The organism is Streptomyces sp. NPDC055287, from assembly GCF_053646035.1.
The window spans coordinates 227261-271713 of record NZ_JBSHNE010000010.1 but is presented as its reverse complement, the minus strand read 5'-3'; the positions used below and the strand labels follow the sequence as shown (position 1 = coordinate 271713).

General features: G+C 70.2%; 48 protein-coding genes, 1 tRNA gene and 2 pseudogenes (1 of these 51 cut by a window edge). 28 read left to right on the top strand and 23 right to left on the bottom strand.

Translation table 11 applies throughout. The features are described from left to right. The 3 genes and pseudogenes from ACWIHY_RS18865 to ACWIHY_RS18855 form a co-directional block, all read right to left on the bottom strand. Positions 1-424 (bottom strand): annotated as a pseudogene (locus tag ACWIHY_RS18865) (ribonuclease BN); the annotation flags it as partial. A 736-nt stretch (positions 425-1160) separates the two neighbouring features. Then, entirely contained in the window at positions 1161-1829 is a 669-nt protein-coding gene (locus tag ACWIHY_RS18860; protein ID WP_454376754.1) for a YdcF family protein, read from the bottom strand. Further along, entirely contained in the window at positions 1826-2620 is a 795-nt protein-coding gene (locus ACWIHY_RS18855; protein ID WP_454376753.1) for a GntR family transcriptional regulator, read from the bottom strand. The genes ACWIHY_RS18860 and ACWIHY_RS18855 overlap by 4 nt, the downstream gene beginning before the upstream one ends. 108 nt (positions 2621-2728) lie before the next feature. On the opposite strand from ACWIHY_RS18855, the gene ACWIHY_RS18850 reads away from it, so the two are divergent. The 12 genes and pseudogenes from ACWIHY_RS18850 (at position 2729) to ACWIHY_RS18795 (ending at position 9478) form a co-directional block, all read left to right on the top strand. Next, positions 2729-3061, top strand: a complete 333-nt coding sequence (locus tag ACWIHY_RS18850; protein WP_454376752.1) for an SCO3933 family regulatory protein — start codon at positions 2729-2731, stop codon at positions 3059-3061. A gap of 5 nt (positions 3062-3066) precedes the next feature. Continuing rightward, complete coding sequence (locus tag ACWIHY_RS18845; protein ID WP_454376751.1) at positions 3067-4428, top strand: FtsK/SpoIIIE domain-containing protein; 1362 nt, start codon at positions 3067-3069, stop codon at positions 4426-4428. A 142-nt stretch (positions 4429-4570) separates the two neighbouring features. Further along, a pseudogene (locus ACWIHY_RS18840) lies at positions 4571-5240 on the top strand (DUF2637 domain-containing protein). A gap of 64 nt (positions 5241-5304) precedes the next feature. Beyond that, positions 5305-5436 (top strand): hypothetical protein, encoded by a 132-nt coding sequence (locus ACWIHY_RS18835; RefSeq protein ID WP_454376750.1) that lies wholly within the window; start codon positions 5305-5307, stop codon positions 5434-5436. Positions 5437-5441: 5 nt separating this feature from the next. Further along, positions 5442-5633 (top strand): mobile element transfer protein, encoded by a 192-nt coding sequence (locus tag ACWIHY_RS18830; protein ID WP_454376749.1) that lies wholly within the window; start codon positions 5442-5444, stop codon positions 5631-5633. Between the two features lie 19 nt (positions 5634-5652). Then, positions 5653-5847, top strand: a complete 195-nt coding sequence (locus ACWIHY_RS18825; protein WP_069932443.1) for a hypothetical protein — start codon at positions 5653-5655, stop codon at positions 5845-5847. Positions 5848-5870: 23 nt separating this feature from the next. Next, entirely contained in the window at positions 5871-6209 is a 339-nt protein-coding gene (locus ACWIHY_RS18820) for a SpdD-like protein (RefSeq protein ID WP_454376748.1), read from the top strand. A gap of 91 nt (positions 6210-6300) precedes the next feature. Next, positions 6301-6504: a hypothetical protein gene (locus ACWIHY_RS18815; protein ID WP_454376747.1), complete on the top strand. Its 204-nt coding sequence runs from the start codon at positions 6301-6303 to the stop codon at positions 6502-6504. A gap of 5 nt (positions 6505-6509) precedes the next feature. Then, positions 6510-6695: a hypothetical protein gene (locus ACWIHY_RS18810; RefSeq protein WP_454376746.1), complete on the top strand. Its 186-nt coding sequence runs from the start codon at positions 6510-6512 to the stop codon at positions 6693-6695. A 136-nt stretch (positions 6696-6831) separates the two neighbouring features. Continuing rightward, on the top strand, positions 6832-8118 hold the full coding sequence (locus tag ACWIHY_RS18805; protein WP_454376768.1) for a replication initiator: 1287 nt from the start codon (positions 6832-6834) through the stop codon (positions 8116-8118). Further along, positions 8115-8327, top strand: coding sequence for an excisionase family DNA-binding protein (locus ACWIHY_RS18800; RefSeq protein WP_454376745.1), 213 nt, complete (start codon positions 8115-8117; stop codon positions 8325-8327). The genes ACWIHY_RS18805 and ACWIHY_RS18800 overlap by 4 nt, the downstream gene beginning before the upstream one ends. Beyond that, positions 8327-9478, top strand: a complete 1152-nt coding sequence (locus ACWIHY_RS18795; protein WP_454376744.1) for a tyrosine-type recombinase/integrase — start codon at positions 8327-8329, stop codon at positions 9476-9478. The genes ACWIHY_RS18800 and ACWIHY_RS18795 overlap by 1 nt, the downstream gene beginning before the upstream one ends. Positions 9479-9578: 100 nt before the next feature. On the opposite strand, the gene ACWIHY_RS18790 is transcribed toward ACWIHY_RS18795, so the two are convergent. Next, positions 9579-9653: transfer RNA gene (locus ACWIHY_RS18790), tRNA-Val, on the bottom strand. A 220-nt stretch (positions 9654-9873) separates the two neighbouring features. On the opposite strand from ACWIHY_RS18790, the gene ACWIHY_RS18785 reads away from it, so the two are divergent. From ACWIHY_RS18785 to ACWIHY_RS18775, 3 genes are all read left to right on the top strand, one after another. Further along, positions 9874-10629: a DUF4097 family beta strand repeat-containing protein gene (locus ACWIHY_RS18785; protein ID WP_454376743.1), complete on the top strand. Its 756-nt coding sequence runs from the start codon at positions 9874-9876 to the stop codon at positions 10627-10629. A 73-nt stretch (positions 10630-10702) separates the two neighbouring features. Then, positions 10703-12079 carry a hypothetical protein gene (locus ACWIHY_RS18780; RefSeq protein ID WP_454376742.1) on the top strand — a complete coding sequence of 459 codons (1377 nt, stop codon included), beginning with the start codon at positions 10703-10705 and terminating at the stop codon, positions 12077-12079. A 43-nt stretch (positions 12080-12122) separates the two neighbouring features. Next, complete coding sequence (locus ACWIHY_RS18775; RefSeq protein WP_355715916.1) at positions 12123-12341, top strand: FmdB family zinc ribbon protein; 219 nt, start codon at positions 12123-12125, stop codon at positions 12339-12341. A gap of 3 nt (positions 12342-12344) precedes the next feature. On the opposite strand, the gene ACWIHY_RS18770 is transcribed toward ACWIHY_RS18775, so the two are convergent. Next, the gene (locus ACWIHY_RS18770) at positions 12345-13004 is read right to left on the bottom strand and encodes an O-methyltransferase (protein ID WP_454376741.1); all 660 of its coding nucleotides are present in this window, start codon (positions 13002-13004) and stop codon (positions 12345-12347) included. Between the two features lie 74 nt (positions 13005-13078). On the opposite strand from ACWIHY_RS18770, the gene ACWIHY_RS18765 reads away from it, so the two are divergent. Beyond that, on the top strand, positions 13079-13705 hold the full coding sequence (locus tag ACWIHY_RS18765; RefSeq protein ID WP_454376740.1) for a DedA family protein: 627 nt from the start codon (positions 13079-13081) through the stop codon (positions 13703-13705). On the opposite strand, the gene ACWIHY_RS18760 is transcribed toward ACWIHY_RS18765, so the two are convergent. From ACWIHY_RS18760 to ACWIHY_RS18750, 3 genes are read right to left on the bottom strand one after another with little or no spacing between them, the layout of a single operon-like run. Then, on the bottom strand, positions 13674-14501 hold the full coding sequence (locus ACWIHY_RS18760) for an HAD family hydrolase (RefSeq protein ID WP_454376739.1): 828 nt from the start codon (positions 14499-14501) through the stop codon (positions 13674-13676). The genes ACWIHY_RS18765 and ACWIHY_RS18760 overlap by 32 nt on opposite strands. Continuing rightward, positions 14498-16999 (bottom strand): phosphoribosyltransferase, encoded by a 2502-nt coding sequence (locus tag ACWIHY_RS18755; RefSeq protein ID WP_454376738.1) that lies wholly within the window; start codon positions 16997-16999, stop codon positions 14498-14500. Before ACWIHY_RS18755 ends, ACWIHY_RS18760 begins: the two co-directional genes overlap by 4 nt. A 1-nt stretch (position 17000) precedes the next feature. Next, positions 17001-18161, bottom strand: coding sequence for an HpcH/HpaI aldolase/citrate lyase family protein (locus ACWIHY_RS18750; RefSeq protein WP_454376737.1), 1161 nt, complete (start codon positions 18159-18161; stop codon positions 17001-17003). Positions 18162-18328: 167 nt separating this feature from the next. On the opposite strand from ACWIHY_RS18750, the gene ACWIHY_RS18745 reads away from it, so the two are divergent. Beyond that, positions 18329-19186, top strand: coding sequence for a TerD family protein (locus ACWIHY_RS18745; RefSeq protein WP_454376736.1), 858 nt, complete (start codon positions 18329-18331; stop codon positions 19184-19186). 38 nt (positions 19187-19224) lie between these two features. Here the strand turns inward: ACWIHY_RS18745 and ACWIHY_RS18740 are convergent, their stop codons facing one another. The 6 genes from ACWIHY_RS18740 to ACWIHY_RS18715 all read right to left on the bottom strand — a co-directional run bounded on the left by ACWIHY_RS18740 (position 19225) and on the right by ACWIHY_RS18715 (position 23724). Then, complete coding sequence (locus tag ACWIHY_RS18740) at positions 19225-19965, bottom strand: TerD family protein (protein ID WP_454376735.1); 741 nt, start codon at positions 19963-19965, stop codon at positions 19225-19227. Positions 19966-20084: 119 nt separating this feature from the next. Next, a complete protein-coding gene (locus ACWIHY_RS18735; protein ID WP_454376734.1) occupies positions 20085-21233 on the bottom strand; it encodes a DUF475 domain-containing protein in 1149 nt (382 codons plus the stop codon). A 49-nt stretch (positions 21234-21282) separates the two neighbouring features. Next, positions 21283-21858 carry a TerD family protein gene (locus ACWIHY_RS18730; protein WP_454376733.1) on the bottom strand — a complete coding sequence of 192 codons (576 nt, stop codon included), beginning with the start codon at positions 21856-21858 and terminating at the stop codon, positions 21283-21285. A 93-nt stretch (positions 21859-21951) separates the two neighbouring features. Then, positions 21952-22527: a TerD family protein gene (locus ACWIHY_RS18725; RefSeq protein WP_138894399.1), complete on the bottom strand. Its 576-nt coding sequence runs from the start codon at positions 22525-22527 to the stop codon at positions 21952-21954. A gap of 150 nt (positions 22528-22677) precedes the next feature. Continuing rightward, positions 22678-23157, bottom strand: a complete 480-nt coding sequence (locus ACWIHY_RS18720; protein WP_454376732.1) for a peroxiredoxin — start codon at positions 23155-23157, stop codon at positions 22678-22680. A gap of 138 nt (positions 23158-23295) precedes the next feature. Further along, positions 23296-23724, bottom strand: a complete 429-nt coding sequence (locus tag ACWIHY_RS18715; protein WP_069928912.1) for a DUF3052 domain-containing protein — start codon at positions 23722-23724, stop codon at positions 23296-23298. A gap of 433 nt (positions 23725-24157) precedes the next feature. Here ACWIHY_RS18715 and aceE point away from each other — a divergent pair, with 433 nt between their 5' ends. Beyond that, positions 24158-26905, top strand: a complete 2748-nt coding sequence (aceE, locus tag ACWIHY_RS18710; protein WP_454376731.1) for a pyruvate dehydrogenase (acetyl-transferring), homodimeric type — start codon at positions 24158-24160, stop codon at positions 26903-26905. A 72-nt stretch (positions 26906-26977) separates the two neighbouring features. Next, the gene (locus ACWIHY_RS18705; RefSeq protein ID WP_454376730.1) at positions 26978-27790 is read left to right on the top strand and encodes a potassium channel family protein; all 813 of its coding nucleotides are present in this window, start codon (positions 26978-26980) and stop codon (positions 27788-27790) included. Positions 27791-27794: 4 nt separating this feature from the next. Here ACWIHY_RS18705 and ACWIHY_RS18700 read toward each other — a convergent pair whose 3' ends face one another. The 3 genes from ACWIHY_RS18700 to ACWIHY_RS18690 all read right to left on the bottom strand — a co-directional run bounded on the left by ACWIHY_RS18700 (position 27795) and on the right by ACWIHY_RS18690 (position 30263). Beyond that, positions 27795-28058 carry a small hydrophobic protein gene (locus tag ACWIHY_RS18700; RefSeq protein WP_454376729.1) on the bottom strand — a complete coding sequence of 88 codons (264 nt, stop codon included), beginning with the start codon at positions 28056-28058 and terminating at the stop codon, positions 27795-27797. Between the two features lie 82 nt (positions 28059-28140). Beyond that, on the bottom strand, positions 28141-28503 hold the full coding sequence (locus ACWIHY_RS18695; protein ID WP_454376767.1) for a peptidase inhibitor family I36 protein: 363 nt from the start codon (positions 28501-28503) through the stop codon (positions 28141-28143). Positions 28504-28655: 152 nt separating this feature from the next. Next, positions 28656-30263 (bottom strand): MFS transporter, encoded by a 1608-nt coding sequence (locus tag ACWIHY_RS18690; protein ID WP_454376728.1) that lies wholly within the window; start codon positions 30261-30263, stop codon positions 28656-28658. Positions 30264-30380: 117 nt separating this feature from the next. On the opposite strand from ACWIHY_RS18690, the gene ACWIHY_RS18685 reads away from it, so the two are divergent. The 7 genes from ACWIHY_RS18685 to ACWIHY_RS18655 all read left to right on the top strand — a co-directional run bounded on the left by ACWIHY_RS18685 (position 30381) and on the right by ACWIHY_RS18655 (position 37914). Continuing rightward, complete coding sequence (locus tag ACWIHY_RS18685) at positions 30381-31073, top strand: TetR family transcriptional regulator (protein ID WP_454376727.1); 693 nt, start codon at positions 30381-30383, stop codon at positions 31071-31073. Positions 31074-31159: 86 nt separating this feature from the next. Then, the gene (locus tag ACWIHY_RS18680; RefSeq protein ID WP_454376726.1) at positions 31160-32371 is read left to right on the top strand and encodes an alpha/beta hydrolase; all 1212 of its coding nucleotides are present in this window, start codon (positions 31160-31162) and stop codon (positions 32369-32371) included. A gap of 107 nt (positions 32372-32478) precedes the next feature. After that, a complete protein-coding gene (locus ACWIHY_RS18675; RefSeq protein ID WP_454376725.1) occupies positions 32479-33378 on the top strand; it encodes a DUF4429 domain-containing protein in 900 nt (299 codons plus the stop codon). 134 nt (positions 33379-33512) lie between these two features. Next, positions 33513-34832, top strand: coding sequence for a sensor histidine kinase (locus ACWIHY_RS18670; protein ID WP_454376724.1), 1320 nt, complete (start codon positions 33513-33515; stop codon positions 34830-34832). Then, the gene (locus tag ACWIHY_RS18665) at positions 34829-35503 is read left to right on the top strand and encodes a response regulator (RefSeq protein WP_454376723.1); all 675 of its coding nucleotides are present in this window, start codon (positions 34829-34831) and stop codon (positions 35501-35503) included. Before ACWIHY_RS18670 ends, ACWIHY_RS18665 begins: the two co-directional genes overlap by 4 nt. 198 nt (positions 35504-35701) lie before the next feature. Beyond that, positions 35702-36721 carry an alpha/beta hydrolase gene (locus ACWIHY_RS18660; protein ID WP_454376722.1) on the top strand — a complete coding sequence of 340 codons (1020 nt, stop codon included), beginning with the start codon at positions 35702-35704 and terminating at the stop codon, positions 36719-36721. Continuing rightward, on the top strand, positions 36721-37914 hold the full coding sequence (locus ACWIHY_RS18655) for an acyltransferase family protein (RefSeq protein ID WP_454376721.1): 1194 nt from the start codon (positions 36721-36723) through the stop codon (positions 37912-37914). Before ACWIHY_RS18660 ends, ACWIHY_RS18655 begins: the two co-directional genes overlap by 1 nt. Before the next feature lie 36 nt (positions 37915-37950). On the opposite strand, the gene ACWIHY_RS18650 is transcribed toward ACWIHY_RS18655, so the two are convergent. After that, complete coding sequence (locus ACWIHY_RS18650) at positions 37951-38970, bottom strand: aldo/keto reductase (RefSeq protein WP_454376720.1); 1020 nt, start codon at positions 38968-38970, stop codon at positions 37951-37953. A 7-nt stretch (positions 38971-38977) separates the two neighbouring features. Further along, the gene (locus tag ACWIHY_RS18645) at positions 38978-39433 is read right to left on the bottom strand and encodes a MerR family transcriptional regulator (RefSeq protein WP_454376719.1); all 456 of its coding nucleotides are present in this window, start codon (positions 39431-39433) and stop codon (positions 38978-38980) included. 86 nt (positions 39434-39519) lie between these two features. On the opposite strand from ACWIHY_RS18645, the gene ACWIHY_RS18640 reads away from it, so the two are divergent. Beyond that, positions 39520-40017 (top strand): GNAT family N-acetyltransferase, encoded by a 498-nt coding sequence (locus tag ACWIHY_RS18640; RefSeq protein WP_454376718.1) that lies wholly within the window; start codon positions 39520-39522, stop codon positions 40015-40017. A gap of 19 nt (positions 40018-40036) precedes the next feature. After that, complete coding sequence (locus ACWIHY_RS18635; protein ID WP_454376717.1) at positions 40037-40864, top strand: serine hydrolase domain-containing protein; 828 nt, start codon at positions 40037-40039, stop codon at positions 40862-40864. Here the strand turns inward: ACWIHY_RS18635 and ACWIHY_RS18630 are convergent. The 4 genes in view from ACWIHY_RS18630 to murJ are tightly spaced (at most 58 nt apart) and all read right to left on the bottom strand, a layout consistent with a single transcriptional unit that may run on beyond the window. Then, entirely contained in the window at positions 40861-41403 is a 543-nt protein-coding gene (locus ACWIHY_RS18630; protein WP_454376716.1) for a hypothetical protein, read from the bottom strand. The two genes, ACWIHY_RS18635 and ACWIHY_RS18630, sit on opposite strands and share 4 nt — an antisense overlap. Beyond that, positions 41400-42896: an ATP-binding protein gene (locus ACWIHY_RS18625; protein WP_454376715.1), complete on the bottom strand. Its 1497-nt coding sequence runs from the start codon at positions 42894-42896 to the stop codon at positions 41400-41402. Before ACWIHY_RS18625 ends, ACWIHY_RS18630 begins: the two co-directional genes overlap by 4 nt. Beyond that, positions 42896-43579, bottom strand: coding sequence for a response regulator (locus ACWIHY_RS18620; protein WP_454376714.1), 684 nt, complete (start codon positions 43577-43579; stop codon positions 42896-42898). The genes ACWIHY_RS18625 and ACWIHY_RS18620 overlap by 1 nt, the downstream gene beginning before the upstream one ends. 58 nt (positions 43580-43637) lie before the next feature. Further along, on the bottom strand, positions 43638-44453 hold the end of the coding sequence (murJ, locus tag ACWIHY_RS18615; RefSeq protein ID WP_454376713.1) for a murein biosynthesis integral membrane protein MurJ. It continues 894 nt past the right edge of the window; the window shows 816 of its 1710 coding nt (coding positions 895-1710); its start codon lies off the right edge, out of view — the gene reads right to left on this strand; the stop codon is at positions 43638-43640.

Below are 44453 nucleotides of genomic sequence, written 5' to 3'. Positions count from 1 at the left end.
ACCTGGCCCACCAGCGGCCTGGCGGCAGATCCCAGACCTTCTCGTAGCCGGCCTGCACCGCCGCTGCGAAGGTCAGGCCGAAGGCAGCGAGGGCAGCAACGCCGAACGCGGTCGTCGTCCGCAGGGCCTGGCCGGGCCGGGTGAACAGCTGCTCCACCACTTCTCTGGAGGCGGGCGAAACGCCGAGTCCTTCCCCCAGCCACTGCCCGAACCCCCGCCCGCGTTCGGGATCGCCCGATGAAACGATGATCAGCAGCGGCACCAGTGTGAGAAACCCCAGCGCCGCGAAGCCCAGCGAACGCGGCCCCAACTCCAGATCGCTGCTCCGACGCCACCCGCGGCCGACTGGTGAATGGCTGATCGCGCGACGTAGCCGTCCGAACAGAGATGGGCGACCTGCTGCATTGGATGGCTTCATTGGCATACCTGTCGACTACCACGGTCGATACCGTCGCCGCGTGAGGGCGCGGCATGCAGGTTCCCGGATAGCCTGGAAGAGCAAAGGGCTACCGGTCTCGGCTGGTTGCGACCCCCTGCGGGGAGGTTCGAACCGACTGCCCAGCCAACTCGGTCTGGGGGCGTTCGCATGCCCGTGCGCCGTGATCGTCCGGTGTTCCCCGTGACTTCCCGCTCGATCGGGCACGCGAGGGGCACGGGCGCGACTCCCTCTAACCCTCCCAAGCCGCCAGCGCATTCCTGGCCCAATTCATCCTGGTCGGCGGTCACGCGGTCGGTGGAGCGGCTTTGGGCTGGAGCTGCTTTGGGGCGAGTGATCATGGCCCCTTACGCTGGCCGCGATTCGGGCAGTCTCCTGACCTGCCCGCTTCAGCCCGAATCGGGGCCATGATCTTAGAGGCTCGCCCCAAAGTGGCTGCCTAAAGCCGTGGAGCCGGCCGCCCCAGCCACGGGTCTGGTTCTCACCTGCTGTGCCGCACCACCATCAGCCCCGGCCTGGTCTATCGCCCCTTGTGGGCGCGGACGGGCGACGACGCGCGGCCCCGGTGGCGCAGACATGGAGGGAGCCGCGTGGCGGCGACCGTCCGGCGCCGCCGCGCTGTGCGCGGCACCTCTGATCTCTGCATCAGACTGCTTGCAGTTCCAGGATGCCGGGATCCTCGGCGAGCGAAGCGAGCACTTGAACCCGTAGAGAAGGTTTTTACTCACTCCGCCTGAGCGGCATCAGGGATAAGGCGACTCGTGAACCCCTGGGCACGCAAGCGCTCATACGCATCCTGGACGTCCTGCGGGACCTCCTGGCTGATCATGAAGCCCTGAGCGGGATAGATCAGCAAGCGCTGAAGGGCTCCGACCAGCATGTCAACGACGAAGCGGGCGTCGCCGATCGAGTCGGCGTAGTCCCCCAAGGTCATGGGCGCTGACGCACTGACGAATTCGACGTCCGGCCACAGCTTGCGCGCCGTGGCGAAGGCCCGACGCTCCTCGTATGGCTTGCTCACCAGCAGCACGGATGACACCGGTACGCCTTGCTCCTCCAGCAGCGCGCGAGAGAGACGGATGTTCTCGCCGGTGTTCCGGGCCTGCGGTTCCACGAGGATCGCATCGCTGGGGACGCCCAGCTCGATGGCGCGCTCGCGGTAGTGCTCGGCCTCGCCGCGGGGCATCCGCTCGCGGGTCGTCCGGCTTGTGGCTCCGGTGAAGACGACCAAGGGTGCCATCCCCTGCCGGTACAGCTCGGAGGTCACGTCGGCGACGCCTAGGTCGTGACTGCCCAGGCCGATGGCGACGGAGCACGGGCGCGGGCTGTGGCCCATGAGCTGGTGGTCCCAGAGCAGTTGGGCGTCCTTCATGTCCGCGTCCGACAGAGTCATGCGCCGTCACCCTTCGACTGTGCCGAGTCCGGGACCTTGAAGTCGTACTCCCACGCGAACCGCGAGGCCGCGTGGACGCCTACGGCGAACTCGACCACGGTCCCGTCCGCTGTGTAAGTGGTTCGGCGCAGCTCCATGACCGGTTCGCCTGCCGGCAGTTGAAGGAGCTTCGCTTCCTCAGCCGTCGGGACACGCGCGAACAGAGACTCCTTCATGTGGTCGATTTCGTATCCCGCGTCGTAGAGCACCTTGTACCCGCCACCCTTGCCCGCCGGTCCAGGAGTCGGGTCGACAAGCCGCGTCCCCTCCACATGCTCCGGGCGGTAGTAGCTGGTCAGGGTGTGCGTGGGCTGCTCGCCCTCCTTCACCAGGCGGGCGCGGGCGTAGACCTCGGAGTCAGGCGAGACTCCCAGCTTCTCGGCGACGAGTGCCGACGCCTTCACACGGCCTACCGTCTGGGTCTGCTCGTTTCGGCGGTAGGCACGGCCTGACGCCACACGGTCCGCGATGAAGGCGACTTCGTCGCCGTCACGCCACTTGGCTTTGTCGTACCGGGCGATACCCAGCCGCTTCAACGGCGTCTGCTCACGCACCACCGTGCCGTGACCACGGGAAGACGTTACGAGACCTTCCGTCTCCAACGCCTTGTAAGCGGCGTGCACCGTCGACTTGGAGCCCTCACCGGCCTCCACCAAGTCACGGATATGCGGAAGCTGCTGGCCAGGTCGGAGTTCACCACTCCTGATCTGCTCCGCCAGCCGGTCCGCCAGCTCTCGCCACTTCGGTGTCACGGGACCTCCTTCGCCTACATCGCCAGTGAAGCACAGTCCTAGGACATTGGCAGTCCCAGGACTGCACCCATCCTTGAGTTGCGCGCTCGCAGTCCTAGGACAGCGAAGATGGCGATCGCCGTCGTGCGCCTTCTCTCTGACTCAAGGAGTGGCCATGTCGTCCTTCAAGATCGACACAAGCAGACCGGCGAGATCGCCGTCGACCGCGAGTCCGGCGCGAAGATGATGACCGTCGGCCTGACCATCGCGGACGAGGGTGAGGCGAACCTCTACACCGTCTCGATTCCGGAGACCGGTGTGCCGGAGGGGATCACGCTCGGTATGCCGGTCAAGGTCGTCGGTCTCAAGGCACGGGACTGGGAGAACACGTTCAACGGTGAGAAGCGGTTTGGCATCGCCTTCCGGGCGGTCGCTCTGGTCGGCCCGTCCGCAAAGGGCTGAGCGGCATGTCGACGAACACGTTCGCCGTCTTAGCCCTGGTGGCGGTCGTGGCGGCTCTGGTGCTGCGGCGGCTGCGCCCGGCCTGGTACTGGCTGAGCATCGGGATCGGTCTCGCCGTGCTCCGGGTGGTCTTCCGGTACGCGTCGGTGATGGATGCGTGCGGGCTGACCGTTCCGCCGTCGCGGCTGCGGCTCACTCTGGCCCGCCTGACCCACCGCCCGGCGCCCGAGTCGCGGCCTCCGCGCATCCTGCGGATGAGGCCGACCCGTACCGGGCTGGTGCTGCGGCTGAAGCTCCAGCCGGGTCAGGACGCGTTCGACTTTGCGGCCTCCACGGACCGGCTGCGGCACTCGTTCTCGATGCACGGCGTCACCTCGCGCGAGATCAAGTCGGGTGTGGTCGAGCTGCGCATGACGGGCTACGACGTGCTCCAGCGGGTACAGATGCCCGCCAAGGTCGAACGTCAAGGGCTCCGCATCCCGGTCGCGCTACGGGAGGACGGAGAGATCCACTACCGCGATTATCAGGAGGTGCCGCACTCGCTCAACCTCGGCGCGACCAAGTCGGGGAAGTCGGTCTACCAACGCCACTTGGTCAAGGAACTCGCGTCACAGCACGTGGCTCTGGTCGGCATCGACTGCAAGCAGGGCGTCGAACTCGCCCCGCTGGCACGCAGGTTCTCCGCGCTCGCTGACAACGCTGACGATGCGGCCGACCTGCTGGAAGCACTCGTCCAGCGGATGGCCTACACGTATCAGGTCATCCGGCGCGAGCAGAGGATCAGCGCGGACACCCCGGATACGGAGATCACCGCCGATATCTGGGGCCTGCCCGAGGACCTGCGGCCGGTTCCCCTCGTGCTCCTGGTCGACGAGGTCGCCGAGCTGGCGCTGTTCTCCAACACAGCGGAGAAGAAGCGCCGGGAGCGGATCGTCACCGCCCTGGTCCGCCTCGTCCAGCTGGGCCGCGCGGCCGGCATCTATGTGGAGATCTGCGGGCAGCGCTTCGGCGCCGAACTCGGGGACGGAATCACCATGCTCCGTGCCCAGCTCACCGGCCGCATCTCGCACCGGGTCAACGATGAGCCCTCCGCCAAGATGGCGTTCGGCGACATATCCCCGGATGCCGTGCTGGCGACCACGCAGATCCCTGTCGAACGTCCCGGCATGGCCGTGGCTGGTGATTCCACGGGCGGCTGGGTTCGCATCCGTACGCCGTTCACCTCCATGCGGCAGGCCGTGAACTCCTGCACCACGCACGCCCACCGAACGCCGGTCCTTGACGGACTGGAGTCCTTCCGCCCGGTCCTGCCCAACCTGGCCCCGGTCGAGATTGCGGCCCCGGCCTCCGCGCCCGTCACCGCCTGACCTACTCCCCCGCCTCGGTCGGCGCGACCGCTTCGTGCCACGTCCCTACCCCCGCCATGCCTGAAACGGACTCGCCGGGGCTCGGCGACCAGCCTCGCGCCTCGCCCTGCCCCGGCCCAATCCTCCAAGGAGGTGAAGACCCGTGACCCGCTCGATCCGCCTGGATGCCGTGCTCGTGCAAGCCGTGATCGCCGGAGCGTTGTCCTTCGCCCACCTGCACGACCTCGCCGCCGCTGCCGGACAGGACGGCTGGAAGGCATGGGCCTACCCCGTCTCCGTCGACCTGCTGCTCGTCGCGGCCTGGCACCGCCTGCGGACCCTGCGGGCCCAGGGCGAGTCAGCCCGCGCCGCATGGACCTGGTTCGCCGTCGCCCTGGCCGCCTCGCTCGGCGCCAATGTCGCGACCGCGGGCTTGCTCGACCTGGGTGACGTGCCCGACTGGCTGCGCATCCTGGTCGCTGGTTGGCCCGCCCTCGCCTTCCTCGGCGGCACCTTGCTCGTCCACTCGCCGACGGGCCCGGGGACTGCGCCTGAGTCTGCCGACCCGGAGCCGCTGCCGGTCGAGCCGGTGACCGTGCCCGGCCGAACCGGACCCCGCCCCGGAGCCGGACGCGGTCGAGCCTGGCGAACCGGTGCCTGCCCTGCCCGCCGCACCGCCCGCGGAAGTGCCGCCCGCCCTGGTCGACCACGCCCGCAAGCTCGCCGACGCCCACCGCGTCTCGACCGGCCGCCCAATCGACGCCGTCACCCTGCGCGACCGCCTCGGACTGCCCAGCTCGATGGCCGATCAGCTCGCCGCCCACCTCGCCTGAAAGGACAGCACTCATGCCCGGACACGAAGCGACACGAGACGAATACCTGTCAGCAGCTCGCGAAATGACCGACGCCGGTCGCACAACCCTGGCCCGGCTGCTCGCCGAAGAGGCTGCGGATCGTGCCACCGACCCGGCCGACGCCGCCCGCATCCTCGCCGAGTTCCCCGGCCTGAGTCTTCGATCGGAGGACTGATCTCCATGCCTGCCCGCGACTTCTTCCACTCCGTGTTGCGTATCGGCCCCGTGCAGATCGGCACCCACCGCGACCGCAACGGACGCACCAAACACGCCGCCGTCTGCTCGCGCGACGACTGCGGCTGGTCCGCCGACTTCTCCACCCGCTCCGCCGCCCAGCTCGCCGCCCGTACCCACCGCTGCCGCGTCAGCTGATCACTAGGGAGCCACTGCCATGAACGTCGAACTTCCGCTGATCGTCCTGGTCGCCATCTTCGGCTACTTCGGGATCAAGCTCATGCGCCCGCCGACCTGGCTGATCGTCGTGCTCCTCCTCGGCGGCTTCCTCCTCGCCGACACCTTCCTCGCCCCCGCCATCGAGTCCGGCACCCGCACCGGTGTCGACGTGGTCAACGAAACCACCAAGTAACCAGCCCGGAAAGGAGACCCGCCATGTTCCGCCCGCGCATTCCGACCATGCCGACCCCGACCGGCATCGTCGCCCCGCTCGTCCACCCGGCCCCGTTCGACCAGCACCAGCACACCGTGTGCGCCTGCCAGCACACCGCCCCGGCCCCCGACGTCGTACCGGCACCGGCACCTTCGTCGGAACCCGTGGTCAGGCTCACCCCGACCGGCCTCCTGGTCGCTGTCGGCGGTGGCGCCGCGGTCGTCCTGGTCGTCGGCGCGGTCCTGGTCTCGCTCCTGCTCGCCGTCGCCATCACCGGCGCATCGGTCGCCGTCTGCGCCGTCGTCCTGCGCTCCATGGTCAACGGCTCGCGCCATCGCTGACCGGCTCTCCGGGCGGCCTCAACCGCCAAGTATCCGCCGCCCGGACGGCCCAGCCCCTACCCGACTTCATCAACCGGAAGGACTCCACATCATGCCCCAGCCCAGCCACGCCCCGGCCCGCACCTGCCCGTCCTGCGACGGCTTCGCCTCCGCCGTCATCACCCTCGGCGGCCTCGACCGCAACGGCCAACGCCGGACCATCACCGCCCACTGCCGCACCTGCCAGGGAACCGGCACCATCCCGCCCCTGCGCCAGCTGCTCAACGCCGCCGCCGACGCCGTCTTCGCCCGCTGACGGCCATGGCCGACCTCACGCCCACCATCGACCGGCCCGGCGTCCACGTCGCCAAACACGCCAGGGACTTCCCCGCCACCGGCTCCTACACCTGCCGCTGCGGCGCCACCGGCCGTGCCAAGGGCGACGACAACGTCCGCGACCTGATCGCCCAGTGGATCGATCACCGCAACACCTGCCCCCACCGCTGACCCCTCCGCCGGGGCGCCCGCCTCTCTCCGCGGCCGGTGCCCCGGCTCCTACACCTCTGGAAGGAGGCCTCCTCCCTTGACCGCGACTGCACCGTCTCCCGTGGGCGATCTGCGCTTCCTCGCCTCACTCGGCACCATGCCCGGCCTCATGCGCCAACTGCGCGGACTCGGCGGCTGCACCACCCCGATCCGCCTCGACGGCCACCGCACCGACGTTCACGCCGCTACCGGTGAAATCCTCCACAGCCTCAACGCGAGCGACCTGCCCGCCGGAAACCTCCTCGTCCGCTGCAACAACCGCCGCGCCACCCGCTGCGCCGCCTGCGCCGAGACCTACCGCCGCGACACCTACCAACTCATTACCGCCGGGCTCCGAGGCGGCAAAGGCACCCCCGCAGCCGTCGCCACTCACCCTCGGGTGTTCTCCACCTTCACCGCACCCAGCTTCGGCCCCGTACACAACCGTCCCGCCAAAGGCCGCTGCCGCTGCGGCACCCAGCACCCCAAGGACGCTCCAGAGCTGGGCAACCCGCTCAACCCCGAGACATACGACTACGAAACAGCCGTGCTCTGGAACGCCCACGCATCCAAGATTTGGGCCCGCTTCTCCATCTACCTGCGCCGGGAGGTCGCCAAGCGCGCGGGCCTGAGCCAACGAGCCTTCAAGAGGTTCGCCCGCGTCTCCTTCGCCAAGGTCGCCGAGTACCAGCGTCGCGGCGCAATCCACTTCCATGCCGTAATCCGCCTCGACGGTCCAGACGGCGGCGACACCCCTCCGCCGGCCTGGGCCACTGCCGATCTCCTCGCCGACGCCATCCGCGCCGCCGCATCCAACGCCGACGTGCCCGGCCCGTTCATCAACGGACGCGCCCACACCTTCGCCTTCGGCCGCCAGCTCGACATCCGCCCCATCCGATCCGCCGACTTCAACGCAGGCACCGAACTCACCGAACGTGCCGTCGCTGCCTACATCGCCAAGTACGCCACCAAGGGCGCCGAGACCGCGACCGGCACCCTCGACCGCCCCATCAAGTTCCTCGCTGAACTCGCCCGCATGGCCATCCCCGACCACGCCCGCCGTCTGATCCGCACCGCCTGGACCCTCGGCGCACGCAAAGACCTCGAAGGCCTCCGCCTACGGGCGTGGGCCCACATGCTCGGCTTCCGCGGCCACTTCTCCACCAAGACCCGCCGCTACTCCACCACCCTCGGCGCCCTCCGCACCGCCCGCGCCGAATGGCGCCGCCTCCAAGCCGCCATCGCCCACGGTGACCAAACCCCCGCGCCGGCCGATCCGGACAGTGACGACACCACCCTCGTCCTCGCCCACTGGACCTTCGCCGGAACCGGACTCACTCGCGGCGAAGAATGGCTCGCCGCCTCCATCGCTTCCGACGCTGCGGAAGGAGACACGGCCGCATGACTGACCGGCTGCTCACCGTGGAGCAGGTAGCCCAACTCCTCGGTACGACCGTCCGCTTCCCCCGACGGCTGGTCGCCGAACGGCGGATCGTCTTCGTCAAGGTGGGTCGGCATGTCCGTATCCCAGAGAGCGCGTTGACGGACTTTGTCGCAAGGAACACTGTCCAGCCGATCACCACGAGTCGTCGACGCTTCGGGGCGGTGGCCTGATGGCGAACCGGAAGGGCAAGCGTCGCCGGTTTGGCTCGGTGCGCAGGCTGCCGTCTGGCCGCTTCCAAGCGCGGTACCCGGGCCCGGATGGTCTGCTGCGTTCGGCCCCTGACACATTCGCGTCTCAGACTGACGCTGACCGATGGCTGGTGCGCAAGGAAGCCGAAATCATTGAGGGCCGCTGGCAGGATCCGGACGAGAAGATCGTGTTCGGTGTCTACGCAGAATCCTGGTTCAAGGAACGCGACTACGCCGCCACCACTCGGGAGCGCAATAGCAGCGCCCTGCGTCTCCACATCCTGCCCACTTTCGAACGCGCCGTGCTGAGCGAGATCACGACACCGCAGATCCGCCGCTGGCGGGCTGATCTCCTGGGTGCGGGCGTGGGTGAGCCGACGGTGGCCAAGGCGTACCAGATCCTCCGCGCCATCATGAATACGGCGGTGGACGATGGCCTGATCCAGCGCAATCCGTGCCGCATCAAGGGCGCTGGTGCCACGAAGACTGCCGAACGGCCATTCCTGGAAGTCGTGGAAGTCTTTCAGCTCGCTGAGTCCGTGCCCGCGAGGTTCCGCGTGTTCATCCTCCTGGCTGCCTTCACCGGTCTGCGCTTCGGCGAGCTGGCCGCTCTGCAGCGCCGTGACGTGGACCTCGAACGGCGCACAGTCTCCGTACGCCGCGCGCTCGCCGAAACGCGTACAAACGGGCTGCTGATCAAAGCCCCCAAGAGCGCGGCTGGTGTCCGTACCGTCGCGTTCCCGGCGTCGCTGAGGGCCGAGCTGGCTGCGCATCTCGACAAGCACGCCGAGTCGGGCCGTATGGGTCTGGTGTTCACCGGAGCGCGAGGTGGCCAGCTTCGTCGGAACAATTTCCGCCGCATCTGGCTGCGGGCTGTCGAGAAGGCAGGGCTCGGGGACGTGCACTTTCACGACCTCCGGCACACAGGAAACACCCTCGCCGCGACCGGTGGCGCCACGACGCGTGAGCTGATGCAGCGCATGGGCCACTCGTCGGTGCGAGCCGCGCTGATCTACCAGCACCTGGTCAACGGTCGGGATCACGCAATCGCCGCTCATGTGGACGAGCAGATCAAGAAAGTGCGGCCGACCGAACCCGATGGGGGAGATCCAAATGAGGCATCTGGCACGTGAGTGGCACGACGCCCCTCTCCCGCCGTAACGGTGGCAGAACGATCAAGGCCCAGGCTTCCGGCTTACCGCCGGTGACCTGGGCCTTCGTCGTGCTTCCTACTGGTGGGCGCGGACGGGTTCGAACCGCCGACATCTGCTTTGTAAGAGCAGCGCTCTACCCCTGAGCTACGCACCCGTGGATGAGGGAACAGCGTACATGGGTCGGCGGGCGGGACTGCAATCGGTTGCCTGGTGGGGCGGTCGCGCGAGAGGTCCGGTGGGGGCCTGCGAGGGCGGGGTGCGGGCTGGTGGGGATAACCCCACCACGGTTTCGGTGGTGGGCCGCATCGTGCCCGGACGGGATCCGTTCGTACGGTGAAGCCTCACACGAGGCACTACCTGGGGGATCGATCACCGTGGCACTTCGTACCCGCACCATTCTTGCCGTCGGCAGCGTTGTCGTCGGCGTAGTAGCGCTGAGTGGCTGCGGCGCCGAGGCCGAGGACGGGGCCGCCGAGCAGCGGTCGTTCGCGTTCAGCGGGGACGCGCTGACCATCGACGCGGACAACTCCGCGCTCGAGCTTGTTCCGGCCGACGTGAAGGACGTCGAGGTCACCCGGCGGTCCGACGGCTGGGTGTTCCTCGGCGAGGGGCCGGAGGCCACGTGGGAGCTGAAGGACGGGAAGCTCGTCCTGGGGCAGCGCTGCGACGCGGTGGTCAGCGACTGCGAGTCGTGGCACCGGGTCAAGGTGCCGCGCGGGGTGGCCGTGACCGTGAAGGACGACAACGGGAGCGTGACGGCGTCCGGTTTCGACACCGCCCTGACGCTCCGCTCCGACAACGGGAAGGTGACCGTCAGGGACTCCAGCGGGCCTCTGGAGCTGACCAGCGAGAACGGGGGAATCGTCGCGGAGGGGATCTCCTCCGGGCGGGTGAGTGCCGACTCCGACAACGGGAGTGTCCGGATGGCGTTCACGGCAGTCCCGGACCTCGTGGAGAGCGTGAGTGACAACGGCGGGATCAGCATCGACCTGCCGAAGGCCACGTACAGCGTGACGGCGAAGAGCGACAACGGCGACCTCGACGTCGACGTGCCGCGCGACCAGAACAGCCCGCATGTGGTGAGGGCGCGGAGCGACAACGGGGAAGTCGCCCTGCGAACCGCGAACTAACCAGCCCGTGTGTTCGTCTTTACCTGGTGGGAGAATGAACCGGGCAGGGGCGGACACAGCACGGGAGAGGGATGTGACGGCGACACACGCGCAGCCGTACCCGCAGCGAGTACGCCGCCGTACGAAAGCGGGTGCCGTCATGGACGTCGTCGCGCTCGTGCTTCTGCCGGTGCCACTGCTCGCCGCGCTTCCCCTCGCCTTCGCCGGGGGTGGTACGAGGCGCTGGTTCGGCGGGCGTGGGGACAATGTGCGCGCCGACGCCCAGGCCGCCAAGGACGCCGCCGCGGCGGCCTTCTACGAGCTGGACACCGCTCAGCGCGACCTGCGGATCTCGATCGAGACGATCACGGCGGTGGACAGTTCGCCGAAGGGCCGCAAGGCCGTGGAGGACTTCGCTGCGCTGGGACGGCGTATCGACGAGGTCAGCCGTACGTACATCACCGCCGTCGACGCCCACGACCTCGACCGCGACGACCTGGAGGCCTCCACCGCCGCCAAGGCGCGCGCGGAGCTGAGCACGGCGAAGGACGAGCTGGTACGGGTCAAGGGCGAGCTCGACCGGTACGCCCAAGGGCTCGGGCCTCTGCTCGACACGGCGGAGTCGCAGCTCGCCCGGCTCGCGCCCGCCGTGGAGCGGGCCCGTCAGGCGCTTCTCGCGGCGAGCAACGCCCTCGATGCCGTACGGGCCTCGGGGCTCAGGGCCGATGATCTCGCTGCGCGGCTCGCGGCCCTCGGGCCCGAGCTGACCAAGCTCAACCAGGGCGCCGGGCGGCACGGCGTGCCGGAGACGCTGCAGCGCGCGGACCGGGTGCTGCGGGATGCCGAGGCCGTACGGAGCGAGGCCGAGCGGCTGCCGGAACGGGCCGCGGAGATCGACCGGCGGCTGGTGTCGCTGCGGACCCGGGCGCAGGCCCTGACGACCCGGGCCGGCAAGGTCGAGCCGATTCTGAGCGAGCTGCGGCGCCGGTTCACGGCCGCGTGCTGGCAGGACCTTCAGGCGGTGCCCGCGCAGACGGCGAGCACCGTCCGGCAGGCCGAGGAGAAGATCGAGGAGGCGGCGAAGGCCCGCGACGAGCAGCGGTGGCCCGACGCCACCTCCCTGCTGAGCACGGTCAGGGCCTTGCTGAACTCCACCGACGAGGCGGTTTCGGCCGCCGGGGACCGGCTGCAGCAGCTCAACGCCGTGTCCAAGGACCCGCAGCACGAGATCGAGCGGACGCGGTTCGCGATCAAGGACGCCCAGCGACTGGCCATGGCCGGGCGCAACACCCCCGATCCCCGGCATGCCCGCCCGCTGGACGATTCGGTGGCCCGGCTGGACCGGGCCGTCGCTGGTCTCGAAGGGCGCCACCCCGACTACTGGCACTTCCTGACCGAGACCGAGGCGGTACGGCGGACGGTGGCGCGGGTCGTCTCGGAGATCCGGGAGGAACGGGGCGCGGGTTCCTGACCGGGCGGCGACCCGGCAGCCGTCTACTCAGTAACCTGTGCGCATGCCCCGTTACGAGTACCGCTGCCGCTCCTGCGGCACCAGCTTCGAGCTGAACCGGCCGATGGCCGAGTCCTCCGCGCCCGCCACCTGTCCGGACGGGCACGACGACACCGTCAAGCTGCTGTCCGCCGTCGCCGTGGGCGGAACGGCCAAGTCCGCCTCCCCCGCGCCCTCCGGCGGGGGCGGCGGCGGATGCTGCGGCGGTGGGTGCTGCGGCTGACGGTCAGCGCTTCCTGGAGAGCGTCACCCCGTCCGCCACGGGGACCATGACGCTCTCCATGCGCGCGTCGGCCGTCACCCGGTCGTTGAACTCCTTGATCGCGGCCGCCGCGCCTGTCGCGTCGCGGTCCGTGACGCCGCCGTGGAAGAAGACGTTGTCGGTGGCGATGACCCCGCCCTGTCGCATCCTGGGCACCAACTCCTCCCAGTACGCGACGTAGTTGACCTTGTCGGCGTCGAGGTAGGCGAAGTCGATGTGCGGCTCGGCGGGCATCGCGCGCAGCGTGTCCAGGGCCGGGCCGATGCGCAGTTCGACCCGGTCGGTGACCCCGGCCTTCGCCCACGCCTCGCGTGCGTACGCCGTCCACTCCTCCGAGATGTCGCACGTGATCAGCCGGCCGTCGGCGGGCAGGGCCTGCGCCATCGACAGCGCGGAGAAGCCGGTGAACGTACCGACCTCGACGATGTGCCTTGCCCTGATCAGTCGGACCAGGAAGGCGAGGAGCGGTCCCTGATCCTCGGCGGACTGCATGCCCGCGTGCTCGGGCAGCTGCCGGTAGGTGGTCTCGACGAGGTCGCGCTGGACGTCGTCCAGCGGCGGATTGTGCGCCAGCATGTACGCGTACAGCTCGTCGGTGAGTGGAGTGCTGTTTCCCTTGCTCATCGCGTTCCCTCACGGTAGTCGGCCCGCGGCCTTCTTCAGCGTGGCTTCAGGCACGGAATTCTATGGTGACGCGCATGATCGGAAGCAGCGCACCACAGTGGGTCGACTCGCTGATGGACACCCTCGGGGCCCCGGGCGCGGGCATCGCCATCGCTCTGGAGAACCTGTTCCCTCCCCTGCCCAGCGAAGTGATTCTGCCGCTGGCCGGATTCGCGGCGAGCACGGGCCGGATGAGTCTCGTCGCCGCCCTGTTGTGGACCACGGCGGGCTCGGTGATCGGCGCCCTCGCGCTGTACGGGGTGGGTGCGATGCTCGGGCGCGAGCGGACCGTCGCGATAGCCGCCAGGCTGCCGCTGGTGAAGGTTTCCGACATTGAGCGCACCGAGGCGTGGTTCCTGCGGCACGGCACCAAGGCGGTGCTGTTCGGCCGTATGATCCCGGTCTTCCGCAGCCTGATATCGGTACCGGCGGGCGTCGAGCGCATGCCGCTGCCGGTCTTCCTCGGGCTCACCACGCTCGGCAGCGCACTGTGGAACACCGTCTTCGTCCTCGCCGGTTACGCACTGGGCGAGAACTGGCAGGACGTGACGGGTTATGTCTCCGCGTACTCGAAGGTGGTGCTCGTGGGGGCCGGGCTGGCGGTGCTTCTCTTCGTCGGCGGCCGGGTGCTCAGGCCTGGTGCCGGCCGGCGGCGCGGATGAAGGAGCGCAGGATCTCCTCGCCCGCCGCGACACCCGCCTCCGGCAGGACGGTGACGCGCGGGGCGGTCCAGCCCGTGTCGGCCAGCTCGCCGTGTCCGGGCCGCCACCCCTGGTCCGCGGCCAGCAGCAGGTCCGCGTCCAGGAGGGAGTCACCTGCGGCAAGGGTGAGGGTGGCGCCGGTGCGGCGGGCCACCTCGCGCATGGCCGCGCTCTTGGTGAGCGGCTTCGGTACGGCGTAGATCTTGCGGCCCTGGAGCGAGACCGCCCAGCCTCGTTCCTCAGCCCATTCCCCGAGTTCCTTGACCCACTCGTCCGGCAGCAGCGCGCGTTCGACGACGAGGTAGGCGAAGAGGTCCTCGGCGACCCGCTCCTTGAGCAGCCATGCGGGGTCGGCGGCGGCGGCGAGGTGCGCACGGATCTCGGCCAGGGGGGCGCACTCGTCCGCGAGCCTCCCGGCCACCTGGACCTGCCAGTCCGGGTCGGACACTCCGTCGACCAGGAGATGACCGCCGTTGGCGCAGATGGCGAAACGGGGGGTGGGGACGGGGAGCCGAATGCGGTGGTACTGCTCGCGGGTGCGGGTGGTCGTCGGCACGAAGCAGGTCTCGGCGGCGAGCTGCCCCAGCAGGCCGGCGGCGGTCTCGGTGACGTAGGAGAGCGGCTTGCTCTCGTACACCTCGACGCAGAGCAGCCGAGGCGCCTCGGCGTCGGGCATGCGCAGGCCGAGAGCGGCGGTCGAGTAGATCAGGGTGCGGTCGAGGTCGCTGGCGACGAGGACGGGAGGGTGGCTGGTCACTTCGCTGCTACCGCCTTGCCGTCCGCGCCGGTGGCGCCGCGTGTGTACTGGGGGTGGATCAGTCCGACGCAGGTGTACGGGAGCCCGTCGACCTCTTCGACCGGGACGCCGCGCTGCTCCGCCAGGAGCCGTACGTGGTCCAGGTCGGCGCCGGCGTCGCGCTTGGCGAGGATCTTCCACGGGACGCGGCGCAGCAGGACCCGGGTGGCCTCGCCGACGCCGGGCTTGACGAGGTTCACGTCATGGATGCCGTACTCCTCGCTGATCCGCTCCACGGCGGCCCAGCCCTCCCAGGTGGGCGCGCGGTCCGCCGACAGCAGTTCCTTGACCTCGGCGTCCACGGCGTCCGCGACCTCGTCGAAGCGTGCGGCGACGGTGTCGAGGAAGAGACCGGACACGTCGGCGTCGGCGAGTTCGCGGTAGAACTTCGCCCCGTGGAAGTCGTCGGGCCCGACGAGATCGGAGCGCAGGACCGTGCGCGAGATCAGGCCGGAGACAGTGGAGTTGAGGCAGGCGGACGGGATGAGGAAGTCCTCGCGGGTGCCGTACGTCTTCACACAGCCGCCGGGGTCGGCCAGGACCGCGATCTCGGGGTCGAAGCCATGGATGCCGGTCCTGGCGGCGAAGTCGTCCAGGGCCTGGGCGAGTTCGCGGGTGATCGCGCCCTTGCCCGTCCAGCCGTCGACGAAGACCACGTCGGCCGGGTCGTGGTGCGCGGCGAGCCAGCGCAGGGCGGTCTCGTCGATGCCGCGGCCGCGGACGATGGAGACCGCGTAGTGCGGGAGGTCGAGGCCGTGCCGGTGCTGGGCGTAGCGCCGCATGAGTACGCCGACGGGGGTGCCGGCGCGGGCGAGGGACACCAGCACGGGGCGTGGTGAGCGCTCCGCGAAAACCGTTTCGGTGACGGTGGCGACGGCCCGGGCGATGCGGGCCGCCGAGGTGTCCAGGGCCGCCTTGAACAGCTGCTGGTACTGGGCGGTCGGCTGGTACTCGACGGGCAGCGACTCGGCGTAGTGCGCGCCGCCGCTCTGGATCGCTTCCTCGCGCTCCTCGGTCGGGGCCTCGAGCTCGACGTCCGAGAGGTCCTGGAGGAGCCAGCCGACGTCCTCGGGTGCGTAGGAGGAGAAGGCGGGGCCGCGGAGGGGCTCGGGCATGGGCGGCTCCTGCCGTCGGGGGGCTTGCTCGGGGGCCTCGTCGGGTATGCGGGGCGCACCGGGTATGTACGAAGGGACGACAGCCAGCACGACGTGCCCGGTGTGGGCGGCGAGGCGGGCGAGGAGGCCGTCCGGGGCGTACAGGGCGGAGGTGTCGGCGGCGGAGTCGACCACGGCGACCACGGCGTCGAAGCCGGCGCCCGCGACGTTGTAGGCGTAGCGCGTCCCCGGCCCGTCGGCGGGGTTGTCGTGTGCGGGGAAGACGATCCGCGTGCGGATGGCGTAGCCCGGGTCGTCGACGGCGAGCACGGGCGAGCGTGTGGTGGTCGAGTACCGCACCTCGGCGTCGATCCGCTCCTCCAGCGCCGTGGCCAGCCTGAGCGGTGCGTACATCAGCTCCTCGAAGCCGAGGACCAGGACGCGGCGGGCGCCGGTGGGCAGCGCCCCGGCGATGCGTTCCGCCATGCCCGGCAGCGCGGCCTCCAGCGCGGCCCGGTGGGCGGGCACGAACCCGTGCCGCCCACCGTCGGGCACGCCGACGGGCCAGCCGAGCTCCACACGGGCCGGCCCCGGGGCGGCAGGGGCCGCCGGACGCGGTCCGGGCGGCGGGGTGACGTCGTACCGCGCCACCAGGGCCTGGCCCTTTTCCAGTACGCCGTCCGGCAGGCGGACCGTGCCCGAGGCCATCGCGATCAGATCGACCCGGGCGCCGATCTCGCGCGCGAACTCCTCCAGCCGCCCCCGGTCCCGGGCCGAGCGCATGTCGGCCAGGGCCACGATCACGTACCACTCGCGCGGGTGGCGCTCGTGCAGGTCGCGGATGGTGTTGAGGACCGTGTTGCCGGTGGAGAACTCGTCGTCGACCAGGACCAGCGGCCCGTCGCCGGCCAGCAGTTCCGGGTCCTCGGGCAGCAGCAGATGGGACGTGGCGTGCGAGTGGGACTCCTCGAAGCCGCCGGCCGTGGCGACGCCGTCGACCGGGCGGCGCGTCGAGTGGAGGTACGGCGCCACACCCACGCCGTCCGCGACGGCGTGGCCGAGACCGGTCGCCGTCTCGGCGTACCCGAGGACCACCGCACGGGCGGCCACCTCGTCGCCCAGCAGCTTCCGTACGTCCTCGCCGAGCGCGAACCCCGCTCCGTACACCCGCGACGGCAGCTGCGGAACGTGCTTGCCCAGCACGTTCGAGACCAGCAGATGGGCCCGCTTCGGATTGCGGCGCAGGGCCAGGCCCAGCAGATCGTGCAGCCCGCCCGGCCCCTGCCCCTCGCCGTCGCCGACGAGTTCGACGCCGAGCCGCTCCGCGACCCACGATCCCGACCACACCACGTCGTCCGTCCCCATCTCAGTCGGCTATTCCCGCTGTCAGCAGCTCCACGAAGCCGATGTCCTCGCGCGCCACGCCGAAAACCTCGGCGCGCAGCAGCGTGCGCTCGGCCCACGCGCGGTGCGGCTTCACTTCGTTCATCTTGTTCGTATACGCGGAACGCATCACTCCGCCGCCGCCCCGATCCGGCCGCAGGATGTCCTGCGCGTCGCTGAATTCCTCATGGCTGACCACCGACAGCGCGTGCACGGGCAGGACGTGCGACGGGTGGATGCAGGTCTTGCCCAGCAGCCCGTTGGCGCGGTCCAGCGAGATCTCCCGCAGCAGCCCGTCCATGTCGTGCTCGATGAGCGACGCGCGCAGCGCCTCCGCCTGCCCCACGAAGGGGCTGCGGCGCAGCTGCGGCTTGAACATCCGCTCCTGGACCCGGAAGTACTCCCACACCGGGCCGGTGATCGTGAAGCCCGTGCCGTCCGAGCGGCCGAGCACATTGACCACGTCGGCGATGACCCCGGCCACGATCTGCACGTCGTACGCCGTCATGTCGGGCGCCCTGCGCAGGCCGTACGCCGAGCAGAAGTCGGTGACGCCAAGCCGCAGGGCGAGCACCCGCTCGCGGTACTTGTCGACGGTCCGGGCGATGCCGCGGAGCGTCTCGGCGCGGGTCTCCAGGTGGAGCAGTTGCGGCGATTCGAGCACGGGCATGGCGAACAGCCGGTGCCCGTTCGCCGCCTCTGCGGCCGTGAGGGCCTCCAGGAAGGCGACGCCCCGCTCCTCGGTGAACTTCGGCAGTACGAATCCGGACAGCAGGCGCGCCGAGGGGCCGAGCCGGTGTACCAGGTCGCGAATCTGCGCGGGCTCCCGGACCCGGACGAACAGCAGCGGCACCTCCGTGCCCCGCGCGTCGAGCTCCGCGAACTGCCGGACGAGGTTCTCCTCGGCCCCGGCGACTTCCGCGTCGTCGATGGAATCTTCCAGGCAGAGCACCATGGACACGACTCCGCGCCCCGCCTGCTTGGCCACGTCGTCGGCGAGCCGCGGCCGGGTGGCCGGGCTGTAGAGCGTGGCGCCGAGGGCGGCGGAGAGCGTACGGGCCGGGGAGCCGGCGTCGAATGCGACCGGCTCCTGGTGGAACAGGTTCTCCCGGACAGTAGGCGGGATATGCCCGAAATGACGCATGTAAATCCCCCCGTGCTGCCGTGTCGGCCGATCGTTGTATGGCCGGTAATAGTACGTAGGGACCGTGTCAAGAGTTCCCCGCACGCGTGAATTTCAGGTTACCCACGTGAAGCCACTTGTGCGTGTATGGGCCCCCGCGTTGTAGGGGGGAGCCCCGGGGAGGCAGGATGACCGACATGACGCACGCCATGCTGAAGGGCTCGAATGTACCGCTCGAAGCCACAGCCGTAAGGGCTGTGCTGCGCTGGACTCCCGGCCCCGACGTGCCCGAGGTGGATGCCTCGGCCCTGCTTCTCGGCGTGGACCGGCGCGTACGCTCCGACCAGGACTTCGTCTTCTACAACCAGCCGCGCCACCCTTCGGGCCTGGTACGGAGCCTGGGCAAGAAGCGACTGCCCGACGGCGTCACCGACTCGGTGCAGACGGATCTCGCGGCGCTCGAGCCGGCCGTGGACCGGGTCTTGATCGTCGCCTCGACGGACGACGTGCCGTTCGAACGCGTACGGGATTTGTGCATCCAGGTGTACGACGCCTCCGCGGCCGGAAGCGGTGAGCCGCTCGCGTACTTCGAGGTCAGGCCCGAGACGGGGGCGGAGACCGCGCTGATCTGCGGGGAGCTCTACCGGCGGGGCGAGGGCTGGAAATTCAGGGCACTGGGTGAGGGCTACTCCAACGGACTGATCGGGCTGGCCACGGACCACGGGATCTCCGTGGACGAGACCGAGGAGTCGGGCGGGGCGGGCGAGGCGGCCGCGAGGCCGGAGGCGTCGGCCACCGGCGCCGCGGGCCCCGGGGCGGCCCATGCGACCCCGGCCGAGCCCACACAGCCCATGCAGCCCGCGTACGGGTATCCGCAGCCCTCCGCGTCGCCCCAGGGGGCGGGGGCACCCGCCTACGGCTACCCCCAGTCGGCGTCCACCCAGCCCGCGTACGGGTATCCGCAGCCGGCCGCGGCCGCCGCCTTCGCCCCGGACCCGAACTTCCGGCTGCCGCCTCAGGGGCCGCAGTTCGTCCGCGCCCAGTAGAGGCTGCGCTCGGGGGCTTTCCCCCGGCCGCTGCCGACCTACGTCCTCGTCTTGTAGCCGCGGCCCCACTGCAGGCCCCAGCCGTACAGCCGGTCCAGTTCCGCCTGGAAGCCGTAGACGAACTTCACCTCGCGGCGCACCATCAAGTCGCCCTTGACGTTCTCGACGGTGAAGACCGCGCACGAGCGTGCCTGCGGGGCGCGCTCGTCCAGTTCGATCTCGATGCGCGGGCCGTTGCTCGGGAACAGCGTCACCACGGCGTGCGTGCGGTCGAAGGCCGGTGTCTGGTCGTAGATGTAGACGAACACCAGCAGCCGCTTGATCTCCTCGCGGTGGTCGAGGTTCACGTAGATCGTCTCGCCCGACGGGGAGCCGAACCGGTCGTCACCGCTGAGCTTGACGTACGGCGGCGCGTTCAGGCTTCCGAAGAAGCTGCCCAGCGGCTGTACGACGCCCTTCGTGCCGTCCACCAGTTCGTAGAGGCAGCCCAGATCCAGGTCGACGTTGACCACGCCCTGGGTGTGCGCCTGCACCAGCTCCGGCTGGAAGAACTTGAACGGCCGGCGCAGCACGCTGCCATCGCGCCGCTGTTTTCCCCCGATGTCCGAGGTGCGCATCCGCCACGAGAGGTTGACGCGCAGATTGCCGGTGGCCGCGCCCTGTTTCGTGAGCGAGACCGACGGGTTCCGCTTGGTCAGTTCGATCGCGTTGGCCGCGGCGCTTCCGGACGCGAACTGATCGGCCGACCTGTCCCGCCGCAGGCTGTCCCAGATAGCCATCCCACCCACCCCCAGGTGTCTCGTACACGACGCAGCGTCCCCACGCAGGCCGACGGGGCGGCCCCGAGGCCGACGCCTCATGACCGCCCCGCTGAGAGCGTTCCTCAATCCCTACGGGGTCACACCCCGGACGGGACCTCAGTCTTGTCCCCCGGGGCCGGCCCGTTGCCGCCCTCGGCTGCCTCGAGCCTCTTGTTGCGGCGGATCGAGGACCAGAAGGAGGCGGCGATCAGGATGACACCGACGAGGCCGGTGATGATCTCGCTGATCTCGTGCTCGATGGTGATCAGCAGGATGACCGCGAGCGCACCGATCGCGTAGTGCGCGCCGTGCTCCAGGTAGACGTAGTCGTCGAGGGTGCCCTGACGGACCAGGTAGACCGTCAGCGAACGTACGTACATCGCGCCGATACCGAGGCCGAGCGCCATCCAGAAGATGTGGTTCGTGATGGCGAAGGCGCCGATGACGCCGTCGAACGAGAACGAGGCGTCGAGGACTTCCAGGTAGAGGAAGAGGAAGAACGCGGCCTTGCCGGCCAGGCCGACGACCGACAGGTCCTTGCCTTCCGCCTTGGCCTTCTCCTCCTCCTCGTGCTCGCGTTCCTCTTCTTCCTCGATCTTGTTCTCGAAGTGGCTGGAGAGACCGCCGACGATGAGGTACGTGATCAGGCCGGCGACGCCGGAGAGCAGCACCGTGGCCGACTTGTCCTGGTATCCCGTGCTGGTGTGCGCGTGGGTCGCGAAGGTCATCGCCGTGGCGAGCAGGGCGATCAGCGCGATGCAGACCGACAGCATGTCGACCTTGCCGAGCTTGGCCAGCGGACGCTCGAGCCAGGCGAGCCACTTGATGTCCCGGTCCTCGAAAATGAAGTCCAGGAAGATCATCAGCAGGAACATCCCACCGAAGGCCGCGATCGCCGGGTGGGCGTCCGTGACCAGGGCCTCGTACTGGTCGGGCTGGTCCATCGCGAGCTGAATCGCCTCGATGGGACCGACCTTGGCGCTGATCGCGACGATGGCGACAGGGAAGACCAGCCGCATACCGAAGACCGCGATCAGGATGCCGACCGTGAGGAAGATCTTCTGCCAGAAGGCATTCATCTTCTTCAGAATTCCGGCGTTGACGACCGCGTTGTCGAAGGACAGTGAGATCTCGAGGATCGACAGGATCAGTACGACCCCGAACGCCTCCCACCCCCACTGCCAGGCGGCGAAAGCCAGTCCGAGTGCCGTGACGGCAAACGACCAGCCGAAGGTTTTCAGAACCACTGGCTACCCCATCGTGTAAGTACGGGTCTCCCCCGCGCCGTGCGCGGCTTTACGAAACGTTGACCCCGAAGTCTAGGGCGATGCCCCGGAGCCCCGACGCATACCCCTGCCCAACGGCTCGGAACTTCCACTCCCCGCCGTACCGGTACACCTCGCCGAAGATCATCGCGGTCTCGCTGGAGGCGTCCTCGGAGAGGTCGTAGCGGGCGAGTTCCTGACCGTCGGCCTGGTTCACCACTCGAATGAAAGCGTTGCTGACCTGGCCGAACGTCTGCCCGCGATTGTCGGCGTCATGAATCGACACCGGAAAGACGATCTTGTCGCACCGCTCGGGCACAAGGGAGAGGTCGATGATCATCGACTCGTCGTCGCCCTCGCCCTCACCCGTCAGGTTGTCACCGGTGTGCTCGACGGAGCCTTCGGGGCTCTTGAGGTTGTTGTAGAAGACGAAGTACTCGTCGCCGAGCACCCGGCCGTTCTGGCACAGCAGCGCGCTGGCATCGAGGTCGAAGGGGGCTCCGGTGGTGGAGCGCGCGTCCCAGCCGAGCCCGACCAGCACCTGGGTGAGGTTCGGTGCGGCCTTGGAGAGGGAGACATTGCCTCCCTTGGCGAGCGTGACACCCATGATCTTGCTTCCTCCCCGCGGTACGGAATCAGTGGTGAGAGCACGTCCGGCGCCGCACGTGCGCGTGCGGCGCCGGACGGGACGGGGGCTCGCTCAGACGTTGACGCCGAAGTCCTGCGCGATGCCGCGCAGACCCGAGGCGTACCCCTGACCGATGGCCCGGAACTTCCATTCCGCCTGGTTGCGGTACAGCTCGCCGAAGACCATCGCGGTCTCGGTCGAGGCGTCCTCGCTCAGGTCGTAGCGCGCCAGCTCCGTGTTGTCCGCCTGGTTCACGACGCGGATGTACGCGTTGCGGACCTGGCCGAAGCTCTGCTGCCTGGCCTCGGCCTCGTAGATCGAGACCGGGAACACGATCTTGGCGACGTCCGCCGGCACGCCGGCCAGGTTCACCTTGATGACCTCGTCGTCGCCCTCGCCCTCACCCGTGGTGTTGTCGCCGGTGTGCTCGACCGAGCCGTCGGGGCTCTTGAGGTTGTTGAAGAAGACGAAGTTCGAGTCGTTGGTGACCTTGCCCTCAGCGTTGGTCAGCAGGGCGCTGGCGTCGAGGTCGAAGTCACCCCCGGTGGTGGTACGAGCGTCCCAGCCCAGACCGACGATGACCGCGGTCAGGTTGGGGGCTGCCTTGGTCAGCGAGACGTTGCCGCCCTTGCTGAGGCTGACTCCCACGAGTCCTCCCATGTGTGTCGAGGGGCCGAGGGACCCCCGTAATGCGCTGGCATCGGATCAACGACTCGATCCTAGTGACCGGTTCCCGTACGCAGCATGCCCGGTGTCCCGATTTTTCGGGTGTTCGGGCCGGGCGTCCGGTCCGGGCGCTCAGAGCGTGCCGAGTGCCTTGAGGTAGTCGTTCAGGTCGCGCGCGTCGGGCAGACCGTTCACCACGCTCCAGCGCACGATGCCCTCCTTGTCGATGACGAAGGTCCCGCGGACCGCGCAGCCCTTGTCCTCGTCGAAGACGCCGTACGCGCGGGAGGCGTCACCGTGCGGCCAGAAGTCCGACAGCAGCGGGAATGCGAAGCCCTCCTGCTCGGCGTAGACGCGGAGGGTGTGGATGGAGTCCGCGGACACGGCGAGCAGCTGTACGTCGTCGTTGACGAACTGCGGCAGTTCGTCGCTGAGCGCGCGCAGCTCGCCGGTACAGACACCGGTGAAGGCGAACGGGTAGAAGAGCAGCACCACGTTCCTGGCGTCGCCGGGGAAGTCGGCGCCGAGCCGGAAGTCGGACAGCCGCACCGTGCGGCCGTGGTTGTCCTTCAGTACGAAGTCCGGGGCCAGGGTGCCGGCCTCGATCGCCATGGTGCGCATCCCCTCACTGGACCATTGGTGTCCGGGACAGCGTACGCACAGGGCCCCCGCCGACAGATGTCGGCGGGGGCCCTGGTTCGCCTTGGGCGCAGCCTGCTCATGAGGAGTCTGCTCGGACGCGGCGGTGGCTCAGCGCTTGCCCTTGGGGGTCACCAGCCGGCCGGCGCTCCAGTCCTTGCCCGCGCTGACGGTCTTGGTCTGCGACAGGCCCGCCGTCTGGGCGGCCTCGCTGATGTCGCTGGGCTCGACGTAGCCGTCGCGGCCGGTCTTCGGGGTCAGCAGCAGAACCGTGCCGCCGTCCTCGAGCAGACCGATGGCGTCCACCAGCGCGTCCGTAAGGTCGCCGTCCTCGTCACGGAACCAGAGAACAACGACGTCAGCGACGTCGTCGTAGTCTTCGTCGACGATTTCCTGGCCGGTGATCGCCTCAATGCCCTCACGGAGTTCCTGCTCGACGTCGTCGTCGTAGCCGATCTCCTGGACCACCTGTCCGGGCACGAACCCCAGGCGTACTGCCGGGTTGGTCCGCTCCTCCGCGTGGTCCGCGGTCGCGCTCACGGATTGCCTCCTGATCATGTTTTGGGGAATACCTTCGGTCCACGCGCGTGCGTGGGCGTTGGCCGTAGTCCACACGTGCGGGACCGATCGCGCAAGTACCCGGCCGTGGAGACAGCCGAAACGGTGACGGATGGGGCCGGTTCACCGCAACTCCAGACCTGGTCGGAGACGGTCCCGGTGATCCATCCCACACCATTGCGACACGTTTGTAAGCCTACGCGGCTTCGGTAGGCCAATCGGACCCGAAACAGCCTTACCGAACGCATAAACGAGTTGGGCGTAAGGTTGCGATTTGGCCGGACCCATCCTCGGGCTGACGCCGAACCTCGTACCGCGTGGGGGTTACCCCTCGGTAGAGATGACGTTTGCGATTCCGGGGTACACGATGGAGGCGGCGCGACAGCCCTCAAGACCCAACCAGCGAAGGAACAGCGTGGCTTCCGGATCCGATCGTAATCCGATCATCATTGGCGGCCTTCCGAGCCAGGTCCCGGACTTCGATCCTGAAGAGACCCAGGAATGGCTCGATTCTCTCGACGCCGCCGTCGACGAGCGGGGCCGTGAGCGCGCCCGCTACCTGATGCTCCGCCTCATCGAGCGCGCGCGCGAGAAGCGCGTGGCCGTCCCCGAGATGCGCAGCACGGACTACGTCAACACCATCGCCACCAGGGACGAGCCGTTCTTCCCCGGCAACGAGGAGATCGAGCGCAAGGTCCTCAACGCGACCCGCTGGAACGCGGCCGTGATGGTGTCGCGTGCGCAGCGCCCGGGGATCGGCGTCGGCGGTCACATCGCGACGTTCGCCTCTTCGGCCTCCCTGTACGACGTCGGCTTCAACCACTTCTTCCGCGGCAAGGACGAGGGCGACGGCGGCGACCAGATCTTCTTCCAGGGGCACGCGTCCCCCGGTATCTACGCCCGCGCGTTCCTGCTGGACCGGCTGAGCGAGCAGCAGCTCGACGCCTTCCGCCAGGAGAAGTCGAAGGCTCCGTACGGCCTGTCGTCGTACCCGCACCCGCGGCTGATGCCCGACTTCTGGGAGTTCCCGACCGTCTCGATGGGTCTCGGCCCCCTCGGTGCGATCTACCAGGCGCGGATGAACCGCTACATGGAGGCGCGCGGCATCGCCGACACCTCCAAGTCGCATGTCTGGGCGTATCTCGGCGACGGCGAGATGGACGAGCCCGAGTCGCTCGGCCAGCTGTCCATCGCCGCCCGCGAGGGCCTGGACAACCTGACCTTCGTCGTCAACTGCAACCTGCAGCGCCTCGACGGCCCGGTGCGCGGCAACGGCAAGGTCATCCAGGAGCTGGAGTCGCAGTTCCGGGGCGCCGGCTGGAATGTCATCAAGCTGGTCTGGGACCGGAGCTGGGACCCGCTGCTCGCGCAGGACCGCGACGGCGTGCTGGTCAACAAGCTCAACACGACCCCGGACGGCCAGTTCCAGACGTACGCGACGGAGACGGGCGCGTACATCCGCAACCACTTCTTCGGTGACGACCACCGGCTGCGCGCCATGGTCGAGAACATGACCGACGACCAGATCCTGCACCTGGGACGCGGCGGTCACGACCACAAGAAGGTGTACGCGGCGTACGCGGCGGCCAAGGCGCACAAGGGCCAGCCGACCGTGATCCTCGCCCAGACCGTCAAGGGCTGGACGCTGGGGCCGAACTTCGAGGGCCGCAACGCGACCCACCAGATGAAGAAGCTGACGGTCGAGGATCTGAAGCGCTTCCGCGACCGGCTGCACATCCCGATCACGGACAAGCAGCTGGACGAGGGCTATCCGCCGTACTACCACCCGGGTCGCGACTCCGAAGAGATCCAGTACATGCACGACCGCCGCAACGGCCTCGGCGGGTACGTCCCGACCCGTGTCGTCCGGGCGAAGCCGCTGCCGCTGCCGGTCGAGAAGACGTACGCGGCTGCGAAGAAGGGGTCCGGTCAGCAGTCGATCGCCACGACCATGGCGTTCGTGCGCGTGCTCAAGGACCTCATGCGGGACAAGGAGATCGGCAAGCGCTTCGTGCTGATCGCGCCCGACGAGTACCGCACCTTCGGCATGGACGCGTTCTTCCCGAGTGCGAAGATCTACAACCCGCTGGGTCAGCAGTACGAGGCGGTCGACCGCGAGCTGCTGCTCGCGTACAAGGAGTCCCCGACCGGTCAGATGCTGCACGACGGCATCTCCGAGGCGGGCTGCACGGCCTCGCTGATCGCGGCGGGTTCGGCGTACGCCACGCACGGCGAGCCGCTGATCCCGGTCTACGTCTTCTACTCGATGTTCGGTTTCCAGCGGACCGGCGACCAGTTCTGGCAGATGGCCGACCAGCTCGCGCGCGGATTCGTCCTGGGTGCGACCGCCGGTCGTACGACCCTGACCGGTGAGGGTCTCCAGCACGCGGACGGCCACTCGCAGCTGCTCGCCTCGACGAACCCGGGCTGTGTCAGCTACGACCCGGCGTTCGGGTACGAGATCGCGCACATCGTGCAGGACGGCCTGAAGCGGATGTACGGCGCGACGGCCGAATTCCCCCACGGCGAGGACGTCTTCTACTACCTGACCGTCTACAACGAGCCGATCCAGCACCCGGCGGAGCCCGAGAACGTGGACGCCGAAGGCATCCTCAAGGGCATCTACCGCTTCAAGGAGGGCGAGAAGGGCTCGATTCCGGCCCAGATCATGGCCTCCGGTGTGGCGGTGCCGTGGGCGGTCGAGGCGCAGCGGATGCTCGCCGACGAGTGGAACGTCAAGGCCGACGTCTGGTCCGCGACCTCCTGGAACGAGCTGCGCCGCGACGCGGTCTCGGCGGAGGAGTACAACCTGCTCCACCCGGAGGAGGAGATGCGGGTTCCGTACGTGACGCAGAAGCTCTCCGGTGCTCAGGGTCCGTTCGTGGCGGTCTCCGACTGGATGCGTTCGGTTCCGGACCAGATCTCGCGCTGGGTGCCGGGTACGTACACCTCGCTCGGTGCGGACGGCTTCGGCTTCGCCGACACGCGTGGGGCGGCCCGCCGCTACTTCCACATCGACGCGCAGTCGATCGTCCTGGCGGTGCTCACCGAGCTCGCCAAGGAAGGCAGGATCGACCGCTCGGCGCTGAAGCAGGCGGTCGACCGCTACCAGCTGCTGGACGTGACGGCGGCCGATCCCGGTGCGGCCGGGGGCGACGCGTAACAGGCCTGTGCGTGCGAAGGGCGGCGAGACCCGAGGGTCTCGCCGCCCTTCGGCGTTCCCTACGATGCGGGCATGAATGCGGGCAGGAAGATACAGACCGCGCAGGTCCAGTGGGAACAGCGCACACAGGGGCTTCTGCTGGGGCTGGCGGGGGCCTTCGCTCTCGCGTACGCGGTGCCGATAGTCGCGCCCGACGCGGGCGGCGCCGTGCGGCGGGTCTGTGCGGCGACCGAGTGGGTGGTCTGGGGTGCGTTCGCCCTGGACTACGTCGTACGGCTGGGGCTGTCCCCCAGCAAGCGCCTCTTCGTCCGCAGCCACCCGCTGGACCTGCTCGCGGTACTGCTGCCGCTGCTGCGGCCGCTCCAGCTGCTGCGGCTCGTCTCCACGCTGCTGCTGGTCGGCCGGCGGGCCCGGATGGCCCCGCAGATACAGCTCACGACGTACGTCGGCGGCGCGGTGATCGGCCTGCTGATGTTCGGCTCGCTGGCCGTGCTGGAGGTCGAGCGGGACGCGCCCGGTGGGAACATCAAGACGCTGGGTGACGCGGTGTGGTGGTCGTTCACAACGATGACGACGGTCGGGTACGGCGACCACTCGCCCACGACCGGGCTCGGGCGGGTGCTGGCGGTGGGGCTGATGCTCTCGGGGATAGCGCTGCTGGGTGTGGTGACGGCGAACATAGCGGCCTGGTTCATCTCCCGCTTCGAGCGGGACGACGTCGAGGAGCGCCGCCAGACGGCCGCGATCGCGCTGCTCACGGAGGAAGTCCGGGCGCTGCGGGCGCAGGTCTCGGAGCTGACGTCGGGGACGGTGCTCCCGGCTCCCGGCATGCGCGAGGGGCCGCCGGTGGGGACGGCGGCCCCTGCGCCGCAGCGACCTGCGTAGCGCGTCAGATCGACATTCCGTAGACGGCCGCGCCGCCTATCAGCGCGATGATCGCGAGGACGGTGATGATCAGGCCGAGTACGAAGCCGATCACGGCCGGCACATTGCCGGTGTTGAAGCGCTTGCCCATGGCGATCCAGCCGGTGATCAGCGCGACCGGGCCGAGGACAATGCCGAAGCTGAAGAAGCCGATGATGCCGCAGATGAGCGAGATCCAGCTGAGGGCGCTGGCGTTGGACGGGCTGTGTGCGCGGCTGTTGCTCGCCATGGTCACTCCCTGAGTCGTGCCCTGGAATTCGTGTGATCCGGGCTTGACCACCGATTGCCCCGCTTTCCCGCGCGCATCCCCCTCAGTTCTCCCACATCTTGAATGCCCGCACGCGGTAGGGGGATTGGGGAACCCATGTGCCTCCGCCGGGATACGTGTCGAACTCGCCCGTCTCCTCGCACTCCGCGGACTGGTACGTCGTGACGGGCCGGCCCGTCCGATTGGCGACGGACTGGGCGTCGGTGCCGGGCGGCAGCGGGACGCAGCTCTCGATGTCCGTGCCGGACAGTTCGTGGGTCTGGCGGCCGCCCGTGAAGTCCGGCTTCGCCCAGAGGCAGAGCTCGCCGGCCGAACAGTCCCCGAGGCGCGGCGGCACGGCGTGGGCGGGCTGCGGCAGCAGTGCGGTGACGGCCAGGGCCCCGGCCGCGAGGACGGTCGTACGCATCATCGGAATCAACCCCCGTGTTGTGTGCATCAGTTGGCCCCACCCTGAGCTGCGGGAACGCTGAGGCGGAAGACGCCGAGGGCTGTTCCACCCGGATAGGCGACAGCCCCGCAGGAACCGTCCGGCGGGGCTGTCGTGCACACAGGTTGACGTCAGATGTGGGCGCCGCCCGCGGCCGCGTCCGCGTTCCCGCCGCGCTTGGTCAAGGTGGCGACGAGCGCCGCCACGACCGCGACGATGCCCGCGACCGTGAAGGCGAGGTGCATCCCCGACACGAACGTGTCATGGATGACCGCACCGATCTTTTCGATCACCGGCGGTTCCAGGCCCGCCTTGGCGAGCTCCTTCGCGGGCACGGCGGCGAACTCGGCCGCCTCCTCCAGCTTGGGGTCGGCCGGAATCGGGATGCCGGCCTCCTTCCAGTTGCCCGCGAAGTCGGCGCTGACCTTCGAGGACATGATCGCGCCGAGGACCGCGGTGCCGAGCGCGCCGCCGACCTGCATGGCGGCCTGCTGGAGGCCGCCGGCGACACCGGAGAGTTCCATCGGGGCGTTGCCGACGATGACTTCGGTGGCGCCGACCATGACCGGCGCGAGGCCGAGGCCGAGGAGGCCGAACCACAGCGACATCATCAGGGTGCTGGTGCCGGCCGTGAGAGTCGTCATGCCGAACATGGCGGTCGCGGTGGCGACCATGCCGCCGACGAGCGGGACCCGCGGGCCGAACTTGGTGATGAGCACGCCCGCCAGCGGCGAGGAGACGATCATCATGCCGGTCAGCGGCAGCAGGTGCAGTCCGCTGTCGACCGGGCTCATGCCGTGGACGCCCTGGAGGAAGAACGTCACGAAGAACAGGCCGCCCATGAAGGCGATGGCCATGAGGACCATGAGGACGACACCCGCGGAGAGCGGGACGGACCGGAACATGGCGAGCGGGATGAGCGGTTCCTTGACCTTCGTCTCCCAGACCGCGAAGACCGCGAAGAAGACGATCGAAGCGCCCAGCCACGCCCAGGTGCTGGGGCTGTCCCAGCCCCACTCGCCGGCCTTGATGATGCCCCAGATGAGGGCGAACATCGCGCCGGAGAGCAGCACGATGCCGGGGATGTCGAAGGAGCGCGGGGCGTTCTCCGCGCGGTGGTCCTTGAGGATCACCAGGCCGAAGACCAACGCGACGATCCCGACGGGCACGTTGATGAAGAAGACGGACTGCCAGTTGACGTGCTCGACGAGCAGGCCGCCGACGATCGGGCCGCCCGCGGTGGAGGCGCCGATGACCATGCCCCAGATGCCGATGGCCATGTTCAGCTTCTCGGCCGGGAAGGTGGCGCGGAGCAGGCCGAGCGCTGCCGGCATGAGGAGTGCGCCGAACAGTCCCTGAAGTACGCGGAAGGCGATGACCAGAGAGATCTCGCTGGACAGGCCGATGGCCCCGGAGGCGAGAGCGAAGCCGGCGATGCCTATGAGGAAGGTCTGGCGGTGGCCGAAGCGGTCGCCGAGCTTGCCCGCGGTGATCAGGGCGACGGCGAGGGCGAGGAGGTAGCCGTTGGTGATCCACTGGACGTCGGCGAGCGAGGCGCCGAGGTCCTTCTGGATGGCGGGGTTGGCGATCGCGACGATCGTGCCGTCGAGCGCGACCATCATCACGCCGATCGCCACGGAGAAGAGCGTCAGCCAGGGGTGGCCACGGAGCCCCTTGGCCGGCGCGGGCGCGGGATCCTGCGGCGGCGGCGCCTTGTCGATGGTGGTCTGACTAGTCATACCCACCACGCTAATGTCAGTCACTGACAGTTGACAAACAAATTCACAAGCCGGTAACTGTCACGTAGCTCACAGGTATCCTGAGCTGGACAAAAGGCGGAAGAGGCGTACCCACGAATGACCGAACAGCAGGCGGCCGGCGAGGCGACCACGGGACTGCGTGAGCGCAAGAAGCAGCGCACCCGCGACGCCCTCCTGCGCGTCGCGCTCGAGCTCTTCACCACACAGGGGTACGAGCGCACGACCGTCGACGAGATCGCCGACGCCGTGGAGGTCTCCCAGCGCACCTTCTTCCGCTACTTCGCCAGCAAGGAGGAAGTCGCCTTCGCCGTCCAGGAGATGGTGGAGTCGCACTTCGTGGCCGAGCTGCTCGTACGCCCGCCGCAGGAGCGGCCGTTCGCCGCGATGCGCAACGCGGTCCTCTGCGCCTGGAACACCATCGGCGAAGCGATCGAAGCCGTCGTACCGGTCGAACTGCACATGCGCGCCTACCTGATGATCGAATCGACGCCCGCGCTGCTCGCCGCCCATCTGCGCCGCTCGACCGAGCTGGAGGAGCGCACCGCCCGGATCATCGCCGAGCGCGAGGGGCTCGACCTCGACGCCGACCCGCGGCCGCGCATCGCCGTGGCGGCGTTCACCGGAGTCATGCGGGTCACGGGGCGGCTGTGGGGGCAGGGCGAGGACGCCAGCATGGAGTCGATCCGGTCACTGACCGAGCTGTACCTGGACCACCTCGAACCGGCGCTCGCGACGGACTGGCGCGCCCCGGCGCGCACGCCGGGCATGCCGAGCGCACACGAAGCGTGACGGAGCCTCAGCCACCCCCGCCCTGAAACGTGATGTGTGTCACGGATTTCGCGGCGAGCCCCACGCTTCTCCTAGGGTGGCCAGCAGTGACTTCCTTCGACTCCTCCCCCACCCTCAACGCATGGCGCGCGCTGCTCGCTCTCGCCGTGGTGTTCGTCCTGCTGGCCACCACGGGCTGGACCGCGATACGCCACCACGAGGGCGCCTCCGACCTCCGTACTGCGTCGTTGGCCGCCTGGGCGCGTGACGGCATCGACGGCATGGCCCTGCCGGAGGCCGGATCGGCGCCCGACCGGCTCGCCCGCTTCTTCGCCGGCCTCACCGCCTCCCAGCGCGCCCGGCTCGTCGACCGCTACCCGCTGGTCGTCGGCAACCTGAACGGCGTCCCGCTCACCCTGCGCTACCGCGCCAACCACCTGGCACTCGCCCAGGCACGGGCGGTCGAGCGGGAGCGGATGCACGACAAGCGGCTCACCCCCGCCGGCCGCCAGAGCGCGGACCGCCGGATGCAACGCTTCGAGTCGCTGATGGGTGACGGGCGGCAGATCCTCGCCTTCGACCCCGTCGGCTCCGGGCGGGTCGCCGAGGTCTTCGGTGACCTCGGGCGCGCCGAGCGCGTCTCGGTCGTCGTCCCCGGCGTCGACACCAACGTGGTCAACTTCGAGCGCACGCAACGCAAGTACACCGCGCCGGTCGGCATGGCGAAGTCGCTGTACGCCGCCGAGCGCGCCGCGTCGCCCCGTACCCGCACCGCCGTCATCGCCTGGGCCGACTACACCTCGCCCGTCGGCGTCGGCATGGACGCGGCGATCGGCCGGCTCGCCAGGGACGGCTCGAAGCGGCTCGGCTCCCTCGTGCGGGCGCTGCCCGGCGACTCGAAGGTCTCGCTCTTCTGCCACAGCTACGGCTCGGTGGTGTGCGGCGTCGCCGCCCCCGCACTTCCGGCGAGGGTCTCGGACATCGCGGTCGCCGGCAGTCCGGGCATGCGGGTGGAGAGCGCGCAGGAGCTCCGCACCGGGGCGCGCGTATGGGCCACCCGGGACCACGACGACTGGATCCAGGACGTGCCGTACCTGGAGGTCGGCGGGCTCGGCCACGGTGCCGACCCGGTGACGCCGGAATTCGGGGCGCGGGTTGTCTCTGCGTCCGGTGCGGTCGGGCACACCGGCTATTTCGAGCCGGGGACAGAAAGCCTCAGCAACTTCGCCGGGATAGGCGTGGGCTCGTACTCCACGGTGAGCTGCGCGGGCGACGACGGGGCCTGCCGAAGTGGAATTTCCGGCGCCGGAGCGAACTGACGCGCGTAGAACCTCGTGGCGACCCGAGTGCGGCCGGAGCATAGCCGGAACATCGAGGACGGCACCGAGGGGCGACGCGCGGGCGCACGCCGCATACGATGAGCCGCATGGGTGATGTGCTGGCCGGAATTCATGCCACCTGGGAGTTCGAAAGCGACTCCGTGCTCATCCGCTTCGAACGGGGGATCCGCACGCCGAAGCTGTTCCAGGCGCTCGGCGAACGACGCATCCCGCACGAGGCGCTGGCGTCGGTGACTCTGACGTCGGGGAAGCGCGGGACAGTCGTTCTGCACGCGATCCCCAGACCGGGCGCCGACCCGCTGATGGAGGCCGCGGCCGGGCAGCTGCGGGACGGCTCCGACCCGTACCGGCTGGTGCTGCCCGCCGAGCGCGAGACCCTCGCGGAGTACTACGCCGACGAGCTGCGCGCGCTGCTCTCCCCCGAGGCGAAGCTGCCCGCCGAGAAGTTCCTGGTGGCCGCCCCGCAGGCGCCGCTGCACTTCAAGGCGTACGACGGCAAGGCGTCCTTCGACGGGACCCGGGTGTCCTTCCGCTGGTTCTGGACGGGGGCGTCGTCGGCGAAGTGGAAGGCGGGCGACCAGAGCTTCCACATCCAGGAGCTCAATGGCGTCGAGTGGCGCTCCCCCGACATCTTCGACGGGTACCTGCGGCTGCTGCGGCGCGACGCCGGCCCGACCACGTTCTCGCCGCCACAGTCGGCCCAGGCCGACCAGGACCCGGCGGCCGTCGTCTTCGGCCTCGGGTACGGCCCGGTGCACGAGTCCCTGCCGTTCGCCGCGGCGGTGCTCGCGGAGGCACGCACGGGAAGCATGCCGCCCTCGCTGGACGCGGCCCCGGCCGATCCGGTGCCGGTGCCCGTCGCCGCGCGGCGCGACCCCGCCGACATCGCGGAGCGGATACGCCACCTCGGCGACCTGCGCGAGGCGGGTCTGGTCACGGACGAGGAGTTCACCGCGAAGAAGGCGGAGTTGCTGGCGGAGCTGTAGGGACGGGGCGGCCCGACTCCCGCGGCCCTCGTCGGGGCCCTGCCCGCGCAGGGGGTGGTACCTGGGTATGAGGTCAGGGTTCGGACCCCGGTACGACGCCCGCCCGGCAGCCCCCGCCTACGCTGGGACGGGCCATGACCGAACCTGCCGCTCCCCCGCCCCCCACCGACGGCCTCGTCACCGCCGGGCGCCGCAACCTGCGCGTGCTCGCGCACGCCGTGACCCACCCCTCCCACGCGCCGACGCCCCTGTTCGCCGACGCGCCGAGGCGGTGGCAGCGACTGCTGCCGTACGTCGTGGTGGTCGCGCTCGTCGCCACCTTCCTTCCCGTCACGATCGCCGTCCTCACCACCGACTACGGTGTGCCCGGCGGCCTGGCCGGCGCCATTGCCGCCGCGCAGACCGTTCCGCTGCTGATGGCCGCCCACCGGCCGCTCCAGGCGTGGTGGATCATCCTGCCCGCCGATGTCGTCGGCGGGCTGTTCGCCCTGAACGGGCTCGGCTCGCAGACCCCCTGGCCGTGGACCTCGCCCGTCATCCTGGCGTACCTGTTCCTGATGCTCGCGCTGGCGCTGCGCGAGACGCGTCAGACCCTCATCGGTGTCTGGCTGGTCACCGGCGCCGCGGGTCTCGTCCTCGGCCAGTTCTTCCCCGAGGAGAGCGACGGTACGAACGTCCTCCTCGTCGTGCTGAGCGCCGTCGTCCTCGTCATAGGCGGCGCGCTGCGTGAGCGCGGCGAGGCGCAGCGGCGGCTCGTCGAGCAGGAGACCATCAGCGAGGAGGAGCGGTCCCGGCGCACGCTGCTGGAGGAACGCACCCGTATCGCCCGCGAACTGCACGACGTCGTCGCCCACCACATGTCGGTGATCACCGTGCAGGCGGACTCCGCGCCGTACCGCGTCGACGGCCTTTCGCCCCAGGCGCAGGAGGAGTTCGCCTCCATCGCCGCGAGCGCGCGGGAGTCGCTGACCGAGATGCGGCGGCTCCTGTCGGTGCTCCGCAGCGAGGACGCCACGGGCGAGCGGGCCCCGCAGCCCGGACTCGACCGGCTCCAGCAGCTCGTCGAGGCGACGGTACGGGCCGGGGTACCGGCCGAACTGTCCCTGACCGCGGGCCTCGCCGAACCCGGTCGGCTGCCGCAGACCATCGACCTGTCCGCCTACCGCATCGTTCAGGAAGCCCTGGCGAACGTCGTGCGGCACGCGCCCGGCGCCACCACGCGGGTCTCCGTCTCCTCCGACGGAATGGACCTCACCGTCCTCGTCGTCAACGGCCCTCCCGCCGGGCCGGCTTCGCCCGTGGAGGCGAGTGGGGCGGGCGGGCACGGCCTCGTCGGGATGCGTGAACGCGTACGGTTGACCGGCGGCACGCTGGACACCGGCCCGCTGCCCGACGGCGGCTTCCGGGTCGCTGCCAGGCTCCCTCTCGGCACGAAGGACCCCACCTCCCCATGACCATCCGCGTGATCATCGTCGACGACCAGGCCATGGTGCGGGCGGGGTTCGCCGCGCTGCTGTCGGCGCAGAGCGACATCGACGTGGTGGGTGAGGCGCCGGACGGGCGGCAGGGGATAGAGGTCAGCAGGACCACGCATCCGGACGTCGTGCTCATGGACGTACGGATGCCGGAGATGGACGGGCTCGCGGCGGCGCGCGAACTCCTGGACCCGCCCGTCGGGGTGGTCCACCGGCCGAAGGTCCTGATGCTCACCACGTTCGACGTGGACGACTACGTGTACGAGGCGCTGCGCGCCGGGGCGTCCGGGTTCCTGCTGAAGGACGCACCGCCGGCGGACCTGATCTCGGCGGTGCGGGTGGTGGCGGCCGGAGAGGCTCTACTGGCGCCGTCGGTGACGCGCCGCCTGATCGCGGACTTCGCGCGGCAGCGGCCCGCGCCGCGGAAGGACCCGTCGCTGCGGCTCAACGGGCTCACGCCGCGCGAGACGGAGGTCCTGGAGCTGATCGCCCGGGGGCTGTCGAACCAGGAGATCGCGGCGGCGCTGGTACTGGCGGAACAGACCGTGAAGACGCACATCGGCCGCGTCCTGGCCAAACTGGACCTGCGCGACCGCGCGCAAGCGGTGATCTTCGCGTACGAGTCGGGACTGGTCACGCCGGGGGCGTGACGGGGCCTTCCTGCCGGGCAGCCCTCACCGGGGTCGAGCCCGGGCGGCGGGAGCTGCCCGCACGGTGTCCCGGCACCCCGGACCCCCGATACCCCGGTAGCACCCCGGACTTGGCTCCCCGGTGTGACGCCCCCGCAGCCGTCGTCTTCCTACCTTCCTCTCCGCCAGACACCGGAAGAAGAAGAGGAAGAGGGCAGCATGCGCCGCTACAAGAGGACCCTGGTCGCGGTAGCCATCGCGGCAACCGCCGTCTCGGGCACCGCCGGCTGGGCTTCCGGCACCGCGCAGGAACCCGTCACCGGCCCGCCCCCCGGCACCGCCGCCTGGCAGCGCGAGGGCCTGCCCGACCCCGCCGCGACCACCCCCGCCCAGGTCGCCCACTTCTTCGCGGCGCTCAGCCCCGACCGCCGGCGGGACCTCGTCCGCCGCCACCCCACCGTCGTCGGCAACCTGGACGGCGCACCCGTGGAACTCCGTTACGCCGCCAACTCCCGTACCGCCAAGGCCCACGGCTTCGACCGCCTGGCCGGACCCGACCGCCAGATCCTCGCCCTCGACCCCCGAGGCCGTGGTCAAGTGGCCGAGGTCTACGGGGACCTGAGCACAGCTCAGCACGTCGCCGTCGTGGTCCCCGGCTCGGACATCGACGCCGGCACCTTCGACCGTACGACCGACGTCTACGGCACCCCGGCCGGCATGGCCGAGTCCCTGCGCGACGCGACCGATGGCCACCGCACGGCCGTGATCGCCTGGGCCGGCTACACCACGCCCGTCGGCGTGGGCCTGGACGCCGCCACCGGTGACCTCGCCGAGGCCGGCGCCGACCGCCTCACCCGGCTGACGGACGGGCTCGACGCCACCGGCGCCCCGGACCCGGCCCTCTTCTGCCACAGCTACGGCTCCGTCGTCTGCGGCCTGGCCGCCCCCCGCCTGGACGCCGCAGACGTCGTGGCGCTCGGCTCCCCCGGGATGCGCGCGGACAGCGTCGACGACCTGCACACGGACGCCCGTGTGTGGGCCGCCAAGGATCCGTCCGACTGGATCGGCAGGATCCCGAACATCGAGTTCGCGGGCCTCGGCCACGGCGCCGACCCCACCGACCCCGCCTTCGGCGCCCGCCGCGTACCGGCCGGTGACGCCGACGGCCACACCGGTTACTTCGCCCCCGGCACGGAGTCGCTCCGTACCTTCGCCTCGATCACCGTGGGAGAGCTGTGATGAAGGCTCTGGCAGCGAGGATCGACGCGCGCACCCCCGCCCACCGCGACCGCGCCGTCGACGGCCTGCGGGCGCTCGCTCTCCTCGCCGTCCCCACCGGCCACTGGCTGCTCGGCGGGTTCACCCTCGACGGTGACGGCGCGCTGCACAATGCCAGCCCGCTCGCCACGTTCGGCTCCTTCGCACCCGTGAGCTGGGTGCTTCAGATGCTGGGCATCTTCTTCCTGGTCGGGGGTTACGCGTCCGTCCTGTCGTACCGCCGCCACCAGGGCCCGGCGGGCGAGTGGCTGCGCTGCCGGATCGTGCGGCTCGGGCGGCCGGTGCTCGGCGTGACCGCCGTGTGGGCGGCGATGCTCCCGGTGCTGTACGCGCTGGGGGTGCCGGGTACGACGCTGCGGACCGGGGCGACGCTGGTGATCCAGCCGCTGTGGTTCGTGGGGGTGTACGTCGCGGTGACCGCCCTGACGCCGTACTGCGTCCGCGCCGCGCGCAGGATGGGCGCGTGGGCCGCCGCGCCCCTCATCGGTTCGGTCGCGGTCGTCGACTTCCTGCGGTACGGACCGTACGCCGAGGCCATGCCGTCGTGGCTGGGCCTGCTGAACCTGCTGCCGGGCTGGCTCTTCGCGTACCAACTCGGCGTCTCCTGGGGAGAGAAGCGCATCGGCAAGCGCGCCGGGGCGGTGCTGCTCATCGGCGGCGTGGTGCTGTTCGCCGCGCTGCTGATGGCGTTCCACTACCCGGCGTCCATGGTCGGCGTGCCGGGAGAGACCCGCACGAACTCGCATCCGCCGTCCTTGCTGGTGCTCGCTCTCGCGGCGGCGCAGAGCGGCGCGGCGATCCTGCTGCGCGACCGCGTCGGGAGGCTGCTGCGCAGGCCGGCGCTGTGGGCGCCGGTCGTCGTGATCAATCTGTCGGCGATGACGATTCTGTGCTGGCACCAGACGGCGATGCTCGCGGCGGCCGTCCCCGGCGCGTTCCTGGGCACGGTCACGGGGCTGACGTCGGCGCCGGATTCGCCGGGCTGGGTCGTGGCGCGGGTCGTGTGGCTGCCGGCGTTCGCAGGGCTGCTGATCCTGATCGGGCGGTACGCGCGGGGGTTCGAGGCGCCGTGGGGGAATGTGACGGCAGCCCGGCGGGCGGTGGCGGGGGTGCTCGCGGCGGGGTTCGCGGTGTTCGCGCTGGGGTTGGCGTGAGCGGGTCCGGGGCAGCGCCCCGGACCCCCGGGCTCCCTACTCCCGGCCCGCCGACGTGAACGTCATGTCGGCGTACCGGCCGCCCGCCACCCGGCTCGCGATCGGCTCCAGCAGGTCCATCTCGCTGTCGGTGAGCAGGAGCCGCGTCGCCGCCGCGTTCTCCTCGACGCGGTCGCGCTTGCGGGTTCCCGGGATCGGTACGACGGCGAGTCCGTGCACCTGCGCCTGCTGCTGCACCCAGGCGAGCGCGACCTGTCCGAGCGTGGCGTTGCGGCCCTCGGCCAGCTTGCGCACCGGGTCGAGCAGCGTGGCGTTGGCGGCGGCGTTGTCGCCGTTGTAGCGGGGCTGGCTCCTGCGGAAGTCGTCCTCGCTCAGCTCCTTCTCGGCGCTGGTGAAGGCGCCGGTGAGGAAGCCGCGGCCGAGCGGCGAGTAGGGAACCAGGGCGACGCCGAGGTCACGGGCCGCCGGTACGACGCCCGCCTCGATGTCCCGGCTGAACAGCGACCACTCGGACTGCACGGCCGCGATCGGGTGCACGGCCTGCGCGGCCCGCAGCTCGCCGCCGGTCACCTCGCTCAGCCCGAGGTGCTTGACCTTGCCCTCGCGCACGAGCTCGGCCATCACGCCGACCGACTCCTCGATGGGGACGTTCACGTCACGCCGGTGCATGTAGTAGAGGTCGATCTCGTCGACCTCCAGGCGCTGGAGGCTGCCCTCGATGCACTGGCGGATGTACGCGGCGTCGTTGCGGATGGTCCGCTTCGCCGGATCCCGGGGGTCCACTGCCAGGGCGAACTTCGTCGCGATGACGACCTCGTCCCGGTGCGCCCGGAAGAACGGCGCGAGGAACGTCTCGTTCTCGCCCGCCGCGTACGCGTCCGCCGTGTCGTAGAGCGTGATGCCCAGTTCGAGCGCGCGCTCCAGTGTGGCCCGCGCCTCGTCGGCGTCCGTGGGCCCGTACGCGAAGCTCATGCCCATGCAGCCGAGACCCTGGACACCGACTTCCGGCCCATCGGTCCCGAGCCGCACCTTTTCGATCCTGTTGTCGTGGCTCATACGGGTTTCAGGCCCTCTCCGACGCCCTCCGGGCGTCAGCGTAGTAGTCGATCTTGTAATCCAGTACGGCGAGCGTGTCGCGCAGCTCGGCGATGCGCGCCCGCACATCGCGGCGCGTCGACTCCAGCAGCTCCTGCCGCTCCTCGAAGGTGTGCTCGCCCTCCCGCAGCAGTTCGGCGTACCTGACCATGTCCGCGACCGGCATGCCGGTCAGCCGCAGCTTGCCGACGAAGGCCAGCCAGTCCAGGTCGCTGTTGCGAAAACGACGCTGGCCGGTGTGCGAACGGTCGACGTGCGGCATCAGCCCGATCCGCTCGTACCAGCGCAGGGTGTACGCCGTGAGGCCGGTGTGCGCCGCGACCTCGCTGATCGTGTAGTGGTCACGGCCTACGGGTCTCGGGTGCGGCCGGGGCCGTGCGGCGCAGGAGTCGGTGCGTGCGGGTGCGGTTTCCGTCACGGTCATGACCTCCACGCTAGGACCTTGGAGTGCACTCCAAGCAACCGTAAACCGGAAGCGGTTTCCGGATGCGCTGGCTAGCCTCCGGGATCATGAACCCCGCACTCCCGGCACGCCCCGCCCACCCAGCACGCCGTGCCCACGCCGCCGACGCCGCCGAAGTGATCCGCCTGCGTCAGGTGATGATCGACTCTGTCCACACCTCCGATACGTCCACCGACTGGCACGCCGAGTCCCTTCCGACCGTACGCAGGAAGCTCGCCGAGCAGGACGGCGACTTCGCCGCCTTCGTCGTCGACCACCCCGGCCGGCCCGGCACTCTGGCAGCCCTCGCCGCCGGAACGGTCGAGTACCGCATCGGGCGCTCCGGCAATCCTCACGGCGCGATCGGATATCTCTTCAGCGTCGCCACCGACCCCGGGCAACGCCGCCAGGGCCACTCCCGCGCGTGCGTGGAGGCGCTGCTGGACTGGTTCCGCGAGCGCGGCGCGCGGAGCGTCGACCTCAACGCGTCCGCCGAGGCGGAGCCTCTCTACGCCTCGCTGGGCTTCGTGCGCAAGCCCGACCCCTCCATGCGCCTGACCCTGTAGAGCCTTTACGCTCGTACGCATGCAGAGCCTGGCGTCGCTGATCGAGAACTGGCCGGTACCCACCGCGGCGGCCGCCGTCGTACGGGAGGACGGCGCCGTCGTGTGGTCGCACGGCCCCACCGGCCGGCCCTTCCCGCTGGCGTCGGTCACCAAGCCGCTCGCCGCGTACGCCGCGCTCGTCGCGTACGAGGAGGGGGCCGTCGAGCTCGACGAGCCGGCCGGTCCCGCCGGGTCCACGGTCCGCCATCTGCTCGCCCACACCAGCGGTCTGGCCTTCGACGAGCACCGCGTGATGGCGCCGCCCGGCGAACGCCGGCTCTACTCGAACGCGGGCTTCGAGGTCCTCGGCGACCACATCGCGAAGGCGACGGACATTCCCTTCGCCGATTACCTCGGCCAGGCGGTGCTGGAGCCGCTCGGCATGGCCGCCACCTCGCTGGACGGCTCGCCCGCCAAGGACGGCGTTTCGAGCGTCGACGACCTGGCGCGCTTCGCCGCCGAGCTCCAGGCCCCGCGCCTGCTCGACCCGCGCACGGTCGCCGAGGCCACCGCCGTCGTCCACCCGGGACTGAAGGGCGTACTGCCCGGATACGGGCACCAGAACCCGAACGACTGGGGACTCGGATTCGAGATCCGCGACTCCAAGTCCCCGCACTGGACGGGCGGTTCGTCCTCGCCGCGTACGTTCGGGCACTTCGGCCAGTCCGGTACCTTCCTGTGGGTGGACCCCGACGCGGGCCTCGCCTGCGTCGCCCTGGCGGACCGCGCCTTCGGCCCCTGGGCGGCCGGGGTCTGGCCGCCGTTCACGGACGCGGTGCTCGCCGCATTCGGCCGGAAGGCCCGCTAGTCGCAGGCGGTGGGCGGCCGGGAGCCGTCCTTCCCCGTGAGGGCGACTTTCACCAGGCCCTCCGGGTCCTCGGCGTGCGCGGTCGTACAGACCAGCTGCCGGACGGCGGCCTCGTCGAGTGAGCGTACGGCGAGTGATGTCCTGACCCGGACCGTCCCCGGTGAGCCGGTGGGACGTCCCGCTTCCCCGCCCGGGACCTCCGTGCCCCCGGCCGGGGTCACCTCGATCAGTTTCGGGTGGGCGGGCAGCCGGGTGGTGATTCCGGCCGTGTGTTCCTCGGGCGTGGGCCCCTGGAGCAGAGCGGTGAGCGTCTTGGCGGTCGCCACGCGGCCGGCCGACGGGTCGACGGGCCTGGCCACCGGGATCGGCAGCCCGTCCGGTCCGACGAAGAAGAGCAGCATTCTTTCCTGCTGGTCGGGTGCGACCCCGACGACGGCGGGGCCGCCCGCCTCGACGACATCGCTGGCCCGGATGCCGCACCCGGTGAGCAGCAGTGACCCCGCCGCCAGGGCCGCGGAAGCGGCGCGTACCCGCTTCACACCGGCACCTCGCTCGTGGTGAGCGGGATCGTGACGACGAAGACGGCGCCGCCTTCCGGGCCGTTGGTGGCCACGACCGTACCGCCGTGCAGGCGCACGTTCTCCCGGGTGATGGCGAGCCCCAGACCGCTGCCCACTGAACGCGTACGGGCCTCGTCGGCCTTGTAGAACCGGTCGAAGACGTGCGGCAGCACCTCCGGGCGGATGCCGGGGCCGCGGTCCGCCACCTCGGTGACGAGCCACCGCGTGCCGCCGCCCGCGGCCCCGTCCGCCGTGTCGGCCGGGTCCTGCGCACGCGTCTCGGTGCGCAGTGTGACCGTGACGGGCGGCCGGCCGTGCCGCAGGGCGTTGCCGACGAGGTTGGCGATCACGACGTCGAAACGCCGGGGGTCGAGCCGGGCGCGGATGCCGTCGGGCAGGTCGACGACTATGCGCTCGGGGTCCGTCCAGTGCCGGCTCATGAGCGTCCTGCGGATGGTCTCGGCGGCGTCGACCTCGTCGGTGTTCAGTTCGGCCGCGCGGGCGTCGAAGCGGGACATCTCCATCAAGTCCTCGACCAGTACGGCGAGTTTGCCCGTCTCGCTGCTGATCAGGCGGACCGCGGCCGCGGTGTCCGGGTCGAGCCCGGCGGCGTCCTCGTCGAGCAGCTCGGTGACCGCGAGCATCCCGGCGAGCGGGGTGCGCAGTTCGTGGGAGACGTCGGAGGCGAAGCGCCGGGCGCGTGCCTCGGCGCGCTGGAGTTCGTCCACGGAGCGTTCGAGTGCGGCGGTCGACTCGTTGAACGTACGGGCGAGTTCGGAGAGTTCGCCGCCGCCCTTGACGGGGATACGGGTGTCCAGCCGGCCCCGGCCGAGGCTGCGGGCCGCCAGCCGCAGGTCGCGCACCGGGCGCAGCACACTGCGCGCGGCGAGGAGCGCGGGCACCAGGGCGACCGCGAGCGCCGGCAGGGCGCCGTCCCGTGCGGCGACGACCATGGCGTCGATGTTGGCCTGTTCGTCGGTCAGCGGCATGACGGCGTAGAAGGTCAGACCGGTGGACCGTACGGTCCGGCCGCCCGTCCCGGTCTGGCTGGTCCTGAAGACGACGGGCGCGGCGATGGTCAGGTAGGGCTCGCCGTTCTTGACGACGCGCTGGAAGCTGCCGTGCGGGGTGCCCCGGGCCTCGCGGCGCAGCTCCGGGGTGATGACGGTGGAGGTGGGCCTGGTGCCGGAGGAGAGCCGGATCGATCCGTACTCGGCGTAGACCCACCAGTTGCGGGCCTGTCCCTGCCGGGCGAGCGCGCGGAGCATCCCCTGCATCTGCTCGGTGTTCGGCGGGAGGTTGAGGTTGAAGTCCTGGATCTGGTCGCGGAAGGAGGAGACTGCCGTGTCCTGCGCCTGTTCCAGGAGGGCGTTGCGCGCCTCGCGGTAAGTGAGGGCGGCGGTGGTTCCGCAGCCGACTGCGGCGACGAGGAGGAAGGCGAGGACGAGCCGCGTACGCAGCCCGGAGATCATCACAGCGGCCCGAAGCGGTAACCGAAGCCGCGCAGGGTCTGGATGTAGCGGGGGCTGCCCGGGGTGTCCTCGATCTTGTTGCGCAGCCGCCGTACGCACGCGTCGACGAGCCGCGCGTCACCGTGGTAGCTGTGCTCCCAGACGTGTTCCAGCAGCTGCTGCCTGCTGAAGACCTGCTCCGGGGCGGCGGAGAGGTGGAGCAGGAGTTTCAGCTCGGAGGGGGCGAGGGCGACGCGTTCGCCGGTCTTGGCGACGGTGAGCCCGGCCCGGTCGATGGCCAGTTCGCCGTGGAACTCGACGGCGGGCCGCCCGCCGCCCGGCTCCTCGATGCGGCGCAGCACGGCCCGGATGCGGGCCTCGATCACTTCCGTACGGGCGGGCTTGACGATGTAGTCGTCGGCGCCCGCCTCCAGACCGATGACGACGTCGAAGTCGTCGCCGCGGGCGGTGAGCATGATGATCGGCAGCTGACTGCTCTCGCGCACCCGGCGGCAGACCTGGACGCCGTTCATGCCCGGCAGCATCAGGTCGAGGAGCAGCAGATCGGGCCGGAAATCGGCGAGGGCGGCGAGCCCGGCCTCGCCGGTGGCGGCGGTCCGTACGTCGTGGCCGCGGCGGCGCAGCCCGAGTTCGACCCCTTCGCGGACGGAGGGGTCGTCTTCTATGAGGAGCACGCGTGGCATCTGTGGAGTATCCCAAGGGGTGTGGGCCGGACGGTCGTCGCTGTACCGGTGGTCGCCGTCACCGCTTCGCCGGGCGCAGGCGCCGTACCGCGCCCGAGAGCAGGGTGTCGACTTCCCGCAGGCGCAGGGGCTTCGCCAGTGCGGCGAAGACCGCGAGGATCGCGGCTCCGCCCGCCGCTGCCGCCGCCAACGCTCCCAACCCGCCCGCCCATCCGGCGGCGAGGTGGCCGACTGCCGTGGCGGGTACGGCGGCCACCAGGAGGCGGGCGTGGGCGGCGACGGCCGGTGAGCGGCCCCTCGTCCGGGCGGCGGGGAGGCGCCTGTTCAGGGTGTACGCCGTGAGCGCCCAGCCCGCGAGGAGCGCCAGGGAGTACGCCCCGGCCATGCCGGTGACCGCCCAGCGCGCCGGAAGCAGCACGTACGCGGCCGTGGACAGCCCCGCGTTGAGCGCGGCGATCACGAGGTTGAGGAGGAAGGGGGTGCGGGTGTCGCGCAGCGCGTAGAAGGCGCGGGAGAGGACGTACTGGCCCGAGAAGGCGACGAGGCCGGGCGCGAAGGCCGTCAGGATGCCCGCCATCGCCGCGATGTCGTCGGCTCCGGTCCTGCCGTACTGGAAGACGACCGCCATCAGCGGCTGGGCGAGGACGAGCAGCGCGCAGGCCGCGGGGACGACGGCGGCGGCGCTGGTGCGCAGCGCGTACGAGATGTCGCGGCGTACGGCGGTTTTGTCCCCGTCGGCCGCCGCCCCGCTCATCCGGGGCATGAGCGCGGTGATCAGCGACACCGTCACGATGCCGTGCGGCACGGCCCACAGGAGGTAGGCGTTGTTGTACGCGCTGAAGCCGGCGCCGCCGTCGATGCCGAGGTCCGCCGC

Coding starts and splice junctions, on each gene's coding strand:
- ACWIHY_RS18860 (WP_454376754.1), bottom strand. CDS start 1,829: ATGACTCTGTCGGACGCGGACATGAAGGACGCCCAACTGCTCTGGGAC.
- ACWIHY_RS18850 (WP_454376752.1), top strand. CDS start 2,729: ATGGCGATCGCCGTCGTGCGCCTTCTCTCTGACTCAAGGAGTGGCCAT.
- ACWIHY_RS18845 (WP_454376751.1), top strand. CDS start 3,067: ATGTCGACGAACACGTTCGCCGTCTTAGCCCTGGTGGCGGTCGTGGCG.
- ACWIHY_RS18835 (WP_454376750.1), top strand. CDS start 5,305: ATGACCGACGCCGGTCGCACAACCCTGGCCCGGCTGCTCGCCGAAGAG.
- ACWIHY_RS18830 (WP_454376749.1), top strand. CDS start 5,442: ATGCCTGCCCGCGACTTCTTCCACTCCGTGTTGCGTATCGGCCCCGTG.
- ACWIHY_RS18825 (WP_069932443.1), top strand. CDS start 5,653: ATGAACGTCGAACTTCCGCTGATCGTCCTGGTCGCCATCTTCGGCTAC.
- ACWIHY_RS18820 (WP_454376748.1), top strand. CDS start 5,871: ATGTTCCGCCCGCGCATTCCGACCATGCCGACCCCGACCGGCATCGTC.
- ACWIHY_RS18815 (WP_454376747.1), top strand. CDS start 6,301: ATGCCCCAGCCCAGCCACGCCCCGGCCCGCACCTGCCCGTCCTGCGAC.
- ACWIHY_RS18810 (WP_454376746.1), top strand. CDS start 6,510: ATGGCCGACCTCACGCCCACCATCGACCGGCCCGGCGTCCACGTCGCC.
- ACWIHY_RS18805 (WP_454376768.1), top strand. CDS start 6,832: ATGCCCGGCCTCATGCGCCAACTGCGCGGACTCGGCGGCTGCACCACC.
- ACWIHY_RS18800 (WP_454376745.1), top strand. CDS start 8,115: ATGACTGACCGGCTGCTCACCGTGGAGCAGGTAGCCCAACTCCTCGGT.
- ACWIHY_RS18795 (WP_454376744.1), top strand. CDS start 8,327: ATGGCGAACCGGAAGGGCAAGCGTCGCCGGTTTGGCTCGGTGCGCAGG.
- ACWIHY_RS18775 (WP_355715916.1), top strand. CDS start 12,123: ATGCCCCGTTACGAGTACCGCTGCCGCTCCTGCGGCACCAGCTTCGAG.
- ACWIHY_RS18770 (WP_454376741.1), bottom strand. CDS start 13,004: ATGAGCAAGGGAAACAGCACTCCACTCACCGACGAGCTGTACGCGTAC.
- ACWIHY_RS18765 (WP_454376740.1), top strand. CDS start 13,079: ATGATCGGAAGCAGCGCACCACAGTGGGTCGACTCGCTGATGGACACC.
- ACWIHY_RS18755 (WP_454376738.1), bottom strand. CDS start 16,999: ATGGGGACGGACGACGTGGTGTGGTCGGGATCGTGGGTCGCGGAGCGG.
- ACWIHY_RS18750 (WP_454376737.1), bottom strand. CDS start 18,161: ATGCGTCATTTCGGGCATATCCCGCCTACTGTCCGGGAGAACCTGTTC.
- ACWIHY_RS18745 (WP_454376736.1), top strand. CDS start 18,329: ATGACCGACATGACGCACGCCATGCTGAAGGGCTCGAATGTACCGCTC.
- ACWIHY_RS18740 (WP_454376735.1), bottom strand. CDS start 19,965: ATGGCTATCTGGGACAGCCTGCGGCGGGACAGGTCGGCCGATCAGTTC.
- ACWIHY_RS18730 (WP_454376733.1), bottom strand. CDS start 21,858: ATGGGTGTCACGCTCGCCAAGGGAGGCAATGTCTCCCTCTCCAAGGCC.
- ACWIHY_RS18720 (WP_454376732.1), bottom strand. CDS start 23,157: ATGGCGATCGAGGCCGGCACCCTGGCCCCGGACTTCGTACTGAAGGAC.
- ACWIHY_RS18705 (WP_454376730.1), top strand. CDS start 26,978: ATGAATGCGGGCAGGAAGATACAGACCGCGCAGGTCCAGTGGGAACAG.
- ACWIHY_RS18700 (WP_454376729.1), bottom strand. CDS start 28,058: ATGGCGAGCAACAGCCGCGCACACAGCCCGTCCAACGCCAGCGCCCTC.
- ACWIHY_RS18695 (WP_454376767.1), bottom strand. CDS start 28,503: ATGCGTACGACCGTCCTCGCGGCCGGGGCCCTGGCCGTCACCGCACTG.
- ACWIHY_RS18690 (WP_454376728.1), bottom strand. CDS start 30,263: ATGACTAGTCAGACCACCATCGACAAGGCGCCGCCGCCGCAGGATCCC.
- ACWIHY_RS18685 (WP_454376727.1), top strand. CDS start 30,381: ATGACCGAACAGCAGGCGGCCGGCGAGGCGACCACGGGACTGCGTGAG.
- ACWIHY_RS18675 (WP_454376725.1), top strand. CDS start 32,479: ATGGGTGATGTGCTGGCCGGAATTCATGCCACCTGGGAGTTCGAAAGC.
- ACWIHY_RS18670 (WP_454376724.1), top strand. CDS start 33,513: ATGACCGAACCTGCCGCTCCCCCGCCCCCCACCGACGGCCTCGTCACC.
- ACWIHY_RS18665 (WP_454376723.1), top strand. CDS start 34,829: ATGACCATCCGCGTGATCATCGTCGACGACCAGGCCATGGTGCGGGCG.
- ACWIHY_RS18660 (WP_454376722.1), top strand. CDS start 35,702: ATGCGCCGCTACAAGAGGACCCTGGTCGCGGTAGCCATCGCGGCAACC.
- ACWIHY_RS18655 (WP_454376721.1), top strand. CDS start 36,721: ATGAAGGCTCTGGCAGCGAGGATCGACGCGCGCACCCCCGCCCACCGC.
- ACWIHY_RS18650 (WP_454376720.1), bottom strand. CDS start 38,970: ATGAGCCACGACAACAGGATCGAAAAGGTGCGGCTCGGGACCGATGGG.
- ACWIHY_RS18645 (WP_454376719.1), bottom strand. CDS start 39,433: ATGACCGTGACGGAAACCGCACCCGCACGCACCGACTCCTGCGCCGCA.
- ACWIHY_RS18640 (WP_454376718.1), top strand. CDS start 39,520: ATGAACCCCGCACTCCCGGCACGCCCCGCCCACCCAGCACGCCGTGCC.
- ACWIHY_RS18635 (WP_454376717.1), top strand. CDS start 40,037: ATGCAGAGCCTGGCGTCGCTGATCGAGAACTGGCCGGTACCCACCGCG.
- ACWIHY_RS18625 (WP_454376715.1), bottom strand. CDS start 42,896: ATGATCTCCGGGCTGCGTACGCGGCTCGTCCTCGCCTTCCTCCTCGTC.
- ACWIHY_RS18620 (WP_454376714.1), bottom strand. CDS start 43,579: ATGCCACGCGTGCTCCTCATAGAAGACGACCCCTCCGTCCGCGAAGGG.